Raw genomic sequence first — 54,963 nt, 5'->3', positions numbered from 1 at the left:
CGGCCACCGCCACCCGCAACACCTCGTCGCCGTACGGCGCTTCGACCGCGGACTCGCGCACCGCGCCGCGCAGCGACACCCGCAGCCCGTCCTCCTCGTCGATGCCCAGGCCGTGGGCGAAGGGGAGCACGCCGAGGGTGAGGCGGCCGGTGAGGCCGCGCAGCATGTCCAGACCCGGCTGGAGCAGGGACACGTCGCCGCGGAACTTGTTCACCAGGTACCCCGCGACCAGCCGCTGGTCCTCCGGCGCGAGCAGCGCCGTCGTGCCGTAGAACGACGCGAAGACGCCGCCGCGGTCGATGTCGCCGACCACCATCACCGGCAGCCCGGCGCTCCTGGCCACGGCCATGTTGACGATGTCGGTGCGGCGCAGGTTGATCTCGGCGGGGCTGCCCGCGCCCTCGCAGATCACGGCGTCATGGCCGCGGCCCAGCTCCTCCAGGCACTCCACCACGGTGCCCAGCAACTCGGCCTGCCGGCCGCCGTGGTAGCCGCGGGCGCTCAGCTCGCCGACCGGCTTGCCCAGCACCACCACCTGGCTGCTGTGGTCGCCGCCGGGCTTGAGCAGCACCGGGTTCATCAGCGCCGACGGCTCCACCCGGGCGGCCTGCGCCTGCATCGCCTGCGCCCGGCCGATCTCGGCGCCCTCCCGGGTGACGTACGAGTTGAGCGACATGTTCTGGCCCTTGAACGGCGCGACCCGCAGGCCCCGCCGGGTCAGCCACCGGCAGATCCCGGCGGTCACCACGCTCTTGCCGGTGTCCGAGCCGGTCCCGGCGACCAGCAGCCCCTTCACGCCGTGCCTCCCTCGGTCGTGGCCGCGGGCGCCGCCCGGCGGGCTCCACGTGCCGCCGACAGCAGCACCGACGCGCCCAGCGCCAGCGCGCCGACCCGGCGGGAGAGGCGGACCGCGCGCCGGATGTCGGCCGGCGCGGGCGGACGGAACCCGGCGCCCAGCACCGGGCGGTGCTCGGTGCGGCCGCCGTACGACAGGGTGCCGCCCAGCCGCAGCCGCAGCGCCCCCGCGAACGCGGCCTCGACCGGGCCCGCGTTGGGCGAGGGGTGGCGCGGCCCGTCCCGCCTGGCGGTGGCCAGCGCGGTCCGCGGATACGGTCCGGCCAGCGCGGCGAGCCCGGCGGTGAGCCGGGCGCCCGGGTAGCCGACGGCGTCGTCCAGCCGCGCGGCGGCCCACCCGAACCGCAGGTGGCGCGGGGAGCGGTGGCCGACCATCGCGTCCAGGGTGTTGGCGGCGCGGAAGCCGACCAGCCCGGGCACACCGGCCAGGCCGCCCCACACGAGCGCGCCGACCACCGCGTCCGAGGTGTTCTCCGCGACCGACTCCACCACGGCGCGGGCGATCGCGTCGGCGTCCAGCCCGGCCGGGTCCCGCCCGCACAGGTGCGGCAGCCGGGCGCGGGCGGCGGCCACGTCCCCCGCCTCCAGCGCCGCGCCGATGGTGCGGGCCTCCCGTGCGAGCGAGGTGCCGCCGAGTACGGACCAGGTGGTGGCGGCGGTCAGCGCGACGGACAGCGCCGGGCGGCCGCGCACCGCCCGCTCCGTCAGCGCGGCGGCGGCCACGGCGCCGCCGACGCACAGCGCCGCGTACGCGGTTCCGGTGCCCCGGTCGTCGCGCCACAGCCGCTTCTCCAGGGCCCCCGCGGCCCGCCCGAACCCGGCCACCGGGTGGCCGCGGCGCGGGTCGCCGATCAGGAGGTCGCCGAGGAAGCCGAGCGCGGCGCCGTACGCGAAGGCGCGGTCGGCACGGGTCATGTTCGGGTCATCTCGGCGGCCGAACGGCCGGCGGCCTGCGTGCAGGGCATCGCGAAGTCCTCACTCAGGGTCCGCGCCCTGGCTCGACGTGACCGGCGGTGAGAGTCTCCTGGCTCCCGGATCTACGCACTCCCGGGCCTTCCAGCCGGGCGGACCGGCCGTGACCTACAGGGTCGGGAGTGCACTCCCCGGTGACAGTGGCGGGACCGCGTCGGATTCGCACCGACTTCCTCTCCTGCCGCCGTATGGCTCCCGGCAGTTCACCACGCCCGCGGAAAGCCCGTCAACCGACCCCCCGGGGTGCCCCCGGCCTGCGGATTCAGGGACCACCTCCCGGTGGTGGGCGAACGGGGGTACTCCCCCTGGCTCCGCCGGGGACACCCCCGCCCAGGCGAAGCGCCGGGGGAGCGCCGTTCCCCGCGCCCCTTCGGGCGTGCGCCGCTGTGGTGTCCGTCTCGTTCCCGGCCGGTGGCCTGCTGAGCGCGCGGTTTGCCGCGCCCCTTGGCTGGTGACCCTCTTTTCGCGAATGCAGCCGCACCCACGCAGGGGCGCGGGGCACTTGCCGACGAGCCACCGCGCACCGCGGAAAGCCCGTCAACCGACCCCCCGGGGTGCCCCCGGCCTGCGGATTCAGGGACCACCTCCCGGTGGTGGGCGAACGGGGGTACTCCCCCTGGCTCCGCCGGGGGCACCCCCGCCCAGGCGAAGCGCCGGGGGAGCGCCGTTCCCCGCGCCCCTTGGGCGTGCGCCGCTGTGGTGTCCGTCTCGTTCCCGGCCGGGGGGCCGGTGGCCTGCTGAGCGCGCGGTTTGCCGCGCCCCCTGGTTGGTGACCCTCTTTTCGCGAATGCAGCCGCACCCACCCAGGGGCGCGGGGCACTTGCCGACGAGCCACCGCGCACCGCGAGAGGAACGTCCACCGCGAGGGGCAGGGCCCGGGGGCGCCCGGGGAGGGAGCCGCGCTCACGTAGGGCGCGGCCCCCCGCAGGGCTACCCGGCGATGAGGTGGATTCCGTAGGCGACGGCGGCAGCACATGCGGCGAAACAGACATACGCACCGGTGCGGGTGAGCACCGCGGTGCCGCCGGTACCGCCCCGCCGGGACAACCCGACGATTCCGAGCGTGAAGACGCCCACGAGGCCGACCGTGGAGAGGAGGGTGACAGCGAAGACCGTGCCGAGCGCGTGCCAGTCGATGCTCATGACGTGCCCTTTCAGACCGTGGTGGGAGTGGAGGCGGCAGGCGGCACGACGGCGGGGATCACCGGGCCGGCGGGCGGCACGTCGGGGGAGGGGGTGTGCGCGGGAGGCGCGGGAACGGTGGGAGCCGCCGTGGTGTCGGCGACGGTCACCGGGACGATCTGGACGGCCGGTACGGCCGGGGCGGATATGGGGGCGGGCGCCTCCGCGGCCGCGGTCTCCTGCGTCGCGGCCACCGCACCCATGGGCTCGTTGACGTTCGCGTGCGTGACCGGCTTGCGGCGGGCCGCCGTCCGGACCGCCACGCACACCGCGAGGCCGAGCACCCCGACCGTGGTGACACCCCAGGTGCCGCGGTCGGCGAGGTAGGCGGCGCCGCCCGCGACCAGGCCGGCCGCCGGCAGGGTCAGCCCCCAGGCGGCGACCATCCGCCCGGCGGTGCCCCAGCGGACCACCGCCCCGGTGCGGCCGAGCCCGGCGCCCAGCACCGACCCGGTGCAGACCTGGGTGGTGGACAGCGCGAAGCCGAGGTGGGAGGAGGCGAGGATGGTCGCCGCGGCGCCGGTCTGCGCCGCGAAACCCTGCTGCGGCTGGATGTCGGTGATGCCGCGGCCGACGGTGCGGATGATCCGCCAGCCGCCGATGTAGGTGCCGAGCGCTATGGCGGTGCCGGCCGAGCAGATGACCCACAGCGGCGGGTTGGAGCCGGGGGCCAGCGAGCCGCCGGCGATGAGCGCGAGGGTGATGACACCCATGGTCTTCTGGGCGTCGTTGGTGCCGTGCGCGAGCGAGACGAGCCCGGCGGAGGCGATCTGCCCGGCCCGGTAGCCGCGCGAGGTGGCCGCGGGATCGGCGTTACGGCCGAGCCGGTAGGTGAGCCGGGTGGCGAGCATCGAGGCGAGTCCGGCCACGATGGGCGCGGCGACCGCCGGGATGATCACCTTGGTGACGACCGCGTCACCATTGACGCCGTGGGCGCCGACCGAGACGAGGGTGGCGCCGATCAGTCCGCCGAAGAGGGCGTGCGAGGAGCTGGAGGGGAGCCCGGCCAGCCAGGTCACCAGGTTCCACACGATCGCGCCGACCAGTGCGGCGAAGATCATCGCGGGTCTGATTCCGGCCGACTCGTCGACGATCCCGCCGGAGATCGTCTTGGCGACCTCCACCGACAGGAAGGCGCCGACCAGGTTGAGTACGGCTGACATTCCCACCGCGACGCGGGGGCCGAGCGCACCGGTCGAGATGGTGGTGGCCATCGCGTTGGCGGTGTCGTGGAAGCCGTTGGTGAAGTCGAAGACGAGAGCGGTGGCGATCACGAGTCCGATCAGGAGCGTGATGTGTTCCATGGGCCCAGCAATCGTTCGGTCGGGCAGGGGCGAGGCGAACGTACGGATCATTCATGAACGGAAGGTGAACTCACGGCGGACTCGCGGTGCCGACATGAATCATCGGTGAACGGAGGGGGATCGGGAAGGGGTCGGCGCAGATACGCACAGCTTCACCCCAGCTCGTCCCGCGATCCCTTACCGCAGCGAAGCGAGCCTCGATCAGTGCCCGGACAGCCGGTCCGCCCAGCGCGCCACCGGGTCCGTGGCGGCGCTGCGCCCCCGCGCCTCGCGCCGGTCCGCACCACGGTAGGCCGCGTAGATCCCGCGCACCGCCGCCCATCTGAGCGGCTCCGGCTCCCAGCGCCGCACCCGGTGCCCCACCCACGGCAGCGCGGTCAGCCCGGTGGGCCCGCCCTGCCCGCAGTCCAGCAGCACCAGGTCCCGCAGGGTGCGCGCGGCCAGGTTCGACGTCGCCACCCCGCTGCCGACGTACCCGCCCGCCCAGCCGGTCCCCGTCGTACGGTCCAGGTGCACGCTCGCGCACCAGTCCCGCGGCACCCCCAGCACGCCCGACCAGGCGTGATCGACCGCGACCCCGGCCGCCGCCGGGAACATCCGGACCAGGATCTCCCGCAGCGCCGCCACCGTCGCCGCCGACGTGCTCCCGTCGGTGTCGGTCCGCGACCCGAACCGGTACGGCACCCCGCGCCCGCCCAGCGCGATCCGGCCGTCGGCGGTGCGCTGCGCGTACACGTACGCGTGCGCCATGTCGCCGAGCACCTCCCGGCCCTCCCAGCCGATCGTCGCCCACACCGGCTCGGGCAGCGGCTCGGTCGCGATCATCGAGGAGTTCATCGGCAGCCAGGTCCGCCGCTGCCCGCGCAGGCCCGCGGTGAAGCCCTCGGTGCAGCGCAGCACGTACCGCGCCCGGACCGTCCCGTACGGGGTGGCCACCCGCCCCGGGTGGATCGCGGTCACCGCGGTGCCCTCGTGCACGGTCACGCCCAGCCGCTCCACCACGGCGGCCAGCCCCCGCACCAGCTTCGCCGGGTGCACCCGCGCGCCGTACGGGGTCCAGGTGCCGCCGACCGCGCCGGCCACCCGCACCCGCTCTGCCGTCTCGGCCGCCCCCAGCAGCAGCCGGTCCTTCTCCCCGAACGAGACCTCCGCCTCGTGGTACGCCTTCAGACGCGCCGACTGGGCGGGGGAGTAGGCCACTTCGAGCACTCCACCGTGGTGGATGTCGGCCTCGATCCCCTCCCGCCCGGCGACCCGGACCACCTCGCCGACGGTCTCGTTCATCGCCTGCTGGAGCGACAGCGCGGCCTGGTGACCGTGCAGCGCCGCGTAGCGGTCCCGGCCCGCCACGCCGTTGTAGAGCCACCCGCCGTTGCGGCCCGAGGCGCCGTACCCGCAGAACCGGGCCTCCAGCACGGTGATCCGCAAGGAGGGCGCCGCCTGCTTCAGGTAGTAGGCCGTCCACAGCCCGGTGTAGCCGCCGCCCACGATCACCACGTCGGCGTCCGCGTCGCCGGGAAGCGGCTCGCGCGGCACCGGAACGCCCGTGTCCGCGTACCAGAACGAGATGCCGCCGTTGACCGTGCCCATGAGGTTCCCGCGATTCCGTGATTCCGTGTCGGCTCACGTGTGCCCGTCGCGCCGCCCGGGCACGCCGTGGGTGGTGTGGGGACGCTACTGCCGGTCCGGGGGACTCGGCAACGGTCCGCGGCACCCTCGAACCGTCATGCGCGGCACCAACGGCAGTAAGGGGCACCCTGTGCACAACGCGGAACAGAAGACCTGGTCGGACGTGGTCGACGCGGCCCGCCGCACCGTCGCCGACGGCCTGGTGGTCGGCACCTCCGGCAACGTCTCCGCCCTCGTCGGCGACGACCTGGTGCTCGTCACCCCGACCGGTGTGCCCTACCACCGGCTCGGCCCCGACGACGTGGTCGGCGTCGACCTCGCCACCGGGCGGCAGGTGCGCGGGCTGCTCCGGCCCACCAGCGAACTCCCGCTGCACCTCGCGGTCTACCGCGGCACCTCCGCGCGGGCGATCGTGCACACGCACGCGCCGCACGCCACCGCGGTCTCCACGCTGGTCGCCGAGCTGCCCGCGATCCACTACATGGCCGCGGAGCTCGGGGGGCCGGTGCGGGTCGCGGACTACGCCCTCTACGGCACTCCCGAGCTGGCCGACGCCGTTCTCCACGCGCTGCGCGGCGACCGCGGGGCCTGCATCATGCGCAACCACGGGATGATCAGTCTCGGCGACACCCTCGACCGCGCGTACGACCGCGGGGCGCAGTTGGAGTGGATGTGCCGGGTGTGGCTCGCCGCCGCCTCCACCGGCGGCACCCCCGCGACCCTTTCCCCCGCCGAACTCTCCGCCGCGGCCACCAAGTTCACGGGCTACGGTCAGCCCTGACCCCCGGGACCACCCCCACCGGCCACCGGCCGGTGGTGAGGGCACGCCGGCAAGGGGCAGCCCCCCACCACCGGCCGGTGGTGAAGGCACGACCGCAAGGGGCAGCCCCCCACCACCGGCCGGTGGTGAGGGCACGTCCGCAAGGGGCAGCCCCCCACCACCGGCCGGTGGTGAAGGCACGTCCGCAAGGGGCAGCCCCCCAGGGGCGCGGGGAACTGCGCGGGGAACCGGCCACGGGCCGGTGGTGAAGGCACGCCCGCAAGGGGCAGCCCCCCAGGGGCGCGGGGAACTGCGCGACAAGCCCGCCACCGGCCGGTAGTGAAGGCACGACCGCAAGGGGCACCGTCCTAGGGGCGCGGGGAACTGCGCGACAAGCCCGCCACCGGCCGGTGGTCGGGGAGGAGAGCGGGACCGCAGCGGCGCGTAGCCGGGAGAAGCACCCACCGAGGGGTGGTCCCGGGCCGGACGGGACGGGGGCACCCGGGTGGGTCCGGTGGCGCCCCGACCGCGGGGGGCTGAGACTGGGGGCGATGCGCCTTCGATACGCGGTGGCCGCGGCGGCCACAACGGTGGTGGGTGCCGGCGCAGCCGCATTGGCGGCGGGCCGGTACGGCTCCGGGTTCGCCCTGAACCCGGCGGTCGCGGGCCCCGCCCCGGAAAGCCTGATCACGGTACGCAGCGTGACCCCGGACGAGGTCGTCCTGACCCGCACCCCCGCCTCGGAGCGCCCGGGCGTGTACGGCCTGACCGGCGCAGGCGTGCACGCCACCGTCGGACCGGTGGTCGCGGTCGGCGACCGCGGCCACTCCGTCACCCGCACCCTGGCCCGCGTGGACAAGGGCTCGCTGGCCGCGGGCGCGTTCGTCCGGATGACCCCGCAGGCGTACACCGGTGACCCGCGCGGCGCGCGCGGATTGGACTTCGCGGAGCCGCAGGTCCCGGGGGAGCTGGGCCCGATGCCGGCCTGGTACCTGCCCGGCGCCCGCTCCACCTGGGTGATCGCGGTGCACGGCGTCGGCGCCACCCGCGAGCAGGCCCTGTCCGTGCTGCCCGCCCTGCACCGCTTCCGGCTGCCGGTCCTGGTCCCGTCGTACCGCAACGACCCCGGCGCCCCCGCGTCCCCGGACCGCATCGGGCACCTCGGCGCCACCGAGTGGCGCGACCTGGACGCGGCGATGCGGTTCGCGGTGGAGCACGGCGCCCGGGGACTCGTGCTCTACGGCTGGTCGAGCGGCGCCGCGATGGCGCTGCGCGCCCTGCACCGCTCGCCGGTGGCCGGCAAGGTCGTCGGCCTGGTCCTCGACTCGCCGGTGCTCGACTGGCGCGCCACGGTCACCGCCGCGGTGCGCTCGCGCCGCCTGCCCCGCGTGCTGACCCCGCTCGCCGTGCGCGCCGCGGAGGGCCGTACGGGGCTGCGCGGCACGCGGCATACGGAGGCGGCCGCGGAACCGGCCGTGCCGGCCGGGCTCACCGTACCGACGCTGATCGTGCACGGCCCCGACGACACCTTCGCGCCCTGGTCCGCGTCCCGGGCGCTCGCCGACCGCTACCCCGGCAAGGTGGCCCTGCACCCGGTGCCGGGGGCCGCGCACACCGCGATGTGGAACGCCGACCCGGCGGTCTACGAGGAGACGCTGCGCCGCTTTCTCACCCCGCTCATGTGAGCGCGTTCACAGTCGGGTTTGGGATTATGGGCGCCGAGCGGCGAGACTGATCAGGTGACGTCCCGTATCCCGCGAGACACTCCGCTCCGCCTCGTCCCCCGCCGGCCGCTCACCGCGGCCCGCAGGACCGCCACGACGCGCAGGTCGCGACCGGCGCGCCCCCCCGAGGGCACCCCCTCGATCCCCGAACTCGCCCGCTTCGCCAGGACCGAACTCGCCGCCGCCGTACGCCTCGCACGCTGGGCCGGCACCGGCCCCGGCACCGCGGGACCGACCGGGATACTGCCGGACGCCACCGTGCGCGAGGCCGCCGCGGTCCTCGGCCTGACGCCCGGCCAGATCCGTGCCGCCTGGGACCGGGCCCGGCTCTCCGGCCTGATCGAACTGCACCGCGGCGCCGCCCGTCCCGGCTGGCGGCTGCGGGCCTGGGACACCGACGACACCGCGGTCCTGCGCGGCTGGGTCGCGCTGTTCGACGCGTGGTCGCTCGCCCACCCGTTCCTCCCGCCGCCCGACACGGAGGCGGGCGGCGGGGCGGGGTCGAACGGCACGGAAGGCACCGGCGGCACGGCCGGCACCGGCACCGGTGGCGGCTCGCTCGGCGCCGACCCCGCGCTGGTCGCCGAAGTCATCGAGGCCGCACCCCAGTTGCTCTCCTTCCTGCACCTGTCGCAGGGCCCGGTGCCGCTCGACACCCTGCTGGACCTGCTGCGGCAGCGCGTCGCCGAACTGCGCACCGAGCGGCACGAACCGCCCGCCGCGGGCGACCCGCTGCCCGCACTGCTGGAGTGGGTGCTGGACGCCGCCACCGACGTGGGGGCGCTGCGCCCGCGCGACCCGAAGCGCCCCGACGAGGCGGCGCTGACCCCGCTCGGCAGCTGGGCGGTGTGGGTCAAGCTGGAGCAGATCTGCGTGGCCGCCCAGGGCCCGGCCGGGAACATGGAGCAGTCCGCCGACACGATGCTGCGCGCCTGCGCCCGGCTCTCCCCGGGGCCGGCCCGCACCGAGTACCGCGCCTGGCTGGCCGCCCGCCCGGTCGCGCCGGCCGTCGCCGAACTGCTGGAGACCGCCCGCGGCGAGGACGCGCTGCTGCGCGGGCTGGCCTTCGAGGCGCTGCGGGTGGTCGGCGACCCGGCCGAGGCGGCGGTGCGCGCGGTCGTCAACGAGCCGACGCTGCGCCCCTACGCGGTGCTGTGGCTCGCGGAGTTGGACGGCGGCGACCCGGACACCGCGACCGCGCTGCTGACCCGCGAGGAGGCCACCTGGCTGTGGGTGGACACCGCGGCCGCGGTCGCCGACCACGGCGACGACCACCTGCTCGTCAGCCATCTGGAGACGGCCGTACAGGGCTCGGTGCCCGGGCTGCTCCAGGAGGTCCGGCTGGCCGGCCACCCGCGCACCGTGCAGGTCCTGGTCGCGCTCGCCGCCGCGCACCCCGACCCCGCGCTCGCCAAGGCGGTGCGCAAGGCCGCGTTCCAGGTGCACACCGGGGAGTCGTGAGGGGAACAGGCGTCAGGGCGAGGGGAGTTCGGGGGCGTAGGTGCCGAAGCACCACAGGTTCCCCTCCGCGTCGCCGGCGATCAGCAGGGCGATGGCGCCCTTCGCGTCCTGGTACCGCAGGGCGGGGTACACGCTGAGCCGGTCCGCCGTGAGGGGTCTCCCTTCCTGACGCCGGCCAGTGCCGCGCACTGGCACACGTTCGATCACGGGCGATGTGCGAGGTGGCCGCGCGGGAGCGGCGCGGCGGGCGCGGAGCCGGGAAAAGCGGTTGCGGAGCACCCGTAGAATGGACCCATGGCAGTTCTGCTCCTCGATTAGCCGCGTCGACCAGCCGCGGCGTCGACCCATCGGTCCTGACCCATCCGTCCGGGCCCATCGGTTCCGACGCCCGCTCCGACCGCCGTCCGCGGGCCGGCTTCCGACGCCTTCGCGCCGCCGCGCCCCGGGTATCTCGTCCTCCGCTGCCGCCCCTCGCGGCGCCCATCGCTCTGGAGCTTTTCCACGTGATCACTGCCACCGGCATCGAGTTGCGCGCCGGCGCCCGCGTCCTCATCGAGTCCGCCTCCTTCCGTGTCGCCAAGGGCGACCGCATCGGCCTGGTCGGCCGGAACGGCGCGGGCAAGACCACCCTCACCAAGGTGCTGGCCGGCGAGGGCCAGCCCGCCGCCGGAAGCGTCACCAACTCCGGCGAGGTCGGCTACCTCCCGCAGGACCCGCGCAGCGGCGACCTCGACATCCTCGCCAGCGACCGGGTGCTGTCCGCCCGCGGCCTCGACGTCGTGCTGCGCAAAATGCGCGAGAACGAGGAGCGGATGGCCAGCGGGAAAGGCGCCACCCGCGAGAACGCGATGAAGAAATACGCGCGGCTGGAAACCGAATTCCTCACCAAGGGCGGATACGCCGCCGAGGCCGAGGCCGCCACCATCGCCGCCGCGCTGGGCCTGCCCGACCGGGTGCTCGGCCAGCCGCTGCGCACCCTGTCCGGCGGTCAGCGGCGCCGGGTGGAGCTGGCCCGCATCCTCTTCTCCGACGCGGACACGCTCCTGCTCGACGAGCCCACCAACCACCTCGACGCCGACTCCATCACCTGGCTGCGGGACTACCTCAGGACCTACCGCGGCGGATTCATCGTCATCTCCCACGACGCGGACCTCATCGAGACCGTCGTCAACAAGGTGTTCTATCTCGACGCCAACCGCTCCCGTATCGACGTCTACAACATGGGCTGGAAGCTCTACCAGCAGCAGCGCGAAGCCGACGAGAAGCGCCGCCACCGCGAGCGCGCGAATGCCGAGAAGAAGGCGGCCGCGCTAAATTCACAGGCCGACAAGATGCGCGCCAAGGCCACCAAGACCGTCGCCGCGCAGAACATGGCGCGCCGCGCGGAGAAGCTGCTCTCCGGCCTGGAAGAGGTCCGGCAGGCCGACAAGGTCGCGAAACTGCGCTTCCCCGACCCCGCGCCGTGCGGCAAGACCCCGCTGATGGCCGCCGGGCTGTCCAAGTCCTACGGCTCGCTGGAGATCTTCACCGACGTCGACCTGGCCATCGACCGCGGATCGCGGGTGGTCATCCTCGGGCTGAACGGCGCCGGCAAGACCACCCTGCTGCGGCTGCTGGCCGGTGTGGAGAAACCCGACACCGGCGACGTCACCCCCGGCCACGGCCTCAAGCTCGGCTACTACGCCCAGGAGCACGAGACCCTCGACCCGGACCGCACCGTGCTGGAGAACATGCGGTCCTCCGCGCCCGACACCGACCTGGTCGAGATCCGCAAGATCCTCGGCTCCTTCCTCTTCTCCGGCGACGACGTGGACAAGCCCGCCCGGGTGCTGTCCGGCGGCGAGAAGACCCGGCTGGCGCTGGCCGCGCTCGTCGTCTCCAGCGCGAACGTCCTGCTGCTCGACGAGCCCACCAACAACCTCGACCCGGCCAGCCGCGAGGAGATCCTGGGCGCGCTGCACACCTTCTCCGGCGCGGTCGTGCTGGTCACCCACGACGAGGGCGCGGTCCACGCGCTCGAACCCGAGCGGATCATCATGCTGCCCGACGGGGTCGAGGACCTGTGGAGCCAGGAGTACGCCGACCTGGTCGCGCTGGCCTGAGCCGGCCGCGGGGCGACGCGGCCCCGTACTGCGCCGTTGGGCCGGATGATCATGCCGAATCGATCATTCGGCCCATCGTTGATCCTTCATCTGTATGAGTCGGTCTCGTACCGCCCCCTCACCCCGGCCGACGGCCGGCCCGGCCCGGCGTTCAGTGCCGTGACGTCGGGAAACTCCTTACGGACCCGGCTGACCTGCCGGTATTCCCGAGGCTGTGATCTCGGTACGGAATTGGCGACCCGGAAATAGCGCGCGCACCGGGTTCTGCCGGGGCTATCAGGGCATTCAGACGCTGAATGTACGGGGATGGACCTTGTCGAATGGGTGGCCAGGAACGTGGTTAGGGGTGATCATGAGAGTCCATAGCGCACTTCCCTGGAGGAGGCACGGGTGGCCGAGACTCTGAAGAAGGGCAGCCGGGTGACCGGCGCCGCGCGCGAGAAGCTCGCGGCAGACCTGAAGAAGAAGTACGACTCCGGTGCGAGTATTCGAGCCCTGGCCGAGGAGACCGGCCGTTCCTACGGGTTCGTGCACCGGATGCTGAGCGAGTCGGGCGTGGCCCTGCGCGGTCGCGGCGGCGCCACGCGGGGCAAGAAGGCCACCGCGGCCTGATCCCCGCGGGGAATTCCCGCGGGCGGGGGCGGAGCGGACGCGAGCAGCGTCCCCCATCGCCCCGGGGCATGAACGGGCACCCGTCCGTCCGGCGAGCCGACCGAGTGGTTACCCTTCGGTAATCATGTCAGCGGTCCGCTCGGAGGTGCCCGATGCCCGATGCCCACGTCCTGCTCGAACGCGACGGAGTCCGGCTCACCCTGGACGGCGCCGTCGCACACATCACCCTCTGCAACCCGGCCAAGCGCAACGCCCAGACGCCCGCCCTCTGGCGGGCCCTGGCCGAGGCGGGCCGGCTGCTGCCGGGGAGCGTACGGGTCGCGGTACTGCGTGGCGAGGGCGTGTCCTTCTCCGCCGGACTCGACCGGCGCGCGTTCACCCTGGAGGGCTTCGACGGCGAGCCGTCCTTCCTCGACCTCGCGCGCGGCACCGAGCAGCAGCTCGACGAGGCCGTCGCGGGGTTCCAGGAGGCGTTCACCTGGTGGCGGCGCGCCGATCTCGTCACGGTCGCCGCTGTTCAGGGCCATGCGATCGGCGCCGGTTTCCAGCTCGCCCTCGCCTGCGACATGCGGGTCTGCGCGGATGACGTGCAGTTCGCCATGCGGGAGACCTCGCTCGGGCTGGTGCCCGACCTCACCGGCACCAAGCCGCTGGTCCAGCTGGTCGGGTACGGGCGGGCCATCGAGATCTGTCTGACCGGGCGGTTCGTGCGCGCCGAGGAGGCCGCGCGGTGTGGGCTCGCGAACGTGGTGGTGCCCGCGGCGGAGCTGGACGGGACGGTGGCGGATCTGGTCGCGGCGGTGTTGGCGGCGCCGCGGGACGCGGTGATCGAGACCAAGGCGCTGTTGCGCTCCGCGCTGAGCGAGCCGGAGGCCGCCCAGCGCGCGGCCGAGCGCGCGGCTCAAGGGCGCCGCCTCCGCGACCTCGCGGGGGCGGGTGACTGAACCCCCGGGTGCCCCGTCCTGTCGGCCGAGGGACCACCTGCCGGTGAGGGGTCGCTCGCGCCGTTCCTCGCGCCCCTGGGTGGGTGCGTTCCGCGAAAGGAGCCGCACACCACCAAGGGCACCGTTTACGTGATGTCGGTGATGATGACGGCTGTGGAGACCGGGCCGGGGGCGCCCGGGGTGGTGGCGGTGGTGGCCGCGGTGGCGGCTTCGCGGGCGACGGCGAGCGGCCGGAAGGACCGCGCCGTGGCGATCTGGAGCTGAACGTGCCGGGCCGGCCCGGCCGGCGCCTCGGTGTCGCGGACACGCACCCCGCCCCGCCCGGTCAGCCGCCGCGTCAGGCGGGCAACCCCCGGCACCGCCCGCACCGCGGCCTCCGCGGCCCGCGCCGCTTGCGCGGTGCCCTGGACGCCGCTCTGCCCGCTCTCCTCGTCGTCCGCGCTGTCACCCTCCAACTCCGTCCGGCCGCGGCCGGACCCGACCGCGGCGGACGGCTCCTCGGGATCGTCGATCAGCCCGGTGACCGCGAGGTCCACGACCCGCACCGGCAACCCCAACCCGTCCTCGCCCGCGGCGGCGAACAGCGCGGTCCGCAGCCGCTCGGCCATGACCGGCAGCGGCTCGCCCACCACGGCCTCGAACCCGGCCTTGATCCGCAGCGGTCGGTGCGGCAGCGCGCCGAGCGGGGCGGCCGCGGGCAGGTCCGGCTGGTCGGGGCCGCCGTCGCCGTCCGCGGCCGGCAGGACGTCCACCCGGCCGAGCCGTACTCCTGGCAGCGCCGCGCAGACCGTCCGCAGAGCCGCCACGGCCGTCCGCTCGGTGATCCACGCCGCGTCCTCGGGCCCGCCGAGCGGCAGCAGCCGACCCAGCGCGACCTGCTCCCGTACCGTTCGAGCCAGCCGGTCCATGGACACCACGCCTCGCCTCCCGCGGGCCGACCACTCGGATGGGGGGTCGGCGACAACCCACTCGCCGCATCCCCCACGCGTAAGGGGGCATGCGCACATAGTGTGGAGCACGGAGCAGCCCAGACGGAGGGACGACTCGCGATGACCGACACCGCACAGCAAGGCACCCCGGAGCCGAACGGCTCCTCGCTGTCCGAGGGCAGGACACTGGACAAGGGAAGTTCGGGCGGCCGCAAGGCGCTTGGAGACCCCGCCACCCGAGGGCGTACCACGATCGCCGACGGCGTGGTCGAGAAGATCGCCGGCCTCGCCGCTCGCGACGTCCTGGGCGTGCACGCGATGGGCACCGGCCTGTCCCGCACGTTCGGCGCGGTACGCGACCGGGTGCCCGGCGGCGGCCGTTCGGTGTCGCGCGGGGTCAAGGCCGAGGTCGGCGAGGTGCAGACCGCGCTCGACCTCGACATCGTGGTCGAATACGGCGTGTCGATCGTCGAAGTCGCCCGCGCCGTACGGGAGAACGTGATCGCGGCGGTCGAGCGGATGACCGGCCTCGAGGTCGTCGAGGTCAATGTCGCCGTCGGCGACGTGAAGTTGCCCGACGAGGACGATGACGACGATCGCGAGCAGCGGGTCCAGTAGCGGGCCCGCAGGGACGGACCCGGTTCCAGCACAGGCGGAGGCGGTCATGGCTGAGGGGACGGAGAGCGCGGAATGAGTATGGCGGTGATCGGCCTGGCCGTGGGAATGGCGCTCGGATTCGCCGGATGGTTCGGCGGGTTCGGGGCATTCCTGCTGGTGGCGGCGCTCGGAGTGGTCGGATTCGTGGCGGGCAAGTTCCTGGACGGTGACATCGAACCGGGCGAGTTCTTCAGGACACGTGACCGCGACCGTGACCGGCGGCGCTGATGGCGGGAGCCGTACCCGCCCGGATGCCGGCCGCGGAGCGCGGCGCGCTGCGGATCGCGGACCGGGTGATCGCGAAGATCGCCGCGCAGGCGGCTGGTGAGGCGCTCGTCGGCGCACCCGGCGGCGACCTGGTGCCCGACATCGCGCGGCCGCACGCCACCGTGTCGGTGCGCAAGGAGACCGCCCGGCTGCGGCTGGCCCTCGAACTCGGCTATCCCACCGACATCGGCGCGGTCTGCGGCAACGTGCGGCGCCATGTGACCGGCAGGGTCGAGGAGCTGACCGGCATGGCGGTACCCGAGGTGGCGGTCGAGGTCGAACGCCTGCACTCGGCCGCCGGCCGCCGCAAGGACGAAGGGAGGGTGAGGTGAGCGACTACGGCTCCGGCCCCGACCGGCCCGCGGACCGGCACGGCGACGCCGGCGGAGCGGACGGCGGTCGCGGCCCCGGCGGCGAGGGCGGCGGCCCGTCCTACGGCCCCGGCCCGGACAGCGGCTCCGGCCCGTCGTACCGGCCCGGCCCGGACAGCGGCTTCGGCCGGTCCGACGAACCCGAGCCGACCGTCAAGCTGCCCACCCTCGACACGCGCGAGCCCGAGCCGGACACCGGCGCGATCCAGTACGCCCCGGCGGCCGGTGAACCCGGCGCGGTGCGCGCCAAGCGCTTCTGGTCCGGCCGCCGTGTCCCCGCGGCCATCACCGCCGCCCTCTGCACCGCGCTGACCGGCCTGTTCCTCTACGACATCGCCGCGGTGCGCACCGACCGCAAGGCGATGGCCTGGCGCAAGACGCTGGCGCGCGAACTGGCCACCCGTCACCTGGACAACGTGTGGATCATCGTCGGCGCCGCGGTGGCCGCCGTGGTCGGCCTGTGGCTGCTGCTGCTCGCGGCCACCCCGGGCGAGCGCGGGGTGCTGCCGATGGCGCGCCGCGGCTCGCAGGGCGTGCGCGCGGGGCTCGACCGGCACGCGGCCGAACTGGTGCTGCGCGACCGGGCGATGGAGGTCGCCGGAGTGCGCTGGTCACGGGTGAAGGTGAGCCGCCGCAAGGTCAAGGCGCGCGCCACCTCGCACTTCCGCGAACTGGACGACGTACGGCGCGATCTGACCGCCGCTCTGGACACGGCGGCCGGGCAGCTCGGGCTCGCCAAGGCGCTCGGGATGCGCGTGCACGTCCAGCGGGCCGACAAGAAGGCGTGAGGAGAGGGCGCATGCGCACCACACTCAACCGGGTCATGCTCGGCCTGCTCGGTCTGCTGCTGCTGGTGGTCGGCCTGTCGGTCCTGGTCGGCGGCCTGAACCTGGAGAAGCACTGGAACTTCACGATGCCGCACTGGTGGCCGTGGAGCGGGCCGAAGGACGTGCTGCTCAGCACGCACGACCGGACCCGTTACCGCTCGGACGGCTGGTGGTGGCCGGTGGTGATCGCGGTGCTCGCGGTCCTGCTGCTGATCGGCCTGTGGTGGCTGTTCGCGCAGGCGCGCAGGCGGCGGGTGCGGCAGGTCCGGGTGGACAGCGGCGACGGCCAGGGCGCGCTGCTGCGCGGCCGGGCGGTGGAGGACGTGCTGCGCTCGGAGGCGGAGGCGTACGACGGGGTGGCGTGGTCCGGCGCCCGGCTGGTGGGCAAGCGCGGCAACCCCTCGGCGCGGCTGGTGCTCGGACTGGAGCCGCACGCCAACCCGAAGGAGGTCGTGGCGGGGCTGGACTCCTCGGTGCTGGAGCGGGCCCGCACCTCAGCCGGGCTGGAAGAGCTGCCCGCCGAGGCCCGGCTGCGCGCGGTGCGCCACCGGGCCCGCCGGGTGAGCTGACGCGCTCACAGCCGTCCGACGATCGCCATGTTGCCGATCGGCCCGACCAGCACCACCGCGGCCGTGAACGCCAGCGCCATCCAGAGCATGTAGCGGGAGGACTCGGGGCCGGCCCACGACTGCTCCTTGCGGTTCATGGCGGCGTACTTCTCCGGGTACTCGACCATGAACCTCCGCCGGGCCCGCTGCCCGCGGACGGCCCAGCGAACCATCAGCCACGTCATCACGCCCAGGTCGGCGGCCCACCACAGTCCCACCCATATCCCCGTCACGGCGGCCGAGCCTACCCCTGGGATGCCGCTCCGGCGCCCCTTCGGTCAGGCGGTGGTGTCCGCCCGCCGGCCGGTCAGCGCCAGCGCGCTGTTGACCAGGCCGATGTGGCTGAACGCCTGCGGGAAGTTGCCCAACTGCCGCCCCGCGACCGGGTCCCACTCCTCGGCGAGCAGCCCGACGTCGTTGCGCAGCGAGAGCAGCTTCTCGAACAGGTCCTTCGCCTCCTGCGGCCGCCCGGTGGTGTGCAGGGCGTCCACCATCCAGAACGAGCAGGCCAGGAAGGCGCCCTCGGTGCCGGGCAGGCCGTCCACCCCGGCGGCCTCCGGGCTGTAGCGGCGGACGAAGCCGCCGAGGTCCAGCTCGGCGCGGACCGCCTCCACCGTGCCGACCACCCGGGGGTCGTCCGGCGGCAGGAAGCCGACCTGCGGGATCAGCAGGGTGGCCGCGTCCAGTTCCCGCGAGCCGTAGGACTGGGTGAAGGTGTTGCGGTCGGCGTCGTAGCCCTTCGCGCACACCTCGGCGTGCACCTGGGCGCGCATGGCCCGCCAGCTGTCCACGTTGCCGCGCAGTTTGGGCTGGGCCTCCATGGTGCGCACCGCGCGGTCGGCGGCGACCCAGGCCATCACCTTGGAGTGCACGAAGTGCCGGCGCGGGCCGCGTACCTCCCACAGGCCCTCGTCGGGCTCGCGCCACTTGGACTCCAGGAAGTCCATCAGGGAGCGCTGGAGGTTCCAGGCGTGCGACTCGGCGGCCAGGCCGCGCTCGCCGGCGAGGAAGAGGGAGTCCATCACCTCGCCGTAGACGTCGAGTTGGAGCTGTCCGGCGGCGGCGTTGCCGATCCGGACCGGGGCCGAGCCCTGGTAGCCGGCCAGCCAGGGCACTTCGTACTCCGGCAGCCGGCGCTCGCCCGCGATGCCGTACATGATCTGGAGGTCGGCGGGGTCGCCGGCGACCGCGCGCAGCAGCCAGTCCCGCCAGGCGTGCGCCTCGTCCAGGTAGCCGCCGGCGATGAGCGCGTTGAGGGTCAGGGCCGCGTCGCGCAGCCAGCAGTAGCGGTAGTCCCAGTTGCGGACGCCGCCGATCTCCTCGGGCAGCGAGGTGGTCGCGGCGGCCGCTATGCCGCCGCTGGGGGCGTAGGTGAGCGCCTTGAGGGTGATCAGGGAGCGCAGGACGGCGTCGCGCCAGGGGCCTTCGTAGCGGCACTGCGAGGACCAGGACTCCCAGTCCTTGAGGCAGTTGTCGAGGGCCGCGAACGGGTCGACCTTGCGCAGGTGCCGGGCGTGCGAGGCGTTCCAGGTGAGCACGAAGCCGACCCGCTCGCCCGCGGAGACGGTGAAGTCGGCGTAGGTGCGCATGTCCTTGCCGTACATCGGCACGTTGGGAGTGCTGCGCAGCCATACGGAGTCGGGGCCGGCGGTGGCCACGCGGTGGCCGTCGATGCGGCGCATCCAGGGCACCACGTTGCCGTAGTCGAAGCGCAACACCAGTTCGGCGTGCATGGCGACCTCGCCGGATATGCCCTCCACGACGCGGATCACGTCGGGCGCCTTGTCGCGCTGCGGCATGAAGTCGGTGACCTTCACGGTGCCGTTCGGGGTCTCCCACACCGTGTCGAGGACCAGGGTGTCGCCGCGGTAGGAACGGGTGGCGCAGTGCGAGGAGTTGACCGGGGCTATCCGCCAGCGGCCGTTGTCGCGGTCGCCGAGCAGCGCGGCGAAGCAGGCCGCCGAGTCGAAGCGGGGCAGGCACAGCCAGTCGATCGAGCCGTCCCGGCCGACGAGTGCGGCGGTCTGGAGGTCCCCGATGATCGCGTAGTCCTCGATGGGTGCTGCCACGTGTCCGCCTCGCCGCCTTCTTCTGGCCGTCGTCGGCCGTCACCTGGTGCAGTCGCCCCTTGACCGTACAACTCGGCGGCGGGGGGCCGGTGGCCGGGTGGGACGGCGGGCGGCGGCGACCCCGGCGCGGCCGGCGGCCGGCGGGACGAGGGTGGGCGACGGCGCGGGGACGACCGCGCCGGCGCGCGCAGGGGCGAGGAGGGCGCCTCGGTGGGTGCGGGGCCTGGGCGGCTGCGGGGCCTGGGCGGGTGCGGAGCCTAGGCGGGCGCCGCCGTTCCGACCCGGTCGACGATGCCGGCCGCGCCCTCCGCCTTGGCGCAGTGCGCGCAGCAGTAGAAGCGGCCGTCGACCGCCACCCCGTGGCCGACGATCTGCACGCGGCAGTGCTCGCAGATCGGTGCCATCCGGTGGATCGCGCACTCGAAGCTGTCGAAGACGTGCACCACCCCCTGGGCGTGCACCTCGAAGCTCAACTCGTAGTCGTTTCCGCAAACCTCGCAACGGGCCATGGAGCACAGGGTGCGGAACGGCCCGCCGGTGGGCAACACAGCTCGCGGCACGGCGGCGTGCCACGGTGCCGCTTTCACCCGTACGGCGGTGTACGGCACCCAGGTGTCAGCCGTGTACACCCTCGGCGGGCCTGACCGCCTTGAGCAGCTCGGCGAAGCGCTCCTCGTCGATGATCGGGGTGCCCACCTGCCGTGCCTTGATCGCCTTGGTGGTGGGGGAGTCGGGGTCGTTGGTGACCAGCAGGCTGGTGAGGCGGCTCACCGAGGAGGCGACGTGCAGGCCGGCGTCGGTGGCCCGGTCCTCCAGCAGTTCGCGGTCGATGCCGGTGTCGCCGGAGAACGCCACCCGCATGCCCTGCACCAGCGGCCCGTCCGGCGCCAGCCGCCCGGGGTTCGGATACGGGCAGGCCGGCCGCTTGCGGGCCGGGCGCCAGCCGGCGTTGCCGTAACCGGAGCCGTGGATGCGGCCGTAGCGCGGGGCCGGCACCGGTCCGTCCTGGCCGGGGTGGGCGGCGGCCGCGGTGTCCTTCCACTCGGTCAGGGGGCGGCAGGCGTGCAGCGGAAGCGGCAACTCGGCGGCCGCCGCCAGGTGCAGGCTCGGCCGGAACGCCTCGGCGAGCACCCGGGCGTCGTCCAGCGCGTGGTGCGCCCGGCGCTGCTGCACGCCGTAGTGCGCGGCGAGCGTCTCCAGCTTGTGGTTGGCCAGCGGCAGTCGCAGCTCCTTGGCCAGCACGATCGTGCACAGCCGGTGCTCGACCGGGGCGGTGGCCTGCGCGCGGGCGAACTCCCTTGCCAGCATGGACCAGTCGAAGACCGCGTTGTGCGCGACGAGCACGCGTCCGGCCAGCCGTTCGGCGAGGTCGTCGGCGATCTCGGGGAAGAGCGGCGCCTTCGCGAGCATCGCGCCGGTGAGGCCGTGAATCCACACCGGGCCGGGGTCGCGCTGCGGGTTCACCGGCGAGTACCAGTGGTCCTGCACCTCGCCGTACGCGTCCAGCCGGTAGACGGCGGCGGACACTATCCGGTCGTCCCTGCTGAGTCCGGTGGTCTCCACGTCGACCACGGCGTATCCACCGGGATAACCGGAGGGCCACGGCGTCGGCGTCGGTGACGGGCTCGGCATCGGCATCTGCGTCGGCCCGCGGGGGGCAGGAGGCGGCTCGGTCCGGTTGTCCAGCATGGTCATTGAGGATAAGGGCCGTCGCCGACAGCGTTTCCCACCCGCCTCCGCGCAAGCCGGCTCTACCAGTGGGTAACAACGTCTGGCGTACCCCGGGTAACAGCACCTATGGTGCGTTCATGCCAGATCTGCCGAACGTCGTGCTGTGGTCGGTGCCGGCCTTCGTGCTGCTCACCGTCGTGGAGTTGGCGAGCTACCGGTTCCACCCCGACGAGGACGCCGCCGGGTACACCGGGAAGGACACCGTCACCAGCCTGTCCATGGGCGCGGGCAGCCTGTTCACCGACGCGATGTGGAAGATCCCGATCGTGGCGGTCTACTCCGCGCTCTACGCGCTGACCCCGCTGCGGGTGCCGCTGCACTGGTGGACCCTGCTCCTGGCGCTGCTGGCCCAGGACTTCTGCTACTACTGGTCGCACCGCGGGCACCACGTGATCCGCGTGCTGTGGGCCTGCCACGTCGTGCACCACTCCAGCCGGAACTTCAACCTCTCCACGGCGCTGCGCCAGCCCTGGACCAGCCTCACCTCCTGGCCGTTCTACCTGCCGATGGTCGCGCTCGGCGTGCACCCGGCGGTGCTCGCGTTCTGCACGTCGGTCAACCTCGTCTACCAGTTCTGGATTCACACCGAACGGGTCGACAAGCTGCCGCGCGCGGCCGAGTTCGTGCTCAACACCCCCTCGCACCACCGGGTGCACCACGCCTCGCAGGGCGGCTACCTCGACCGCAACTTCGGCGGCATCCTCATCGTCTGGGACCGCCTGTTCGGCTCCTTCACCGCGGAGACGGAGCGGCCGGTCTACGGGCTGACCAAGAACATCGCCACGTACAACCCGCTGCGGGTCGCCACGCACGAGTACGCGGCCATCGCCCGCGATCTCGCGGCGGCCCGGACCTGGCGCGACCGGCTGCGGCACCTGTGCCTCGGCCCGGGCTGGCAGCCGGCGGACGCGCAGGCGGGCGCCGGGTCGGGCGGGGGCGCCGGGTCAGGCGGGGGCGTCGGAGAAGGCGGGGGCGTCGGAGAAGGCGGGGGCGTCGGGGGAGGGGCGCCGAACCAGCTCCTTCAACAAACTGTTGCAAAGGGCGTGGAGTCGCGTACGCTGCCGCGGTAACAGCTTCCACACCCGCGAGCCGCCGTATCGCCCCCGGCGCGATCTAGTGTGGGGGTGGGGAAACGGCAGCGGGCGCCACGCGGGCGCCCCGGCGGGAGAGGAGGAGCCGTGCTCGTCGACACCTACGGTCGGGTGGCCACGGACCTCCGGGTCTCGCTCACCGACCGCTGCAACCTGCGCTGCACGTACTGCATGCCCGAGGAGGGCATGCAGTGGCTGGCCAAGCCCGACCTGCTCACCGATGACGAGATCGTCCGGCTGATCCGCGTCGCCGTCACCGAACTCGGCGTCACCGACGTGCGCTTCACCGGCGGCGAACCGCTGCTGCGCCCCGGCCTGGTCGGCATCGTGGAGCGCTGCGCCGCCCTGCGGCCACGCCCCCGGCTCTCGCTGACCACCAACGGGATCGGGCTCGGCCGTACCGCCGCCGCCCTGCGCGCCGCCGGCCTGGACCGGGTCAACGTGTCGCTCGACACCCTGCGCCCGGACGTCTTCCGCACCCTGACCCGCCGCGACCGGCACCACGACGTGCTCGCCGGCCTCGCCGCAGCCCGGGCCGCCGGCCTCACACCGGTCAAGGTCAACACCGTGCTGATGCGCGGGGTCAACGACGACGAGGCGCCCGACCTGCTGGGCTGGGCGCTCGCCGAGGGCTACGAACTGCGGTTCATCGAGCAGATGCCGCTCGACGCCCAGCACGGCTGGCAGCGCTCCGACATGGTCACCGCCGACGCGATCCTGGCCGCGCTCCGGACCCGCTTCGCGCTCACCGCCGAGGGCGAGTCGGTCCGCGGCCACGCGCCGGCCGAGCGCTGGCTGGTGGACGGCGGCCCGGCCCGGGTCGGGGTGATCGGCTCCGTCACCCGGCCGTTCTGCCGCGCCTGCGACCGGACCCGGCTGACCGCCGACGGTCAGGTGCGCAACTGCCTGTTCGCCCGCGAGGAGTCCGACCTGCGCGGCGCGCTGCGCTCGGGCGCGGCCGACGGTGAGGTCGCCGCGTTGTGGAAGGCGGCGATGTGGGGCAAGAAGGCGGGCTCGGGCCTGGACGATCCGGCCTTCCTCCAGCCGGACCGGCCGATGTCAGCCATCGGCGGCTGACCGGGCCTCCCACTGCGTCAGCGTCACCACGTCCTTCAGGAAGCCGCGCACCCCGAGGAACTGGGAGAGCTGCTCGCGGTGCTCCTCGCAGGCCAGCCAGGTCTTGCGCCGCTCCGGCGTGTGCAGCTTGGGGTTGTTCCAGGCCAGGACCCACACGGCGGCCGTCCGGCAGCCCTTCGCCGAGCAGGTCGGCCTCTCGTCGCTCATGGCACCCATGTAAACATGGCGACGCCGGGCAGCCACGGGGGGAGCCGCCCGGCGTCGGTCCATCGCTCCGACGGGGGATACGGAGCGCGTACCGCAGTATGTCACGCGGTCTGCCGCGCGTGGAGGGGGAACCCGATGATTGATCTGAGCTTTTCTTGAGCTTCCCCGGCCGACCGTCATAGGTCTGGACCAGTCATGGACGCGGTGGCCGGGTCAGCCCGCTTCCGGGTGTTCGCCGACCGGCTCCTCCACCCGTTCCGGGACCCGCTCGGCGGCCGCCTCGACCCTCGACGGCTCCAGGGCCGGCCGGGCCAGCGGCGGGACATAGGAGGAGGTCGGCAGGTTCGGGGCGTTCTCCCGCCCGCCGTTGGCGAACACCACGGCCACGTACGGCAGCAGCACACCCACGATGAGCGTCGCCCAGGCGAGCGGTCGCTCGATGTTCCACAGCACCACCGTGAGGATCACCGAGACGGTGCGGATCGACATCGAGATGATGTACCGCCGCTGGCGCCCGCGTACGTCGTCGGTGAGCCCGGTCCGTGCACCGGTGATCTGGAAGATCTCCGACCCGCCCTGCTTCCCCATCCCGCTCCACCGCCTGCTCCATACACCGGGTTGTGCCGATCACGGGTCACGACACCTGCTGCCCGGTAGGTCCAAGGTACGCCGCCGGGCCGCCGCGCAGCAGGGCGGGGCGGGTGCGGGTGTGCGGTGCCGGGTCTGCGTCCCGGTCGGTAGGCGGCCGCCCGACATGCGGCGTAGACCACCCGGACGGACACTTGCGGAACGGCTGCCGGGCATTCGCCGTCCGGCCGGAGGAGGCGAGCGGCATGGGTTGGTTGTGGGCGATCATCGTCGGCCTGGTGCTCGGTCTGATCGCGAAAGCGATCATCCCGGGCAAGCAGAGCCTGCCTCTGTGGCTCACTGTGATCTGCGGTATGGGCGGCAGCGCGCTCGGCAACGGCGTGTCCCGGTGGCTCGGCGTCCGCGACACCAAGGGCATCGACTGGACCCGGCACGTCCTCCAACTGATCGGCGCGATCGTGCTGGTGGCGCTCGGCGACGCGCTGTGGGCCGCGCACAGGCGGCGCAAGCGCACCACGTCGGTGTGACGCGGGGCGGCCCGGACGGCGGCGCCCTACGGCAACTGCCGTAGCCACGGCGGTGGACGGCGGCGCTTTACGGCAACTGCCGCAGCCACTGCGGCGGTACCCGGTCGGTGAGCCACACTCCGTTCGCGCTGAGCCGGAACTCGCCGCCCTCCGCGGCCAGTCCCGCCGCGTCCACCGCCAGCACCACCGGACGGCCGTGCCGCGAACCCACCCGCGCGGCCGTCTCGGTGTCCGCCGACAGGTGCACGTCCTGCCGGGACATCGGCCGCAGCCCGTCCCGCCAGATGAGCGGCAGCGTGGCCGCCGCGGTGCCGTGGTAGAGCACCGCCGGGGGATCGGCGGCGGCCAGGCCCAGCTCCACCGGCACCGAGTGGCCCTGGCTGGCCCGTATCCGGCGGCCGTCCGCGGAGTAGGCGAACGTGCGCTTGTTGTTCGTCGCGACCACGTGGTCCAGGTCGGCGCGCGAGATCCGGCGGCCCCTGGCGGCGCACCCGGCGAGCAGCTCGTCGACTCCCACCCAGCCCGCCTCGTCGAGGGTGATGCCGGCGGCCTGCGGGTTGTGCCGCAGGACCAGCGACAGGAACTTCGAGACCTTGACCGCCTGCTTCTCGTCGAGCATGTGCCCCCCTCGGCCGGGGCCGGCCGGGTCCGCCCCGGCCGGCCCGTGCCGGTCAGACCCCTTGGCTGACCGAACTCATGTTGAAATCGGGAATCCGCAGCGCCGGGGTGGCGGCGCGGGTGAAGTAGTCGCCCCACTCGCGGGGCAGGGTGCGCTCGGTGCGGCCCGCCTCCGTGGCCCGGCCCATCAGGTCGACCGGCGACTCGTTGAACCGGAAGTTGTTCACCGCTCCGGTCACCTCGCCGCCCTCCACCAGGTACACGCCGTCGCGGGTCAGGCCGGTCAGCAGCAGCGTCGCCGGGTCCACCTCGCGGATGTACCACAGGCAGGTCAGCAGCAGGCCGCGCTCGGTGTCGGCGACCATCTCCGCCAGCGACCGGGTGCCGCCGCCGTCCAGCACCATGTTGTCCACCGCGGGTGCGAGCGGCGCCCCGGTCAGCTCGGCGCTGTGCCGGGTGGTGACCAGCTGGTTGAGGGTGCCCTCGCGCACCCAGTCCACCGGGCCGAGCGGCAGTCCGTTGTCGAAGACCGACGAGTCGTCGTCCGACGCGTGCGCGATGACGAACGGCGCTGCCTCCAGGCCGGGTTCGGCCGGGTCGCTGCGCAGCGTCAGCGGCAGCGCGGCGATCTTCTCGCCGATCCGGGTGCCGCCGCCGGTGCTGGAGAAGACCGTGCGGCCCTCGGCCGCGTCGCGGGCCCCGGACGACCACAGCTGGTAGATCAGCAGGTCCGCGACCGCGGTGGGCGGCAGCAGCGTCTCGTAGCGCCCGGCGGGCAGCTCCACCTTGCGCTCCGCCCAGACCAGCCGCTGCGCCAACTCGCTGTCCAGCGCCAGCGGATCGACGTCGGTGAAGTCGCGGGTGGAACGGCCCGCCCACGCGGAGCGGGTGCGGTCGGGCGACTTCGCGTTCACCTCAAGGGTGCCGGACGGCTGGTCGTGGCGGAGCCGCAGCCCGGTGGAGGTGCCCAGGTAGGTGGAGGTCACGTAGTGGTGCGCGAAGCCGTAGAGCTCCCGCCCGCCGGCCCGGGCGGTGCCGAACGCCTCGCCCAGCGCGGGCGCGAAGGCCGCGAACACGTCGGAGGAGGTCTCGGCGGGTGGCGCGGTGAAGTCGGCCGAAGGGGCGCGGCCGGCCACCAGCGGCTGGGCGTCCTCCGCGGGCCCGGCCTCCCTGGCCGCCGCCTCCGCGGCCCGCACCAGCGGCTCCAACTCGTCGGCGGTCACCGCGGACCGCGACACCATGCCGGAGGCGGTGCCCTGGGCGCCGTCGACGGTGGCGATCACGGTGAGGGTACGGCCGCGGGTCACGCCGTTCGTGGTCAGGGAGTTGGCCGCCCAGCGGAGATTGGCGCTGGACTCCTCCTCCGCGATCACCACGCAGCCGTCGGCCCGGGACAGCTCCAGGGCCCGCTCGACGATCTCGTGCGGCTTGGTCGCCGCGCTGCTGGCGCTGCTGGTCATCGGCCGGCCTCCTGCGTGGTGTTGAGAATGCTGACGTCCTGGAAGAGGGCCGACGGGCAGCCGTGGCTGACCGCCGCGACCTGGCCCGGCTGGGCCTTCCCGCAGTTGAACGCGCCGCCGAGCACGTAGGTCTGCGGGCCGCCGACCGCGGCCATGGAGCCCCAGAAGTCGGTGGTGGTGGCCTGGTAGGCGACGTCCTTGAGCTGGCCGGCGAGCTTGCCGTGCTCGATCCGGAAGAACCGCTGGCCGGTGAACTGGAAGTTGTAGCGCTGCATGTCGATGGACCAGGAGCGGTCGCCGACCACGTAGATCCCGTGGTCGACCGAGCCGATCAGCTCTTCGGTGGAGGGGCCGTTTGGCGCGGGTTGCAGCGACACGTTGGCCATGCGCTGCACCGGGACGTGGCCGGGGGAGTCGGCGTACGCGCAGCCGTTGGACCGCTCGAAGCCGGTGAGCTTCGCGATCCGCCGGTCGAGCTGGTAGCCGACCAGGACGCCGTCGCGCACCAGGTCCCAGGAGTGGGCGGCCACGCCTTCGTCGTCGAACCCGATGGTGGACAGGCCGTGTTCGGCGGTGCGGTCCCCGGTCACGTTCATGTGCGCGGAGCCGTACTTCAAGGTGCCGAGCTGGTCGAAGGTCGCGAACGAGGTGCCCGCGTACGCCGCTTCGTATCCCAGCGCGCGGTCCAGCTCGGTGGCGTGGCCGACCGACTCGTGGATGGTCAGCCAGAGGTTCGACGGGTCGACCACCAGGTCGTACCGGCCGGCCTCCACCGAGGGGGCGCGCATCTTCTCGGCGAGCAGGCCCGGGATAGCGGCCAGTTCGCCGTCCCAGTCCCAGGTGTCACCGGTCAGGTACTCCCAGCCGCGGCCGACCGGCGGGGCGAGGGTGCGCATCGAGTCGAAGTCGCCGCTGTCCGGGTCGACCGACACGGCGGTCAGCGACGGGTGCAGCCGGACCCGCTGCTGGGTGGTGCTGGTGCCGGCGGTGTCGGCGTAGAACTTGTTCTCCTGCACGGTCAGCAGCGAGGCGTCCACATGGGAGACGCCCTCCGCGGCCAGCAGCCGCGAGCTCCACTCGGCGAGCAGGGCGGTCTTCTCCGCGTCGGGCACGTCGAACGGATTGACGTCGTAGGACGAGACCCAGGTGCGGTCCGGGTGCACCGGCTCGGCGGCCAGTTCCACCGGGTCCTGCGCGCCGGCGGCGGCGATCACCTTCGCCGACAGCTTCGCCATCGCGACGGCCTGCGAGGCGACCTTCGCCGCGCCGTCCATCGTCAGGTCCACGCCGGCGGCGAAGCCCCACGCCCCGCCGTGCACCACCCGCACCGCGTACCCCAGATCCGTGGAGTCGGAGGCGCCGGCCAGGCGGGCGTCCCGCAACCGCCACGCCGCACTGCGCACCCGCTCCAACCGGAAGTCCGCGTGCTCGACTCCCAACGCCCGCGCCCTGGCCAGCGCGGCGTCGGCAAGCGCGCGCAACGGCAACGCCATGAACGACTCATCCACCTCATGCGGCACGACGATCTTCCCTTCCTTCGCGTCTTCGCAGTGAACCATGTCCGCGCCGTCCCGGGGCGGACGTTTTCGCCCGCCTGTGGATAACTCGCCGACCGGCCCTCCCGGCGGCCGGGACGCCGCGTTCGGACGGACCGCCGCGCCCGCGCCTGCCGCCCGGCGGCTCGGCCGAATCCAGGGCGGTGTCCGCGAGCGCGGTCCATCCGGTGAATTCCGACGGACCGCCGGATGTACACCGCCCGGGGATGCCGTCCGGAATGCGGAATTGCGGAGAGCGCCGTCCGGCCGCTTTCGCGGGTGAGCCGGGGCCGACCCGTCGGTTCGGCTTGCTCCTCGGGCCGGTTCCTCCGATGTGCCGACATGGCTGGTTTTCCCGTACGACGTGATTTCCGATCGGCCGGTGATGGTAATGCGGTGCCCGCTTCTTCTTCTCACCGGCACAACTTGTTCGATTCCCTTGCCTCTGGCTAGAGTCGGCCGCCATGACCGTAGACCCTTCGCTGATCCGTAGCAGTTTCAAGGTTGTCGAGCCGAACGGCTCGCAGGTGACTGCATATTTCTACGAGCACTTGTTCGCCAATCACCCCGAGGTGCGCCCGCTGTTCGCGCCGCACATCGACGAGCAGCGCGATCGCCTGTGGGCCGCCCTGGGCGCCCTGGTGGCGAACATCGAGAACCCCGAGACGCTGACCGGCATGTTGCAGAACCTGGGGCGGCGGCACGTGGGTTACGGCGCGCTGGCCGAGCACTACCCGGCCGTGGGCGCCAGCCTGATAGCCACCTTGCAGCACTACGCGGGCGACGCGTGGACGCCCGCCGTCGAGGAGTCCTGGACCGGTGTCTACGGCGTGATCAGCGACACCATGGTCGCGGCCGGCGATGCGGCCGCCCGCTGACCGAGCCGTCAGCGGCTCGCCGCGGCGAGCCGCCGAACGGCCCCCAACTGCACGGAGGTCACCCCTGATGTCGGATGCCGGTGGGTGGTCGTGAGCGATACCCAGGCGTTGCGGGACTCCTTCGCCCTGGTCGGCAAGTCCGGGGACGAGGTACCGCGGTACTTCTACTCCTACCTGTTCCTCATCGCGCCGCAGGTCCGGCCGATGTTCCCGGTGTCCATGGGCCAGCAGCGCGACCGGTTGGTCGCGGCCCTGGGCAGGATCGTCGCCGACGTGGACGACCCGGACCGCCTCGTCCCGTACCTACAGCAACTGGGCCGCGACCACCGCAAGTTCCAGGTGGTGGCCGAGCACTACGACGCGGTGGGACAGGCGCTGCTGGCCACCCTCGGCTACTTCCTGGGCGAGGCGTGGACCCCGGAGCTGCGGCGCGGCTGGACCGACGCCTACGGGCTGGTGGCCCGCACCATGTTCCAGGCCGCCGATGCCGACAGCGCGGTGAACCCGCCGTGGTGGAACGCCGAGGTGGTGCGGCACGAGCAACGCGCCTTCGACATCGCGGTCGTCACCCTGCGGTTGGACCAGCCGATGGCGTACGCCGCCGGTCAGTCCGTGATGGTGGAGACCCCGATGCTGCCGAGCACCTGGCGGTCCTTCACCCCGGCCAACGCGGTGCGCGCCGACGGCAGCATCGAGTTGCACGTGCGCTCCATCGACGGCGGACTGGTCAGTCCGGCCGTGGTCCACTCGCTGCGGCAGGGCGACGTGCTGCGCCTCGGGGCCCCGATCGGCGACCGGCTCGGGCTGCGGCGGTCGCAGGGCCGAGACCTGGTGCTGGTCGCCGGCGGTACCGGACTGGCCCCGATGCGCGCCCTGATCGAGGAGATCGCCTGGTACGGCCCGCCGCGCCGGGTGGACCTGTTCTTCGGGGCGCGCGACGCGAACGGCCTGTACGACATGCCCGCGCTGCGGCAACTGGCCGAAGCCCATCCGTGGTTGCGCGTCACCCCGCTGGTCGGCGCGGACTTCGGCAGCTTCGAGAACCGCAGTCTGGCCGGTCCCGTCCTGCGCTCGGGGGCCTGCCGCGGACGCTCGGTGTACGTCTGCGGCTCGCCGGCGATGGTCTCCGCGACGGTGCGCGATCTGGCGGCCGGCGGCATCCCCCACGACCTGCTGCACTACGAAGACGCTCGGTGATCGGAGACATGTGAACGAGACACGAGCACACCACCCGGAGGAGCGCCGGGTGACGCCCGAGACGCTGCGCTCGATGACGTTCCCCCGCGCCCCCCTGACCCGTCGCGGCTACCACGAGGAGGCGGTGCACGACGCGCTGCGCCGCTGCGCGGCGGAACTGACCGCGCTGGCGCAGGAGAACGACCGGCTGCGGACGGACATGCAGCGCCACCGGGACTGGATACGGGCGAACAACATCAGCGACGGCACCAACCTCACCGGTGTGCCGACCGTGGACGCGGTCCTGCAGCAGGCCCGCGCCCAGCAGTCGGCCGAGCAGACCGTCGTCGCGGCCCGCGATCAGGCGCGCACCATGGTGCGCGCCGCCCGGGTGCAGGCCGAGGCGATCCTGCAGCAGATCCGGGAGCAGGACGGCAAGTCGAGCGGCGCCGACCAGGAGGAGACCGAACGGCTCATCTCCTACCTGCGGCAGATCGCGCAGTCGCTGACCGTCACCGTGGACCAGTACGCCACGAAGCACACGTCCACCGACCTGCCGGCCGGCACCGGCCCGCACGGCACCTGACCGCCTCCCGCGTCGATGGGACGTATCCGCAGGCCCCAGGCACGCCGGGCACTGTAGGAACCCCACAGGGACCTCGTGAGCAGCCTGTACGGGGCGATTCCCCGGAACGCGACCGGTACCGATAGTTTTCAGGCAGACAGCCACGACCCATCGACGCAGGAAAAGAGTGATCCGTTGAGCCGCTCGGTTCTCGTCACCGGAGGAAACCGGGGCATCGGCCTCGCCATCGCCCGGGTCTTCGTCGACGCGGGCGACAAGGTCGCCATCACGTACCGCTCGGGTGAACCGCCTGCGGAACTGGTCGAGTCGGGCGTGCTCGCGGTGCGCTGCGACATCACCGACAGTGAGCAGGTGGAGCAGGCGTACAAGGAGATCGAGGAGAAGCACGGCACCGTGGAGGTGCTGGTCGCCAACGCGGGCATCACCCGTGACCAGCTCCTGATGCGGATGTCCGAGGAGGACTTCACCACGGTCCTCGACACCAACCTCACCGGCACCTTCCGCGTGGTCAAGCGCGCCAACCGCGGCATGCTGCGGGCCAAGAAGGGCCGGGTCGTGCTGATCTCGTCCGTGGTGGGTCTGCTCGGCAGCGGTGGACAGGCCAACTACGCCGCGTCCAAGGCCGGCCTGGTGGGCTTCGCCCGCTCGCTCGCGCGTGAACTGGGCTCGCGCAACCTCACGTTCAACGTCGTCGCCCCCGGCTTCGTCGACACCGACATGACCCGGGCGCTCTCCGACGAGCAGCGGTCCGGGATCGTCGCCCAGGTGCCGCTCGGCCGGTACGGCCGGCCCGAGGAGATCGCCGCCACCGTGCGCTTCCTCGCCTCGGACGACGCCTCGTACATCACTGGAGCCGTCATCCCGGTTGACGGCGGATTGGGCATGGGTCACTGATCACCATGAGCGGAATCCTCGAAGGCAAGCGCATCCTGATCACCGGCGTGCTGATGGAGTCGTCCATCGCCTTCCACGCCGCCAAGCTGGCTCAGGAGCAGGGCGCCGAGATCATCCTCACCGCGTTCCCCCGGCCCACCCTGACCGCCCGGATCGCCAAGAAGCTGCCGAAGCCGACGAAGGTCATCGAGCTGGACGTGACCAACGCCGAGCACCTGGCGGGCCTGGAAGAGGTCGTGCGCAAGGAGCTGGGCGGGCTCGACGGGGTCGTGCACTCCATCGGCTTCGCCCCGCAGGACGCGCTCGGCGGCAACTTCCTCGACACGCCCTTCGAGTCGGTGTCCACCGCGATGCACGTCTCGGCGTTCTCCCTGAAGTCCCTCACCATGGCGCTGCTGCCGCTGATGACCGAGGCCGACGGCCCGGACGCGGTGAGCGGCGGCTCGGTGGTCGGGCTGACCTTCGACGCGCAGTTCGCCTGGGGCCAGTACGACTGGATGGGCCCGGCCAAGGCCGCGCTCGAGTCGACCTCCCGCTACCTCGCCCGCTACCTCGGCGAGCAGAACGTGCGCTGCAACCTGGTGTCGGCCGGCCCGCTCGCCTCCATGGCCGCCAAGTCGATCCCCGGCTTCGGCGACCTGGCCGCCACCTGGGACACGCGCTCCCCGCTGGCGTGGGACCTGACCGACCCGGAGCCGGCCGGCCGCGGCATCGTGGCGCTGCTGTCGGACTGGTTCCCCAAGACGACCGGCGAGATCATCCACGTGGACGGCGGTCTGCACGCGGTCGGTTGATCCGACCGGCCGGCGGCACGCCCCGCGCCCGGCCCCTCGCGTACCCAGCTGGTGCACCCGGCCTCCTTGCCCGCGCGGGCAAGGAGGCCGTGCTCATGACCGGTACGTGAGGAACCGGCAGGAGAACGCGTGGTCGCGGGCCTCGGCGGCGGCGCCGTCGGCGTCGCGCGCGCGGATGGCGGCCAGCAGCCGGGCGTGGTCGACGTGGTCCTCCGGGCGCAGCTCGGTGCCGACGTCGGCGCGCAGGAAGTCGCGCAGCACCTCGCCGAGGTCCGCGTACAGCGCGGTGATCACGTCGTTGTGCGAGGCGGCCGTCACCGCGAGGTGCCAGGTGGCGTCGGCCTGGACGAAGTCCTCGGTGCTGCCGGAGTCCCAGGCCCGCTCGCGCCGTTCCAGCAGCGTGTCGAGCTTGCGCAGGTCCTTGTCGTCACGGCGCTCGGCGGCCAGCCGGGCCGCGCTGGCCTCCAGGGAGCTGCGCAGCTCGGCGACGTGCAGCGGATCGGCGTCGGCGAAGCGGCGGTGCATCACCCCGGCGAGTTCGCTGGTCGCGACGACGTAGGTGCCCGAGCCCTGGCGGATGTCCAGCAGGCCGTTGTGCGCCAGGGCGCGGACCGCCTCGCGGACGGTGTTGCGGGCGACGCCGAGGAGCGCGACCAGCTCGGACTCGGTGGGGATACGCGAGCCGACCGGCCAGCTCCCTGCGGCGATCTCCGCGCGCAGCCGCGCGATGACCTGGTCGGCGAGGGGCGCTGGACGAGACACGGGTCCGAGATTCATCCCATCATTCTATGATGGGCTCATGCACGATGACGAATCCCTGACCCTCGACCCCGCCGCGGCCGCACCGGAGCGCGCCGCGGGCCCGGCCGACGCCACCCGCGCACCCGCCCCCGTGGACCGTCCGACCCTGCCCGTCCCCTGGGTGCGCCGGCTCGTCGTCGTCGCCCTGATCCTCGCCGCGGTCAATCTGCGCCCCGCCGTCACCAGCCTCGGCCCCCTGCTCAAGGAGGTCCGCGACGACCTCGGCATGAGCGGCACCATGGCCGGGCTGCTCACCTCGGTGCCCGCCGCGTGCTTCGCGCTGTTCGGCTTCACCGCGCCCCGGCTGGCCCGCCGCTTCGGCCCCGGCGCGGTGGTCTGCGCCGGGATGGCCGCCATCGCCGGCGGCCTGCTGCTGCGCCCGCTGGCCGGCAACACCGCGGTCTTCCTGGTCACCAGCGCGCTCGCGCTGGCCGGGATCGCGGTCTCCAACGTGCTGATGCCGGTGATGGTCAAGCGCTACTTCCCCGACCGGGTCGGCACCGTCACCGGCGTCTACTCGATGGCCCTGTCGCTGGGCACCGCCGTGGCCGCGGCCGTCACCGTGCCGCTCACCGACGCGCTGGGCGGCAGCTGGCGGTGGGGCCTGGGCGTGTGGGCCGGGCTCGCCGCGGTGGCCGTCGTGCCGTGGCTGCCGCTGATACGGGACCGGTCGGGCCAGCGGCCGGCTACGCGGACCAGGACCGTACGGGACCGGGCCGCATCCCCGTCGGCATCCACAGCGACCGCCCCCGTACCCGCGCCCGCACACGGCGAGCACGGCCGGATCAGCCGCAGCCGTACCGCCCGGATGCTCGCCTGCTACTTCGGGCTCCAGAGCACCGCCGCCTACGTGACCATGGGCTGGATGCCGCAGGTCTTCCGGGACGCCGGGCTGTCCGCGGACAAGGCGGGCCTGCTGCTGGCCCTCACCATGGTGCTGGGGGTGCCGCTGTCGTTCGTGCTGCCCCCGCTCGCCGCCCGGATGGGGTCGCAGGGACCGATCGTCGTCACCCTCGCGGTGTTCCAGCTCGCCGGGTTCGCCGGGCTGTGGGCCGCGCCCGCCGCGGCACCCTGGCTGTGGGCGCTGCTGCTCGGCTTCGCCAACTGCGCCTTCCCGCTGGTGCTGACGATGATCGGGATGCGTGCGCGCAGCGGCGCCGGGGTCGTACGGCTGTCGGCGTTCGCGCAGAGCAGCGGCTATCTGATCTCCATCCCCGGACCGATCCTGGTCGGCACGCTCAACCAGGTCAGCGGCGGCTGGGGCCTGCCGATGGCGCTGATGATCGCACTGGTGGTGCCCCAGGCGCTGTGCGGCGTGCTGGCCGGCCGCAACCGCCATATCGAGGACGAACTGTGACCCCGGTGCGGGCCCTCCAGGAAGCGGTGCCAGACTGAACGTCATGCCCGTACTCGAACCGAATCCCCCGCAGCCGCAGCGGCGGTTGCTCATCGTCTTCGGCCTCATGATGGGCGTTCCCGCGATCGTCGCGGTCGTCGCCATCATCGCGGCCCGCATGGGTTAGACCGGCTCCGGCCCGGACCCCGACCGCGACCCTGAGGCGGAGGGTGGGGAGAACCCCACCTTCCCTAGGGGGCCAGGGTCAGGGTCAAGTGGGTGGACGACCGGATGGGCCGCCGCGCCCCGCCGCCGTAGCGTCGAACTGCACCTGGAAGAACAGCGATCCGGCAGTTCGACGGACCCAGCACGGAGGCGGTCACCGTGACCACGCAGTCCCCGCACCTGTACGAGCGGCAGCCCCGGTCCGCCGCCGCGCCCCGTGCCGACCGCGGCCCGGGAAGGGCGTCCACCGCGCAGACCCGGGTGCCGTGGTGGGCGGTGGCGCTGCCCGTGGTGGCGTTCGCCGTGCTGCTGGCGCTGCTCAGCGGCGGGACCGCGGACGCCTCGACGGCCGCGGCGCACGGCGACCTGTTCGGACGGCTCGCCGCGGTCTTCAGCGCGCTGGTGCACCACCTGATCTGACCCGGGCCCGGGGCTGGCGTGGATCGGGCCTGGACGCGGCCTGGACGCGGCCTGGATCGGGCCTGGACGCGGCGTGGACGCGGCCTGGAGCGGGCCCCGACCCGGCCCGATGCGCGTCCGGCCGGCCCCTGCCGTTATCGGCGGTCACCGGCCGTCACCGCCGGGGCGGGGCGTTTTCCCGGGGCGGCGGTGACGGCCGGTGACCTCGGGAGACCGGCCAGCCCGCGCCCGCCGGCCGGAATTCTGGAAAGCTGAAGGACATGACCGCCGATTCGACCCGCACCATCGTCCTGCTCAGGCACGCCAAGGCCGACTGGCCGTCCGTGCCGGACCACGAGCGCCCGCTGGCCGACCGCGGCCGGCTGGACGCGCCCGCGGCCGGCCGCCGCTTCACCGACGACGGCATCACCCCCGACCTCGCGCTGTGCTCCACCGCCACCCGCACCCGCGAGACGTGGAAACTCGTCGCGCACGAGATGACGCACCGCCCCAAGACCGTCTACGAGGAGCGGCTCTACGACGCGAGCCTCGGCGACCTGCTGGCCCTGATCGGGGAGACCCCCGACAGCGTCGGCTCGCTGCTGCTGGTCGGCCACAACCCGGGCATGCACGCCCTCGCCGAGGCGCTGGCCGGCTCGGCGGACAGCGACGCGCTGTCCCGGATGCACCGTGGCGGCTTCCCCACCGCGGCCTTCGCCGTCCTCACCTTCACCGGGCCGTGGAAGTCCGCCGAGCACGGCGTGGCCCGGCTCACCGGGTTCTGGGCGCCGCACGAGGGATAGCGCGCGCGACAGCGCGAGGAGCCCGCGGGAGCGCGGGGGCGCGGGGATGACGGCGAGCCCGCGGAACGGCGAGTCCGTGAGGAGCCCGCGGGAGCGCGGCGCGCGGCCGGATCGCGCGCCCGTCCCGTCCCGGCCTATCCCGGCCCGTCCCGGCCTATCCCGGCCCGTCCCGGCCTATCCCGGCCCGTCCCGGCTCAGTCGGTGACCGTGCCGTCCAGCGCGTCGGCCGCCTCGATCTCCTCGCGGGTGATCCCCAGCAGGTACAGCACGGTGTCGAGGAAGGGGACGGTCACCGCGGCGTCGGCCGCCTCCCGCACCAGCGGCTTCGCGTTGAAGGCCACGCCGAGGCCCGCGGTGTTGAGCATGTCCAGGTCGTTGGCGCCGTCGCCGACAGCCACCGTCTGGCTCAGCGGTACCCCCGCGAGCTGCGCGAAGGAGCGCAGCAGCCGTGCCTTCCCGGCGCGGTCCACGATCGGCCCGGTCACCTTGCCGGTCAGCCGCCCGTCGACGATCTCCAGGGTGTTGGCGGCCGCGAAGTCCAGCCCCAGCCGCTCCTTGAGGTCGTCGGTCACCTGGGTGAAGCCGCCCGAGACCACGCCGACCTGGTAGCCGAGCCGCTTGAGCGTACGCACCAGGGTGCGGGCGCCGGGGGTCAGCCGCACCTCGGCGCGCACCTTGTCCACCACGGACGCGTCGAGACCGGCCAGCAGCGCCACCCGCGCGTGCAGCGACTGCTCGAAGTCCAGCTCGCCGCGCATCGCCGCCGCCGTCACCTCGGCGACCTGCTCCTCGCACCCGGCGTGCGCGGCGAACAGCTCGATCACCTCGTCCTGGATGACGGTGGAGTCCACGTCCATGACCACCAGCCGCTGCGCCCGGCGCTGGAGCCCGGACGGCACCACGGCCACGTCCACCCCGCGCGCGGCGGACTCCAGCGCCAGCGCGGAGCGCAGCGCGGTGTGTTCGGCGCCGGACACCGCGAACTCCACCGCGGTCACCGGGTACTTCGCCAGCCGGAAGATACGGTCGATGTTGCCGCCGACCTCGGTGATCAGAGCCGCTATGGCCGCGATGGACTCCGGTACCAGCGGCCGGCCGAGCACCGTGACATGGGAACGGCCCGCGCCGCGGGGGCTGTTGTCGCCGATCCCGGAGATGATCTCGGCCTGCATCTTCATCGACTCGGCCCAGCCGTGCACGGTGACCCGCAGCTCGCTCTCCGCGCCACGGGCGGTGGGGGCGGTGACCAGCGCGCACAGCACGATCCGGCCACGGGTCACCACCTGCTCGATGTCCACCACGGCCACGTCGTAGCCGGCGAGCGTCTCGAAGAGCCCGGCGGTGAGCCCGGGCCGGTCCTTGCCGAAGATCTTGACCAGGAGGGTCGGCGCGTCGGCCGCGGGAAGCGTGGGGACGATCTCGTCCGCGGCGGCTGCCGGTGGGGTCTGCGGGGCGTCGTTCATGGTGCTCCCACCGTATCCGCCGTCCGCCGGCCGGGCACCAGCTGTCCCGGCTGGCGGACACCCGGGGCGCCGGGGGAGCGGGTGCCGTACGGCGGGATGCGGGGCGCGCGGGCCGGACAGGGACCGTACGGCCGGGCCGGGCCGGGCCGGGCCGGGGCGGTACGGCGGGACGCGGGTCGTGCGGTCCGGCGCGGGGCGCCCTGCCGGGGTGGTACTACTTATCCGGCACTCGCCGAACCGGGTCGGACCGAAGGCGTCGCGGCGCGGAACCGGGGGTGCGCAGGGTGCGTCGTGGGGCGTGGAGGGTGGCAATCGGTGACCGATCCGAGCCTGAAACAGTTCCTCCCGATGTTCGCAATCCCTAGACTGCCCCTCCATGGGGGACTTCGGGGGACAACAAATGGGGCATGGGGTGCCTGAACTCGTACTCGAACTCAACGGACAGACCTGGCCGCTGGACCCATCCCGGTCCTACAGCCTCGGCCGCGACCCGCAAGGCGACCTCGTCCTCGACGATCCGAGGGTGTCCTGGCGGCACGCCACGATCCGCCGCGGTGAACGCGGCTGGCTGCTGGAGGACTTGGGCAGCACCAACGGCACTTTCGTGCAGGGCCGGCGGGTCCAGAACGCCGACGTCGGCCCCGGCGCCGCGGTCCACCTCGGCAACGCGACCGACGGGCCCCGGCTGGACTTCACCGGTCCCGCGGGTGCGAGCGCCGGAGCGGGTGTGGGCGCGGCGGCCGCGGGGGCCGCCTCGGCCCAGGCCGCGCCGCAGTCCGCACCTCAACAGGCCCCGCAGCAGGCGGCCGCCTACCAGCAGGCACCGCCCCAGGCGCGCCCGCAGCAACCGCCACAACCGCCGCAGCAGCAGCCGCAGATGTACGCGGGACAGCCGCAGGGCGTCCCGCAGCAGGGGCAGCAGGGCGCGGGGGGTTGGGGCGCTCCGCCCGCGCAGGTCCCGCCGCAACAGCCGCCGCAGCAGGGCTGGGGCCGGCCGCCCCAGCAGCAACCGCAGCCGCCCGGCCCGCAGATGCAGCAGGCCCCGCAGCAACCACCGCAGCCGCAGCAGTCTCCGCCGCAGCAGCCGCAGGGCGGAGCGCCCGGCTACGGCGTGCGCAGCCCCACCACCTTCCACCAGCTCGCGCTGGGCCGGGTGATGAAGATCGGCCGTGCGCTGGAGAACGAGCTGGTCGTCTCCGACCTCCAGGTCTCCCGCTACCACGCGGAGTTCCGCGCGCACCCGGACGGCCGCTACGAGATCGCCGACCTGGGCAGCCACAACGGCACCTATGTCAACGGCCAGCCGGTGCAGCGCCATCTGCTGGGCCCCAACGACATCGTCGGCGTGGGCCACTCCACCTTCCGGCTGGTCGGCGACCGGCTGGAGGAGTTCGTCGACACCGGCGACGTGTCGTTCTCCGCGCGCCGCCTGTCGGTGACGGTGCCGCACGGCAAGACCACGAAGACGATCCTGCGGGACGTCTCCTTCGGGGTGCCGGAGAAGTCGCTGATCGGCGTGATCGGCCCGTCCGGCTCCGGCAAGTCGACCCTGCTGCGCGCGCTGACCGGCTACCGGCCGGCCGACCAGGGCGAGGTGCTGTACGACAACCGCAACCTTTACAAGCAGTTCGCGGAGCTGCGCCAGCGCATCGGCCTGGTCCCGCAGGACGACATCCTGCACAAGGAGCTCCAGGTCAGGACCGCCCTGCGGTACGCCGCCAAGCTCCGCTTCCCCGGCGACACCGCGACCGCGGAGCGCGAGGCGCGGATCGACGAGGTGCTGCGCGAGCTGAAGCTCGACATCCACGCCGACAAGAAGGTCACCTCGCTCTCCGGCGGCCAGCGCAAGCGCGTCTCGGTCGCCCTGGAGCTGCTGACCAAGCCGTCGCTGATCTTCCTGGACGAGCCGACCTCCGGCCTCGACCCGGGCATGGACCGCGACGTGATGAAGCTGCTGCGCGGCCTCGCCGACGACGGCCGGACCGTCCTGGTCGTCACCCACTCGGTGGCGGAACTGGCGCTGTGCGACAAGCTGCTGGTCATGGCGCCGGGCGGCGCGGTGGCGTACTTCGGCCCGCCGGACGAGGCGCTGACCTTCTTCGGCTACGACAACTGGGCCGACGTCTTCTCCGCGTTCGAGAACTACCGCGACTACGACTGGTCCGGCCGCTGGCGCGGTTCGCAGCACTACCAGACGTACGCCGCCGAGCTGGACCAGGCGGCCCCGCAGGCCGCGCACTACATCCCGTACCAGGCGGCGCGGCCGCCCAAGCCGCAGGGCTGGGGCTCGCAGCTGGTCACGCTGGTCCGGCGCTACCTGTCGGTGATCGTCTCCGACCGGGGCTTCATCGGGCTGATGGTGATCCTGCCCGCGGTGCTCGGCGTGGTCAGCATCCTGATCCCCGCCGACTACGGCCTCGGCCTCGGCAAGGCGCCGTACTTCCAGAACAAGGACGCGGGCACCATCCTGATGATCCTCGCGGTCGGCGCGTGCTTCGCGGGCGCGGCGAACTCGGTCCGCGAGCTGATCAAGGAGCGGGTGATCTACGAGCGGGAACGCGCGGTCGGGCTGTCCCGGTCGGCGTACCTGATGTCCAAGGTCATCGTGCTCGGCCTGATCACCGCGCTGCAGGGCGCGATCATCTGCGGCATCGGCTTCGCGCCGCGCAAGATGCCCACCCAGGGCGTCGTCCTGCACAGCCACCCGGGCGTGGAGATGACGCTGGTCATCATCGTGTTCGGCTTCACCTCGATGATGGTCGGCCTGATCATCTCGGCGCTGGTGAAGACGGCGGAGAAGACCATGCCGCTGCTGGTCATGTTCGCCATCGTGCAGATCGTCTTCACCGGGGTGCTCTTCCAGCTCTACGGCAAGCCCGGGGTGGAGCAGTTGTCCTGGCTGATGCCGGCCCGCTGGGCGGTGGCCGGGGCGGGTGCCACGGCGAGCCTCAACACGCTGCTGCCATGGGACCCGACCCGCAGGACGCATGACGCGCTGTGGCAGCACACCGCGGGCGCCTGGACGTTGGACGTCGTGGTGCTGCTGGCGATGTCCGTGCTGTGCGGCTTCGTCGTCGCCCGGCTGCTGCGCCGGCACGAGCCGGAGGTCATGCGGAAGTAGCCGGTCCGCGGCCCGGCCGCGGGCAGTTCAGGGCAGCGGAAAGGGCGGTGGGACACATGTGTCCCACCGCCCTTTCGGGTTCCCGCATTCGGCGGATCGCTCGATCAGTACGCCGAGTTCACGTTGTCCATGCCGCCGTACACGTGGTACGCGTAGTTGCAGGCGGCGGCGATGTTCGCGACCGGGTTGTAGACGTTCCACGACGTGCCGGAGACGTGGTACGCGTTGAACGTGGGGTCGATGGTCTGGAGCAGGCCCTTGGAGGGAATGCCCTTCGCGGCGTTCGAGTCCCACAGGTTGATCGCGTTCGGGTTGCCGGACGACTCCCGAATGATGTTGCGGTAAATGCCGTTGTACGTCGGGACCGGAATGTTGTGCGCGGCCAGGGTGGCCCGGGCCTCGCGAATCCAGCCGTCCAGGTTGTTCGGGTAGGTCACCGCGGCCGGCGCCGCGGTCGTGGCCTTCGCGACCGGAGCGGCCTTGGCGACCGAGGCGGCCTTCTTGGCCACCGGCGCGGTCTTCTTGATCACCGGCGCGGTCTTCTTGATCACGACGCGCTTGGTGGAGCGGTTGGCCGCTTCCTTGGCGCGCGCGGCGGCCTCGTCGGCCGCCTTCTTCTTCGCAGCAGCCGCGTCCGCGGCCTTCTTCTTCGCGACGGCGTCCGCAGCCGCCTTCTTCTTCGCCGCGGCGTCCGCGGCGGCCTTCTTCTGAGCAGTGGCCTGGTCGGACATGGCCTTCTGGGAGGCCATGCCGGACTCGGGGCTGATGCTCTTGACCTGGTCGCCGGTGGAGACGGAGAACCCAGTCGGGTCGCCTGCGGCGACAGCCGACCCACCAGCGGTCGCCTCGAGACCGGTGACTGTCAGGGCAACGGCCGCGGCGGCGGCGACACCGGCCACCGTGATCTTGTGCTTCCTGGACAGTCGGTCGATCTTCGGGATCGTGGGGAGCTGCATGCGGGATTACCTCTTCCGATTGGGACCCGAGAATTGTTAGAGGGTCGGAAATCGGGGGTCAATGAGCCCTGCTACGAGCCGAACTCGTAGATGCGGCTGGCGCCCGCGCCGGAGTTCCCGGGTTTTCTCCCGGAGTTTCGGGACCTGAATTCCACTAAGCGCCTTAGTATGTGACGCAGGTCCTATAGGTGAGGTCACAAGGGGGCACCCCCTGCGTCGCGGAAGGTGACGGAGGGGGTGCTTTATGTGACGCTTATTCGGGGGCTGAAAGCCCTTATGGCAGCAGCAGGTTGACGTCTCCGAACTCGTGCCAGAGATAACGGCCGCGCAACGCTTCGGCGTAGACGCGGGTGAGCAGCCCGTCGCCCGACAGGGCCCGCAGCATCAGCAGGTGGGACGCCTCCGGCTCGTGCAGCCCGGTCAGCAGGCCGTCCACCGCGCGCACCCCGCGCTCCGGGGTGATCACCAGCTCCGTCCAGCCGTGTGCCGCCCGCACCACCCCGCGCCCGTCGGCCGCCGACTCCAGCGCGCGCACGGCCGTGGTGCCTACCGCCACCACCCGCCCGCCGGCCGCCCGGGCCGCGTTCACCTGCCATGCGGTGCTCGCCGGCACGGTGTACGGCTCCGCGTACGGCGGCTCGTGCGCCTCGGCGGACGCCACCCCGGTGTGCAGCTCGATCGGTGCGATCTGCACCCCCCGGCTGACCAGCTCCGTGACCAGCGACGCGGTGAACGGCCGGGCCGCGCTCGGCATCTCCGCCGAGCCCCGCCCGTCGGCCGACGGCGTGCCGAAGACCGTCTGGTACGCCGACAGCGGCTGGTCGCGCGCGGTGTACGCGTAGCGGATCGGCCGCCCGTGGCGGCGCAGGTGCCGCACCACGTCCGGCACCCGTACCGACGCCACCCACAGCCGGTCGGTGGCCGGGTCGAGCGGGCGCTCCAGCACGAGCCGGCCGCCGCCGGCCAGCCGCACCTCGGTTCCGGCCGGTCCGCCGGGCCTGCGCACGGTCGAGCCGTGCCCGTCGGGGGAGCGCACCTCCACCACCCAGCGGCCGTCGTCACGCCGGGTGGAGAAGTGCACCACCACGGGCTGGCCGGCCTTCGAGGCGGCCCGGGCGCCGGCGGTCCCGCCGGTGCCCGGGTCCGCCGCCCAGCCGTCCAGCGCCGCCGGCAGCGTCCTCGACGTGTTGACCACCAGGACGTCCCCGGCCCGCAGCAGCCCGGGCAGCTCGCGGAACCCGTGGTGGGTCACCTCGCCGCCGCTCCGCCGCCCGACCAGCAGCCGTACCGCGTCCCGGCGCGGCGCGGGCACCGCGGCCGACAGTTCCGGCGGCAGCCGGAGGTCCGCCAGGGCCCCGGTGTCCACCCGGGCCGCCTCGGCGTCGCAGGTCTCGCAGACCAGGGCCGGTGCCGCCGCGCTCATCGCGCCTCCTTCGGGCCGGCCAGTTCGGCGGCGACGTAGCGGCCGCTGCCGGCCGGGCCGTCGAGCAGCCGCAGCACCGCGGGCGCCACCTGCTCCGGCAGCAGCCGCTCCGCGAAGTCGGGGTCGTCCGGCACCGCCGCCGCGTACAGCTCGGTCCGCAGGTCGCCGGGGTCCACCCACCACACCCGGACCGCGGGTTCCTCCTCGGCGAGCACCGCCGACAGGTGGTCGAGCGCGGCCTTGCTCGCGCCGTACCCGCCCCACGTGGGATACGCCGCCACGGCCGCGTCCGAGCTGACGTTCAGCACCGCGCCGCCTGCCGCCCGCAGCCCTGGCAGCGCCGCCCTGACCAGGGCGAAGGGCGCCATGACGTTGGTCTCCAGCGCTTCGCGCAGCCCGTCCTCGGCCAGCTCGGCCAGTGACACCAGCGGCTCCGCTCCCAGCGAGCTCGCGTTGTTGACCAGCAGGTCCGGACCCGCGCCGCCGCCCAGTTCCCGGGCCGCCGCGACCAGCTCGGCCCGGTGCTCCGGGCGCGTCACGTCACCGGCGACCGCCCGTACCCGGCCGCGGGCCGGCCGGTCCGGTGCTGTGCTTCCGCCCTGCGGACCCCGCGCACCTTTGTCCCCTATATAGGGGGCATTGTGCGATTCGCCCGATTTGAGGGTTGTCGGATCGTCGGTCCGATCGCGCTCCAGGTCCCGTACCGACGCCCGCAGCCTGTCCGCGTCGCGGCCGTCCAGCACCAGGTCCCAGCCGCGTCCGGCCAGCTCCTCGGCCAGCGCCCGGCCCAACCCGCGCGACGCGCCCGTGATGATCGCCACCGGCATGGTCCCCGCCTTCCGCCACGGCCCGGCGCGGTCGCCGGGCCCGATGCCCACACCGTAGGAACGCGACCGCGCCGCCCGCCTCGGGCGGCCGCCGCAACCGGCGCGGGCACTTGGCCCTAGTCCACAGGGACCAGGACAGTCCGTCCTGCGGCGCATACGGCCCGTCACCTGCGGCGGGTACCGTTGAGGGCATGTCCGAACGGGCGCCGCGAGGCGGCATCGAAGCGGTCAGCGCCGCGATCGTGGCGATGAACCGGCGGCTGGAGGTGCGCGAGGTCCTGCAGACCATCGTGGCCTCGGCCCGGGAACTGCTGGGCGCGCAGTACGCCGCGCTCGGCGTGCCCGACGACCAGGGCGGCTTCGCCCAGTTCGTGGTCGACGGGGTCAGCGACGAGGAGTGGAAGGCGATCGGCCCGCTGCCCCGGCAGCACGGCGTGCTCGCCGCGATGCTCCACGAGGCCACCCCGCAGCGGCTCACCGACGTACGCGACTTCGAGAGCTTCGCCGGCTGGCCGCGCGCCCACCCGGTGATGAAGGACTTCATCGGCATGCCGGTGGCCGACGGCGACGAGATCCTCGGCGCGATCTTCCTCGCGAACAAGAAGATCCCAGTCGAGCGCTCCGGCAACGCCGACAGCTCTGCCAACGCCGACGGCCCCGGCAGGGGCGCCGACTCCGATGCCGGCGCCGACGTCGGGACCGATGCCGGCGCGGGCTCCGCCCAGGACGCCGCGGACCGGGCCTGCCCGGCCGGTTTCACCCAGGACGACGAGGACCTGCTGCGCATCCTCGCCGACCACGCCGCCATCGCCCTCACCAACGCACGGCTGCACGAACGCAGCCGCGAGCTGACGCTGGCCGGCGAGCGCGCCCGGATCGCCCACGAACTGCACGACGCGGTCTCCCAGAAGCTCTTCTCGCTGCGGCTGACCGCACAGGCGTCGGCCGCACTGGTCGACACCGACCCCGGCCGCGCCAAGGAGGAGATCCGGCAGGTCGCCATGCTCGCCGCCGAGGCCGCCGACGAGCTGCGGGCCGTCGTCGTGGAGTTGCGGCCGGCCGCGCTGGACGAGGACGGGCTCGTGGCCACCCTGCGCACCCAGGCCGACGTCCTGGACCGGGTGCACTCCGCCAGCGTGACCTTCCGCGCCTTCCGGACGCGCGCCTTGCCCGCGCCCCAGGAGGAGGCCCTGCTGCGGGTCGCCCAGGAGGCCACCCACAACGCGCTGCGGCACGCGGCCCCCCGCACGGTCGCCGTCACCCTCGAAGGACACGGCAGGGGCGCCCGGCTGCGCATCCGCGACGACGGCCGCGGCTTCGACCCCACCGCCGTCCGCCGGGCCGGCCGCCACCTCGGCCTGGTCTCCATGCGGGACCGCGCCGACGGCGTCGGCGGATCGCTGAGCGTGCAATCGGAGCCCGGCAAGGGCACCGTCATCGAGATGGAGGTGCCAGGTGGCTGACAAGGTGATCCGGGTGCTGCTCGTGGACGACCACCAGGTGGTCCGCCGCGGCCTGCGGACGTTCCTGGAGGTCCAGGGCGACATCGAGGTGGTCGGCGAGGCCGCCGACGGCGACGAGGGCGTGGCCCGCGCGCTGGAGTTGCGGCCCGACGTGATCCTGATGGACGTCAAGATGCCCGGCACCGACGGCATCGAGGCGCTGCGGCTGCTGCACGAGGCGGACAGCCCCGCCCGGGTCCTCATCGTGACCAGCTTCACCGAGAAGCGCACCGTGGTCCCCGCCCTGCGGGCCGGCGCCGCCGGATACGTCTACAAGGACGTCGACCCGGTCGCGCTCGCCGACGCGATCCGCTCGGTGCACGCCGGACACGTCCTGCTCCAGCCCGAGGTGGCCGGGGCGCTGCTCGCCCCGGACCAGCCCGCCCCGGGCAGCGGGCGCGGCAACGCGCTGACCGAACGCGAGCGCGAGGTCCTCGGCCTGATCGCCGACGGCCGCTCCAACCGCGAGATCGCGCGTGCGCTGGTGCTCTCCGAGAAGACCGTGAAGACCCACGTGTCGAACATCCTCATGAAGCTGGACCTCGCCGACCGCACCCAGGCGGCGCTGTGGGCGGTCCGCAACGGCGTCGGCGACTGACCGTAGGCAACCGGCCGTGGGCGACCGGTCGTAAGACGTCCGGTCGTCGGCGTCCGGTCGTCGGCGACTGACCGCCGGCGACCGGCACGCGCCCGCCGGGGCACCTGGCGCGCGTGGCCCGTCGGCGCGCTCCCTCGGGCGCCGGCGCGCCACGCCCGCACACCCGCGCTTGGCGGAGTGAGATTCATACTGTCGGGTGTATGTCTCCCGGGGCGCGCATCCGATGCGGCGGTGATCCGTTCTGCATGGCGTGTCGCGGCGGCTGGCCGCGACGCGTCTCGCAAGGAGGAAGTTCGAAGTGAAGAACCTGAAGAAGGCCGCGACCATCACCCTCGTGGCGGGTGGCCTCATCGCCGCCGGCGCCGGTGCGGCCTCGGCCGACTCGGGCGCGCACGGTGCCGCCGTGAAGTCCCCGGGCGTGGCCTCCGGCAACCTCGTGCAGGTCCCGGTGCACGTCCCGGTCAACGTGGTCGGCAACACCGTCAACGTGATCGGCCTGCTCAACCCGGCCTTCGGCAACACCGGCGCCAACCTGTGACACCGGCCGCCGCCTGAACCTCGGGCGGCACCAACCCGCGCGGGCCCGGCGGCCGACGTCCCCGTACGTCGCCGCCGGGCCCGCACGGCTGTCGGGCCGGTACGGGTCGCGGCCCCGGTCGCGAACCCCGCGGCCGGCCCCGGGCTACGGCCGGCGCCGCTCCGCCTCCTCCACGTACGCGTTGTACGCCGCCACCTGCGCGCGCCGCGCGGTCCGCTCCACCGGCCGCAGCAACTCCGCGCGGGCCGCGATCTGCGACGCGCTCACCGCGCCGCCGTGCCCGTCGGACGCTATCGACACCAGCGCCGCCACCCGCTGCGCCAGCTCCAACACCCGCACCGCGCGCGGCGGGTAGCCCGGCGCGAGCACCTCGCGGCCGCGCTCCGCCCGCGCCCGGTACGCCTCCAGCGCCGCCTGCGCGGCCGGACCCGCGCCGGCCACGTCGAGCTGCGCCAGCGCGTCGGTGGCGTCGCGCAGTGCCTCGGCCAGCTCCCGCTCCGCCTCGCCGAGCGAGGGCACGTCGGCCGGCGGGGAGTCGCGTACCGGCAGGCACTGCCACTCCACGTCCACGTGCAGGTCACCGGCCGGCCCGGCCTCGTAGACCTCCGGGACCAGGCCGAGCGAGACCGCGCCCACCGTCAGCACCGCCTCGCCGGCCGCCATCGCGCGGGCGTTGAACTCGGGCGGGCCGGACAGCCCCAGCGGGTGCCCCGCCACCGGCAGCGCGAGCCGCAGGCCGGTGACGCCCAGGGCGCGGAGTCTGCCCAGGCCCAGGGTGAGCCCGACCGGGGCCGGTTCGCCCGGCAGCCCGACGACGCGGTGCACCGCGTCGTCGGCCGAGATCCGCTGAGCAACGTCATCAGGGGCGGCAAGTCCGGCAAGCAGGGCATTTCCCCACGCCGCCAGCCGTCCTGAACGAGGTTCATCAAGCATGCCCCCAGCCTATGGACTGGACCGCTCGTGTGGTGGCGTAAGTTTTCCTCGGGGGTTGTTCCTTCCGGCCCGTGCCGATCCCGGCACACCGACATGCCGAGACTGCCGAGATGCAATGGGAGACAGCGCGCTCATGAGCGATGTACTGGAGCTGGTGGACGTATCCGTGGTCCGCGACGGACGCGCTCTGGTCGAAGGGGTCTCCTGGTCGGTCGCCGAGGGCGAGCGCTGGGTCATCCTCGGTCCCAACGGCGCCGGCAAGACCACCCTGCTGAACGTCGCCTCCAGCTACCTCTTCCCGAGCGCGGGCACCGTGCAGATCCTCGGCGAGAAGCTCGGCAGCGTCGACGTCTTCGAGCTGCGGCCGCGGATCGGCGTGGCCGGCGCCGCCATGGCGGAGAAGATGCCGCGCCGCCAGACCGTCCTGGAGACCGTGCTCACCGCCGCCTACGGCATGACCGCCACCTGGAACGAGGGGTACGAACAGGTCGACGAGGAGCGGGCCCGCGCCTTCCTCGACCGGCTCGGCATGACCGAGTTCCTCGACCGGAAGTTCGGCACCCTCTCCGAGGGCGAGCGCAAGCGGACCCTGATCGCCCGCGCGATGATGGTCGACCCCGAGCTGCTGCTGCTCGACGAGCCCGCGGCCGGGCTCGACCTCGGCGGCCGCGAGGACCTGGTGCGGCGGCTCGGCCGGCTCGCCCGCGACCCGATCGCGCCCTCCATGATCATGGTGACCCACCACGTCGAGGAGATCGCCCCCGGCTTCACCCACGTGCTGATGATCCGCCAGGGCAAGGTGGTCGCCGCCGGCCCGCTGGAGACCGAGCTCAGCTCCCGCAACCTGTCGCACTGCTTCGGGCTCCCGCTCGTCGTCGAGCGCCGCGGCGACCGCTGGACCGCCGCGGGTCTGCCGCTGAAGTAGGAACCCGGCAGCAACCCCCGACGTAGGTGTCCGGCTTGCGCACTGCCGCAACTGGGCCGTGTACGCCTACGATTGGCGTCGTGGACGCATGGGTGTGGTGGTTGGTGGCCGCGGTGGGGCTGGGCATCCCGCTGGTGATCACGGCGATGCCCGAATTCGGCATGTTCGCGGTCGGAGCGGTCGGCGGAGCCGTCACCGCGGGAGCCGGCGGCGGCATCGTGGCCCAGGTCATCGTCTTCGTCGTGGTCTCCGTGGCGCTGCTCGTCTTCGTCCGGCCGATCGCCTACCGCAACCGCCAGCGTCCCGAGCAGCGCAGCGGCGTGGACGCGCTCAAGGGCAAGCGGGCCGTCGTGCTCGAACGCGTCGACGACGGGGCGGGCGGAAGGATCAAGCTCGCCGGGGAGATCTGGTCGGCCCGCGCCCTGGAACACGACCGCGTCTTCGACCCCGGCCAGCAGGTGGACGTCGTGGAGATCGACGGCGCGACCGCGGTCGTGATGTAGGCCCGAAGGACCCGCGGCGAACCCGCGGCACGGAAGTACCCGCAGCACCGAAGGACCGCAGCACCCGCAGTATCGAGGGACCGCAGCACCGCAGAGCACCACCGCACAGCACCACCGCAGCAGTCAACGAGCCGCCGCAGACCGGGAATTCGCCGAACCCCGCACGCGGTACGCCTACTGTCTGCGACAATTGATCATGTCGTAGTACATGCTCCATCCGCACTCAACCGGCGCCGGAGTGACCATGCAGCCCATCATCATCGTCCTCATCATCCTGGTGGTGCTCGTCTTCATCGCGCTGATCAGGACGGTCCAGGTCATCCCCCAGGCCAGCGCCGCCATCGTCGAGCGCTTCGGCCGCTACACACGCACCCTCAGCGCCGGGCTGAACATCGTCGTCCCGTTCATCGACACCATCCGCAACCGCATCGACCTGCGCGAACAGGTCGTGCCGTTCCCGCCGCAACCGGTGATCACCCAGGACAACCTGGTGGTGAACATCGACACGGTCATCTACTACCAGGTCACCGACGCCCGGGCCGCCACCTACGAAGTCGCCAGTTACATCCAGGCGATCGAGCAGCTCACCGTCACCACGCTCCGCAACATCATCGGCGGCATGGACCTGGAGCGGACCCTCACCTCGCGCGAGGAGATCAACGCGGCGCTGCGCGGCGTCCTCGACGAGGCGACCGGCAAGTGGGGCATCCGCGTCAACCGCGTCGAGCTCAAGGCGATCGAACCGCCCACCTCCATCCAGGACTCGATGGAGAAGCAGATGCGCGCCGACCGTGACAAGCGCGCCGCGATCCTCACCGCCGAGGGCATCCGGCAGTCCCAGATCCTCACCGCGGAGGGCGAGAAGCAGTCCTCGATCCTGCGCGCCGAGGGTGACGCGAAGTCCGCCGCCCTGCGCGCCGAGGGTGAGGCGCAGGCGATCCGCACCGTCTTCGAGTCGATCCACGCCGGCGACCCGGACCAGAAGCTCCTCGCCTACCAGTACCTCCAGATGCTCCCGAAGATCGCCGAGGGCGACGCCAACAAGCTCTGGATCATCCCCAGCGAGCTCAACGACGCCCTCAAGGGCCTCGGCGGCATGGTCAACATCCCCGGCCTGAGCGGCAACGGAGGCAACGGGGGCAACGGCGGTGCCCCGGCCAACGGCACCGGCGCGAGCCCCGCCACCCGGCCCGCGGCCACGCCCGCGCCCCGCCGCGAAGCCCCGCCGTTCGACAAGGACTGACCCGGCGAGAAGCGCTGAGAAGCACCGGGGGCGCCGCCGGCCAGGACCGGGCAGGCCCCTCGAAGCACGCGCACCGGTGTGGCATGATCGCTGCGCACCCCTCGACCGTCAACGGCGGGGAGGACGCGCACCGATCATGGAGGGCCGATGTCGCCAGCGGAAGCCGTCGCCGTGCTCGCCGCCGGAATCGGAGCCGGCACCATCAACACCATCGTCGGCTCGGGCACCCTGATCACGTTCCCCGTCCTGCTGGCCGTCGGCCTGCCACCCGTCACCGCGAACGTCTCCAACACCCTCGGCCTGGTGCCCGGTTCGGTGGCCGGCGCCATCGGCTACCGGCGCGAACTGGCCGGCCAGCGCGAGCGGCTGCTGCGGCTGGGCGGCTTCTGCCTGATCGGCGGCTCGGCCGGCGCCATCCTCCTGGTCAACCTGCCGTCCAAGGCGTTCCACGCGATCGTGCCCGTGCTCATCGCGCTCGCCCTGGTCCTGGTGGTCCTGCAACCGCGCCTGACCCGCGCCATCCAGGCGCGCCGGCAGCGCAGCGGGTCCGCCGCCCCCGTGAACGGCGGACCCTTCCTCCCGCTCGGCATCCTCCTCGCCAGCGTGTACGGCGGGTACTTCGGAGCCGCGCAGGGGGTCCTCTACCTGTCCCTGATGGGACTGCTCCTCGACGAGACGCTCCAGCGGATCAACGGCCTGAAGAACGTGCTCGCCGCGATGGTCAACGGCATCGCCGCGCTGTTCTTCATCGTCATCGCCCACATGGACTGGGTCGCGGTCGCCCTCGTCGCGGCCGGCGCCACCATCGGCGGGCTGATCGGCGCCCGGGTGGGGCGCCGCCTCCCGCCGATGGCACTGCGCGGCCTCATCGTCGTGGTCGGCGTCGCGGCGATCGTCCAACTCCTGCTGAAGTGAACGCCGGTGACCGGCTCAGGCCGGCACCGCCAGCCACTCCGGCAGGTCCGCACGATCCCGGACACCCAGCGCCAGCAGCAGCGCGTCGGCCGGAGTGGGCTCGAACGGCCGCACCAGCAGCCGCATCCCGGCCTGCTCCGGCGTACGGTCCGCCTTGCGCTGGTTGTCCTCACCGCACGCCGCCACCGTGTTCAGCCAGGTGTCGCCGCCACCGCGCGACTTCGGCTGCACGTGGTCCACGGTCGTGGCCCGCCGCCCGCAGTACGCGCAGCGGTGCCGGTCACGCACCAGCACCCCTCGCCGCGACCACGGCGCCCGTTGTCGAAACGGCACCCTGACATACCGGCACAGCCTGATCACCTGCGGCATCGGCATCTCCACCCGCGCCGCACGGACCCGAAGACCGGGGTGGGCCTGCTCGACGACCGCCTTGTCCTGCATCACCAGCACGACCGCACGCCGCAGCGACACCGTCGACAGCGGCTCGAAACTCGCATTCAGCACCAGCGTCTCACGCATTTCCGCCCACCTCCCGGGGTCTTTCAGGTGGGACCACTGTGCCCGCGACGCCCGCGCCGGACAACGGAGTTTTCCGCCGGGGTACGTGCCTGCGCGGGTGCCGGGGACGCGCCTCAGGCCGCGTCGGCCGGCACCTCGTAGACGCCGATCAGCTGGGCCCGCGCCAGCGCGTGGAACCGGAGGTTGAAACCGACCACCGCGGGCGACGCGTCCGCGTCCGGCCCCAGCTTCTCCGCGTCCACCGCGTACACGGTGAACACATAGCGGTGCGGGCCGTCCCCGGGCGGCGGCGCGGCGCCACCGAAGTCCCGGGTGCCGTAGTCGTTGCGTACCTGCACCGCGCCCGCCGGCAGCCCGGCGAAGTCCCCGGACCCGGCGCCCGCGGGCAGCTCCGTCACCGACGCCGGGATGTCGAACACCGACCAGTGCCAGAACCCGCTGCCGGTCGGCGCGTCCGGGTCGTAGCAGGACACCGCGAAGCTCTTGGTCCCCGCCGGGAACCCCTCCCACCGCAGCTGCGGCGAGGTGTTCCCGCCCGCGAACACCTGGGCGTCCTTGAGCGCCGCACCCGGCGCCACATCGTCGCTGACCACCGTGAACGCCGGCACCGGCGGGTGGAAGTCATGGGGGAGCGGCCGTCGCGCTTGCTCGGTCACCTCGACACCTCCTGTGGGGAACGAAGCCCCTGTTGGGAACGAAGCTCCTGTTGGGAACGAAGCCCCCGCCGGGACCGGGCCCCTGCCAGGAACCGGGCCCCGCCGGGAACGGAGCGAACTGGCTCCGAGCCTAGGGCCTGCCGAGTGGATCTCCACGGCGTCCGCGCCGCCCACCCGGTTCCGGCTCGTCCACTACGCTCCTGCCTCGTGACCACTCCACCGGACCGGACCCCGCTGAAGCGCTCGTTCTTCGACCGGCCGGTCCTGGAGATCGCCCCCGACCTGCTCGGCCGCACCCTCGTCCGCGCCACCGACGACGGCCCGATCGAGCTGCGGCTCACCGAGGTCGAGGCGTACGACGGCCCCAACGACCCCGGCTCCCACGCCTACCGCGGCCGCACCGACCGCAACGCCGTGATGTTCGGCCCGCCCGGCCACACCTACGTCTACTTCACCTACGGCATGTGGCACTGCCTGAACCTGGTCTGCGGCCCGGCGGGCACCGCCAGCGGGGTGCTGCTCAGAGCCGGCCGGATCACCGCGGGCGCCGACCTCGCCCGCCCCCGCCGCCCCACCTCCCGCAAGGACGCCGACCTCGCCCAGGGCCCGGCCCGGCTCGCCACCGCACTCGGCGTGGACCGCACGCTCAACGGCGCCGACGCCTGTTCCGCCGACGGCGGCCCGTTCCGCGTCCTCACCGGCACCCCGCCCGCCGCGGGGGCCATCCGCAGCGGCCCGCGCACCGGAGTCGGCGGCGACGGGGCGGCCCACCCCTGGCGCTACTGGATCGACGCCGACCCCACGGTCAGCCCCTACCGCCCGCACACGCCGCGCAAGCGCGGATAATCGACTCGCCGGAACCACGTACCCTCGGGCACGCTGGTACCAGGAATCCCGGCACCCGGGCGCAGGCCGCCCAGGCGCTCGGCGACCCGGGCGGCCAGGAACCGAACCGAGCAGGTCGCAGACCCGAGCAGATCCAAGGAGACATGGACACCGTGACGGACATCGTCGACGAGCTGCGGTGGCGGGGCGTACTCGCCCAGACCACCGACGAGGAAGCCCTGCGCAAGGCGCTCGCGAACGGTCCCCTCACCCTCTATTGCGGGTTCGACCCCACCGCGAAGAGCCTGCACGTCGGCCACCTCACCCAGATCCTGACGCTGCGCCGCTTCCAGCTCGCCGGCCACCGGCCGATCGCCCTGGTGGGCGGGGCCACCGGCCTGATCGGCGACCCGAAGCCCAGCGCCGAGCGGGTGCTCAACGACGTCGAGACCGTCCAGCAGTGGGTCAGCGCGCTGCGCGGGCAGCTCTCCGCGTTCCTCGACTTCGACACCCCCGGCCCGACCCAGGCCGTGATGGCCAACAACTACGAGTGGACCGAGGGCGTCTCCGCCCTCGCCCTGCTGCGCGACTACGGCAAGCACTTCAGCATCAACCAGATGCTCGCCCGCGAGACGGTCAAGACCCGCCTCGACGGCGAGGGCATGAGCTACACCGAGTTCAGCTACGTGATCCTCCAGTCGCTGGACTACCTGCAGCTGTACAAGGAGTACGGCTGCACGCTGCAGATCGGCGGCAGCGACCAGTGGGGCAACATCACCGCCGGGCTCGACCTGATCCGCCGAATCGAGGGCAACCAGCCGCACGGCCCCGCGCACGCCCTCACCCAGGTGCTGCTCACCAAGGCCGACGGCACCAAGTTCGGCAAGACGGAGGGCGGCGCCGTCTGGCTCGACCCCGAACTGACCACGCCCTACGCCTTCTACCAGTTCTGGCTGAACGCGGACGACCGTGACATCGCGCGCTACCTGCGCACCTTCAGCTTCCGCTCCCGCGAGGAGATCGAGGAGCTGGAGCAGGCGAGCGCCGAGCGGCCGCAGGCCCGGGCCGCACAGCGGGCGCTGGCCGAGGAGTTGACCACGCTGGTGCACGGCGCCGACCAGTGCGCGGCCGTGGTCGCCGCTTCCAAGGCGCTTTTCGGCCAGGGCGAGCTCGGTGACCTCGACGAGCGCACCCTCACGGCGGCGCTCAGCGAGCTGCCGCACGCCAAGGTCACCGAACTGGCCCCGATCGCGGACCTGTTGACCCTGGTCGAGCTGGCCCCGAGCAAGTCCGCGGCCCGCCGCACCATCAAGGAGGGCGGCGCCTACCTCAACAACGAGAAGGTGGCCGGCGAGGACGCCGTACCCGCCCAAAGCGACCTGATCCACGGGCGTTGGCTGGTGCTGCGCCGGGGCAAGCGCAACCTCGGAGCGGTCGAACTGGCCTGAGACGGCCGGAAATCCACGTTTGAGCGGCGACCGAACTTGACTCGGTCGCCGCTCGTGCGTAACGTAGTCCGAGTCGCTGAAACGGCGCGCCTGCTTCACACGAGGCTCTGCCGGCCGAGCGGCCACCCACTACTGACGATGCCCCGATCTTCGGGTTGTTTTTTGGTGCGCCAAAATCCAATTCGAAGAAGCCGATTAGGAATCGGCCCGGGAACGGAGTACAGTAGTAAACACGAAGGGAAAGCCCGGAGGGAAAACCGGAAACGGTGGACCGAAGGAAGCTTCCGTTCCTTGAGAACTCAACAGCGTGCCAAAAGTCAACGCCAGATATGTTGATACCCCGTTCCGGTCGTTTCGATCGGGATGAGGTTCCTTTGAAAAAGTCCTTCCTCGGTTGAGGGAGGCGACACAGCGAGGACGCTGTGCACTGCGGGGACTATTCCTCCTCGTGGTGCCGCTCTTTCGCGGGTGTGCTACCGGATTACCGGTGAACATTCACGGAGAGTTTGATCCTGGCTCAGGACGAACGCTGGCGGCGTGCTTAACACATGCAAGTCGAACGGTGAAGC

The 54,963-nt window shown here is 73.0% G+C and carries 55 protein-coding genes, 1 rRNA gene, 1 pseudogene and 1 riboswitch (1 of these 58 only partly in view); of the genes and pseudogenes, 34 read left to right on the top strand and 23 right to left on the bottom strand.

Features of this window, described 5'->3' with window-relative positions:
• From ACIPAE_RS31275 to ACIPAE_RS31255, 5 genes are all read right to left on the bottom strand, one after another.
• Window positions 1-796, bottom strand: partial view of a cobyric acid synthase gene (locus ACIPAE_RS31275; protein ID WP_402449803.1) — the 5' portion only. 710 nt of this gene lie to the left of the window's left edge; the window shows 796 of its 1,506 coding nt (coding positions 1-796); the start codon lies at window positions 794-796; its stop codon lies off the left edge, out of view.
• Window positions 793-1,770, bottom strand: coding sequence for a cobalamin biosynthesis protein (locus ACIPAE_RS31270; protein WP_402449801.1), 978 nt, complete (start codon window positions 1,768-1,770; stop codon window positions 793-795). The genes ACIPAE_RS31275 and ACIPAE_RS31270 overlap by 4 nt, the downstream gene beginning before the upstream one ends.
• 102 nt (window positions 1,771-1,872) lie before the next feature.
• Window positions 1,873-2,004: riboswitch (cobalamin riboswitch) on the bottom strand.
• 753 nt (window positions 2,005-2,757) lie between these two features.
• Window positions 2,758-2,970, bottom strand: coding sequence for a hypothetical protein (locus tag ACIPAE_RS31265; protein WP_328462631.1), 213 nt, complete (start codon window positions 2,968-2,970; stop codon window positions 2,758-2,760).
• An 11-nt stretch (window positions 2,971-2,981) separates the two neighbouring features.
• Window positions 2,982-4,313: an anion permease gene (locus ACIPAE_RS31260; RefSeq protein ID WP_402449797.1), complete on the bottom strand. Its 1,332-nt coding sequence runs from the start codon at window positions 4,311-4,313 to the stop codon at window positions 2,982-2,984.
• Window positions 4,314-4,514: 201 nt separating this feature from the next.
• A complete protein-coding gene (locus ACIPAE_RS31255) occupies window positions 4,515-5,903 on the bottom strand; it encodes an NAD(P)/FAD-dependent oxidoreductase (RefSeq protein WP_402449794.1) in 1,389 nt (462 codons plus the stop codon).
• Window positions 5,904-6,039: 136 nt separating this feature from the next.
• Between ACIPAE_RS31255 and ACIPAE_RS31250 the strand changes: the two genes are divergently transcribed.
• The 6 genes from ACIPAE_RS31250 to ACIPAE_RS31225 all read left to right on the top strand — a co-directional run bounded on the left by ACIPAE_RS31250 (window position 6,040) and on the right by ACIPAE_RS31225 (window position 13,545).
• A complete protein-coding gene (locus ACIPAE_RS31250; RefSeq protein ID WP_402449793.1) occupies window positions 6,040-6,723 on the top strand; it encodes a class II aldolase/adducin family protein in 684 nt (227 codons plus the stop codon).
• Between the two features lie 530 nt (window positions 6,724-7,253).
• Window positions 7,254-8,387: an alpha/beta hydrolase gene (locus ACIPAE_RS31245; protein WP_402449790.1), complete on the top strand. Its 1,134-nt coding sequence runs from the start codon at window positions 7,254-7,256 to the stop codon at window positions 8,385-8,387.
• Between the two features lie 54 nt (window positions 8,388-8,441).
• Window positions 8,442-9,887 carry a hypothetical protein gene (locus tag ACIPAE_RS31240; RefSeq protein WP_366412464.1) on the top strand — a complete coding sequence of 482 codons (1,446 nt, stop codon included), beginning with the start codon at window positions 8,442-8,444 and terminating at the stop codon, window positions 9,885-9,887.
• Window positions 9,888-10,390: 503 nt separating this feature from the next.
• Window positions 10,391-11,989, top strand: a complete 1,599-nt coding sequence (locus tag ACIPAE_RS31235; RefSeq protein WP_328462619.1) for an ABC-F family ATP-binding cassette domain-containing protein — start codon at window positions 10,391-10,393, stop codon at window positions 11,987-11,989.
• Between the two features lie 390 nt (window positions 11,990-12,379).
• Window positions 12,380-12,601 (top strand): helix-turn-helix domain-containing protein, encoded by a 222-nt coding sequence (locus ACIPAE_RS31230; RefSeq protein WP_202232978.1) that lies wholly within the window; start codon window positions 12,380-12,382, stop codon window positions 12,599-12,601.
• A gap of 152 nt (window positions 12,602-12,753) precedes the next feature.
• Window positions 12,754-13,545 (top strand): enoyl-CoA hydratase/isomerase family protein, encoded by a 792-nt coding sequence (locus ACIPAE_RS31225; RefSeq protein WP_402449787.1) that lies wholly within the window; start codon window positions 12,754-12,756, stop codon window positions 13,543-13,545.
• Between the two features lie 125 nt (window positions 13,546-13,670).
• Here the strand turns inward: ACIPAE_RS31225 and ACIPAE_RS31220 are convergent, their stop codons facing one another.
• Complete coding sequence (locus ACIPAE_RS31220; protein WP_402449785.1) at window positions 13,671-14,462, bottom strand: nucleopolyhedrovirus P10 family protein; 792 nt, start codon at window positions 14,460-14,462, stop codon at window positions 13,671-13,673.
• 132 nt (window positions 14,463-14,594) lie between these two features.
• On the opposite strand from ACIPAE_RS31220, the gene ACIPAE_RS31215 reads away from it, so the two are divergent.
• The 5 genes from ACIPAE_RS31215 (at window position 14,595) to amaP (ending at window position 17,165) form a co-directional block, all read left to right on the top strand.
• Window positions 14,595-15,092, top strand: a complete 498-nt coding sequence (locus ACIPAE_RS31215) for an Asp23/Gls24 family envelope stress response protein (protein ID WP_329370717.1) — start codon at window positions 14,595-14,597, stop codon at window positions 15,090-15,092.
• A gap of 72 nt (window positions 15,093-15,164) precedes the next feature.
• Window positions 15,165-15,359, top strand: coding sequence for a hypothetical protein (locus tag ACIPAE_RS31210; RefSeq protein ID WP_328462609.1), 195 nt, complete (start codon window positions 15,165-15,167; stop codon window positions 15,357-15,359).
• Window positions 15,359-15,730 carry an Asp23/Gls24 family envelope stress response protein gene (locus ACIPAE_RS31205; RefSeq protein ID WP_329370720.1) on the top strand — a complete coding sequence of 124 codons (372 nt, stop codon included), beginning with the start codon at window positions 15,359-15,361 and terminating at the stop codon, window positions 15,728-15,730. Before ACIPAE_RS31210 ends, ACIPAE_RS31205 begins: the two co-directional genes overlap by 1 nt.
• Before the next feature lie 197 nt (window positions 15,731-15,927).
• Window positions 15,928-16,557: a DUF6286 domain-containing protein gene (locus ACIPAE_RS31200; RefSeq protein ID WP_329374389.1), complete on the top strand. Its 630-nt coding sequence runs from the start codon at window positions 15,928-15,930 to the stop codon at window positions 16,555-16,557.
• 11 nt (window positions 16,558-16,568) lie between these two features.
• Complete coding sequence (amaP, locus tag ACIPAE_RS31195) at window positions 16,569-17,165, top strand: alkaline shock response membrane anchor protein AmaP (protein WP_328462603.1); 597 nt, start codon at window positions 16,569-16,571, stop codon at window positions 17,163-17,165.
• Window positions 17,166-17,170: 5 nt separating this feature from the next.
• Here the strand turns inward: amaP and ACIPAE_RS31190 are convergent, their stop codons facing one another.
• From ACIPAE_RS31190 to ACIPAE_RS31175, 4 genes and pseudogenes are all read right to left on the bottom strand, one after another.
• Window positions 17,171-17,437 (bottom strand): hypothetical protein, encoded by a 267-nt coding sequence (locus tag ACIPAE_RS31190; RefSeq protein ID WP_329370722.1) that lies wholly within the window; start codon window positions 17,435-17,437, stop codon window positions 17,171-17,173.
• Between the two features lie 45 nt (window positions 17,438-17,482).
• Window positions 17,483-19,285, bottom strand: a pseudogene (locus ACIPAE_RS31185) (glycoside hydrolase family 15 protein); the annotation flags it as partial.
• Window positions 19,286-19,530: 245 nt separating this feature from the next.
• On the bottom strand, window positions 19,531-19,782 hold the full coding sequence (locus tag ACIPAE_RS31180; RefSeq protein WP_328462599.1) for a hypothetical protein: 252 nt from the start codon (window positions 19,780-19,782) through the stop codon (window positions 19,531-19,533).
• Between the two features lie 106 nt (window positions 19,783-19,888).
• Window positions 19,889-20,962 (bottom strand): DEDDh family exonuclease, encoded by a 1,074-nt coding sequence (locus tag ACIPAE_RS31175; protein WP_402449780.1) that lies wholly within the window; start codon window positions 20,960-20,962, stop codon window positions 19,889-19,891.
• A gap of 119 nt (window positions 20,963-21,081) precedes the next feature.
• Here ACIPAE_RS31175 and ACIPAE_RS31170 point away from each other — a divergent pair, with 119 nt between their 5' ends.
• On the top strand, window positions 21,082-22,074 hold the full coding sequence (locus ACIPAE_RS31170) for a sterol desaturase family protein (protein WP_402449778.1): 993 nt from the start codon (window positions 21,082-21,084) through the stop codon (window positions 22,072-22,074).
• Between the two features lie 108 nt (window positions 22,075-22,182).
• On the top strand, window positions 22,183-23,172 hold the full coding sequence (moaA, locus tag ACIPAE_RS31165) for a GTP 3',8-cyclase MoaA (protein WP_329370727.1): 990 nt from the start codon (window positions 22,183-22,185) through the stop codon (window positions 23,170-23,172).
• Here moaA and ACIPAE_RS31160 read toward each other — a convergent pair.
• Both ACIPAE_RS31160 and ACIPAE_RS31155 read right to left on the bottom strand, forming a co-directional pair.
• Window positions 23,155-23,379 carry a hypothetical protein gene (locus ACIPAE_RS31160; RefSeq protein WP_328462595.1) on the bottom strand — a complete coding sequence of 75 codons (225 nt, stop codon included), beginning with the start codon at window positions 23,377-23,379 and terminating at the stop codon, window positions 23,155-23,157. The two genes, moaA and ACIPAE_RS31160, sit on opposite strands and share 18 nt — an antisense overlap.
• Window positions 23,380-23,592: 213 nt before the next feature.
• On the bottom strand, window positions 23,593-23,967 hold the full coding sequence (locus ACIPAE_RS31155; protein WP_329370729.1) for a DUF3099 domain-containing protein: 375 nt from the start codon (window positions 23,965-23,967) through the stop codon (window positions 23,593-23,595).
• Window positions 23,968-24,212: 245 nt separating this feature from the next.
• Between ACIPAE_RS31155 and ACIPAE_RS31150 the strand changes: the two genes are divergently transcribed.
• On the top strand, window positions 24,213-24,494 hold the full coding sequence (locus ACIPAE_RS31150) for a GlsB/YeaQ/YmgE family stress response membrane protein (RefSeq protein WP_329370731.1): 282 nt from the start codon (window positions 24,213-24,215) through the stop codon (window positions 24,492-24,494).
• Between the two features lie 67 nt (window positions 24,495-24,561).
• On the opposite strand, the gene ACIPAE_RS31145 is transcribed toward ACIPAE_RS31150, so the two are convergent.
• The 3 genes from ACIPAE_RS31145 to ACIPAE_RS31135 are packed head-to-tail and all read right to left on the bottom strand — an operon-like array spanning window position 24,562 to window position 28,092.
• Window positions 24,562-25,113, bottom strand: a complete 552-nt coding sequence (locus ACIPAE_RS31145) for an RNA 2'-phosphotransferase (RefSeq protein ID WP_402449774.1) — start codon at window positions 25,111-25,113, stop codon at window positions 24,562-24,564.
• A gap of 52 nt (window positions 25,114-25,165) precedes the next feature.
• A complete protein-coding gene (locus tag ACIPAE_RS31140; RefSeq protein WP_402449772.1) occupies window positions 25,166-26,572 on the bottom strand; it encodes a metallopeptidase TldD-related protein in 1,407 nt (468 codons plus the stop codon).
• The gene (locus ACIPAE_RS31135) at window positions 26,569-28,092 is read right to left on the bottom strand and encodes a TldD/PmbA family protein (RefSeq protein ID WP_329374391.1); all 1,524 of its coding nucleotides are present in this window, start codon (window positions 28,090-28,092) and stop codon (window positions 26,569-26,571) included. Before ACIPAE_RS31135 ends, ACIPAE_RS31140 begins: the two co-directional genes overlap by 4 nt.
• 479 nt (window positions 28,093-28,571) lie before the next feature.
• Between ACIPAE_RS31135 and ACIPAE_RS31130 the strand changes: the two genes are divergently transcribed.
• The 5 genes from ACIPAE_RS31130 (at window position 28,572) to fabI (ending at window position 32,435) form a co-directional block, all read left to right on the top strand.
• Complete coding sequence (locus ACIPAE_RS31130) at window positions 28,572-28,985, top strand: globin family protein (RefSeq protein WP_328462584.1); 414 nt, start codon at window positions 28,572-28,574, stop codon at window positions 28,983-28,985.
• A gap of 90 nt (window positions 28,986-29,075) precedes the next feature.
• On the top strand, window positions 29,076-30,182 hold the full coding sequence (locus tag ACIPAE_RS31125) for a globin domain-containing protein (protein WP_366412474.1): 1,107 nt from the start codon (window positions 29,076-29,078) through the stop codon (window positions 30,180-30,182).
• Between the two features lie 49 nt (window positions 30,183-30,231).
• Window positions 30,232-30,747, top strand: a complete 516-nt coding sequence (locus tag ACIPAE_RS31120) for a DivIVA domain-containing protein (RefSeq protein WP_328462580.1) — start codon at window positions 30,232-30,234, stop codon at window positions 30,745-30,747.
• Between the two features lie 174 nt (window positions 30,748-30,921).
• Entirely contained in the window at window positions 30,922-31,641 is a 720-nt protein-coding gene (fabG, locus tag ACIPAE_RS31115) for a 3-oxoacyl-[acyl-carrier-protein] reductase (RefSeq protein WP_328462578.1), read from the top strand.
• Between the two features lie 5 nt (window positions 31,642-31,646).
• Window positions 31,647-32,435, top strand: a complete 789-nt coding sequence (gene fabI / locus ACIPAE_RS31110; protein WP_328462576.1) for an enoyl-ACP reductase FabI — start codon at window positions 31,647-31,649, stop codon at window positions 32,433-32,435.
• A 93-nt stretch (window positions 32,436-32,528) separates the two neighbouring features.
• On the opposite strand, the gene ACIPAE_RS31105 is transcribed toward fabI, so the two are convergent.
• Entirely contained in the window at window positions 32,529-33,212 is a 684-nt protein-coding gene (locus ACIPAE_RS31105; RefSeq protein ID WP_329370740.1) for a FadR/GntR family transcriptional regulator, read from the bottom strand.
• A gap of 22 nt (window positions 33,213-33,234) precedes the next feature.
• On the opposite strand from ACIPAE_RS31105, the gene ACIPAE_RS31100 reads away from it, so the two are divergent.
• The 4 genes from ACIPAE_RS31100 (at window position 33,235) to ACIPAE_RS31085 (ending at window position 35,999) form a co-directional block, all read left to right on the top strand.
• Complete coding sequence (locus ACIPAE_RS31100) at window positions 33,235-34,593, top strand: CynX/NimT family MFS transporter (RefSeq protein ID WP_402449767.1); 1,359 nt, start codon at window positions 33,235-33,237, stop codon at window positions 34,591-34,593.
• Window positions 34,594-34,636: 43 nt separating this feature from the next.
• Window positions 34,637-34,759 (top strand): SGM_5486 family transporter-associated protein, encoded by a 123-nt coding sequence (locus tag ACIPAE_RS31095; protein WP_328462570.1) that lies wholly within the window; start codon window positions 34,637-34,639, stop codon window positions 34,757-34,759.
• Window positions 34,760-34,956: 197 nt separating this feature from the next.
• Window positions 34,957-35,217 carry a hypothetical protein gene (locus tag ACIPAE_RS31090; protein ID WP_329370744.1) on the top strand — a complete coding sequence of 87 codons (261 nt, stop codon included), beginning with the start codon at window positions 34,957-34,959 and terminating at the stop codon, window positions 35,215-35,217.
• Between the two features lie 260 nt (window positions 35,218-35,477).
• A complete protein-coding gene (locus ACIPAE_RS31085) occupies window positions 35,478-35,999 on the top strand; it encodes a histidine phosphatase family protein (RefSeq protein WP_328462566.1) in 522 nt (173 codons plus the stop codon).
• A gap of 194 nt (window positions 36,000-36,193) precedes the next feature.
• Here the strand turns inward: ACIPAE_RS31085 and serB are convergent, their stop codons facing one another.
• Window positions 36,194-37,462 carry a phosphoserine phosphatase SerB gene (gene serB / locus ACIPAE_RS31080; protein WP_328462564.1) on the bottom strand — a complete coding sequence of 423 codons (1,269 nt, stop codon included), beginning with the start codon at window positions 37,460-37,462 and terminating at the stop codon, window positions 36,194-36,196.
• Between the two features lie 400 nt (window positions 37,463-37,862).
• On the opposite strand from serB, the gene ACIPAE_RS31075 reads away from it, so the two are divergent.
• Window positions 37,863-40,583: an FHA domain-containing protein gene (locus tag ACIPAE_RS31075; protein WP_402449762.1), complete on the top strand. Its 2,721-nt coding sequence runs from the start codon at window positions 37,863-37,865 to the stop codon at window positions 40,581-40,583.
• Between the two features lie 104 nt (window positions 40,584-40,687).
• Here the strand turns inward: ACIPAE_RS31075 and ACIPAE_RS31070 are convergent, their stop codons facing one another.
• The 3 genes from ACIPAE_RS31070 to ACIPAE_RS31060 form a co-directional block, all read right to left on the bottom strand.
• On the bottom strand, window positions 40,688-41,539 hold the full coding sequence (locus ACIPAE_RS31070; RefSeq protein ID WP_402449760.1) for a transglycosylase SLT domain-containing protein: 852 nt from the start codon (window positions 41,537-41,539) through the stop codon (window positions 40,688-40,690).
• A gap of 274 nt (window positions 41,540-41,813) precedes the next feature.
• A complete protein-coding gene (locus tag ACIPAE_RS31065) occupies window positions 41,814-42,962 on the bottom strand; it encodes an S-adenosylmethionine:tRNA ribosyltransferase-isomerase (protein WP_402449758.1) in 1,149 nt (382 codons plus the stop codon).
• Window positions 42,959-43,789 (bottom strand): SDR family NAD(P)-dependent oxidoreductase, encoded by an 831-nt coding sequence (locus ACIPAE_RS31060; RefSeq protein WP_402449756.1) that lies wholly within the window; start codon window positions 43,787-43,789, stop codon window positions 42,959-42,961. The genes ACIPAE_RS31065 and ACIPAE_RS31060 overlap by 4 nt, the downstream gene beginning before the upstream one ends.
• A 191-nt stretch (window positions 43,790-43,980) precedes the next feature.
• Between ACIPAE_RS31060 and ACIPAE_RS31055 the strand changes: the two genes are divergently transcribed.
• The 3 genes from ACIPAE_RS31055 to ACIPAE_RS31045 all read left to right on the top strand — a co-directional run bounded on the left by ACIPAE_RS31055 (window position 43,981) and on the right by ACIPAE_RS31045 (window position 46,427).
• Window positions 43,981-45,252: a GAF domain-containing sensor histidine kinase gene (locus ACIPAE_RS31055; protein ID WP_402449754.1), complete on the top strand. Its 1,272-nt coding sequence runs from the start codon at window positions 43,981-43,983 to the stop codon at window positions 45,250-45,252.
• Window positions 45,245-45,889, top strand: coding sequence for a response regulator transcription factor (locus ACIPAE_RS31050; RefSeq protein WP_329370756.1), 645 nt, complete (start codon window positions 45,245-45,247; stop codon window positions 45,887-45,889). The genes ACIPAE_RS31055 and ACIPAE_RS31050 overlap by 8 nt, the downstream gene beginning before the upstream one ends.
• Before the next feature lie 298 nt (window positions 45,890-46,187).
• A complete protein-coding gene (locus ACIPAE_RS31045; RefSeq protein ID WP_328462550.1) occupies window positions 46,188-46,427 on the top strand; it encodes a chaplin family protein in 240 nt (79 codons plus the stop codon).
• Between the two features lie 144 nt (window positions 46,428-46,571).
• Here the strand turns inward: ACIPAE_RS31045 and ACIPAE_RS31040 are convergent, their stop codons facing one another.
• Window positions 46,572-47,360, bottom strand: a complete 789-nt coding sequence (locus ACIPAE_RS31040) for a hypothetical protein (protein WP_329370761.1) — start codon at window positions 47,358-47,360, stop codon at window positions 46,572-46,574.
• A 133-nt stretch (window positions 47,361-47,493) separates the two neighbouring features.
• Between ACIPAE_RS31040 and ACIPAE_RS31035 the strand changes: the two genes are divergently transcribed.
• The 4 genes from ACIPAE_RS31035 to ACIPAE_RS31020 all read left to right on the top strand — a co-directional run bounded on the left by ACIPAE_RS31035 (window position 47,494) and on the right by ACIPAE_RS31020 (window position 50,946).
• Complete coding sequence (locus tag ACIPAE_RS31035) at window positions 47,494-48,285, top strand: ABC transporter ATP-binding protein (RefSeq protein ID WP_328462546.1); 792 nt, start codon at window positions 47,494-47,496, stop codon at window positions 48,283-48,285.
• Window positions 48,286-48,356: 71 nt separating this feature from the next.
• Window positions 48,357-48,788: an NfeD family protein gene (locus ACIPAE_RS31030; RefSeq protein ID WP_328473944.1), complete on the top strand. Its 432-nt coding sequence runs from the start codon at window positions 48,357-48,359 to the stop codon at window positions 48,786-48,788.
• Between the two features lie 244 nt (window positions 48,789-49,032).
• The gene (locus ACIPAE_RS31025; protein WP_328462544.1) at window positions 49,033-50,031 is read left to right on the top strand and encodes an SPFH domain-containing protein; all 999 of its coding nucleotides are present in this window, start codon (window positions 49,033-49,035) and stop codon (window positions 50,029-50,031) included.
• Window positions 50,032-50,178: 147 nt separating this feature from the next.
• The gene (locus ACIPAE_RS31020) at window positions 50,179-50,946 is read left to right on the top strand and encodes a sulfite exporter TauE/SafE family protein (RefSeq protein ID WP_329370764.1); all 768 of its coding nucleotides are present in this window, start codon (window positions 50,179-50,181) and stop codon (window positions 50,944-50,946) included.
• Window positions 50,947-50,961: 15 nt separating this feature from the next.
• Here ACIPAE_RS31020 and ACIPAE_RS31015 read toward each other — a convergent pair whose 3' ends face one another.
• Together ACIPAE_RS31015 and ACIPAE_RS31010 are read right to left on the bottom strand one after the other, a co-directional pair.
• Complete coding sequence (locus tag ACIPAE_RS31015) at window positions 50,962-51,465, bottom strand: HNH endonuclease (RefSeq protein ID WP_328462540.1); 504 nt, start codon at window positions 51,463-51,465, stop codon at window positions 50,962-50,964.
• A gap of 113 nt (window positions 51,466-51,578) precedes the next feature.
• Entirely contained in the window at window positions 51,579-52,121 is a 543-nt protein-coding gene (locus ACIPAE_RS31010; RefSeq protein ID WP_329370766.1) for a YbhB/YbcL family Raf kinase inhibitor-like protein, read from the bottom strand.
• Between the two features lie 207 nt (window positions 52,122-52,328).
• On the opposite strand from ACIPAE_RS31010, the gene ACIPAE_RS31005 reads away from it, so the two are divergent.
• The 3 genes from ACIPAE_RS31005 to ACIPAE_RS30995 form a co-directional block, all read left to right on the top strand.
• Complete coding sequence (locus ACIPAE_RS31005) at window positions 52,329-52,967, top strand: DNA-3-methyladenine glycosylase (RefSeq protein WP_402449748.1); 639 nt, start codon at window positions 52,329-52,331, stop codon at window positions 52,965-52,967.
• 152 nt (window positions 52,968-53,119) lie between these two features.
• A complete protein-coding gene (gene tyrS / locus ACIPAE_RS31000; protein ID WP_329374392.1) occupies window positions 53,120-54,394 on the top strand; it encodes a tyrosine--tRNA ligase in 1,275 nt (424 codons plus the stop codon).
• A gap of 494 nt (window positions 54,395-54,888) precedes the next feature.
• Window positions 54,889-54,963: ribosomal RNA gene (locus ACIPAE_RS30995) — 16S ribosomal RNA — on the top strand; the annotation flags it as partial.

Origin of the sequence: Streptomyces sp. NPDC087270 (genome assembly GCF_044744625.1) — a bacterium.
Taxonomy (GTDB): domain Bacteria; phylum Actinomycetota; class Actinomycetes; order Streptomycetales; family Streptomycetaceae; genus Actinacidiphila.
This window is presented reverse-complemented; position numbering and strand designations above follow the sequence as displayed.

Coding starts and splice junctions, on each gene's coding strand:
- ACIPAE_RS31270 (WP_402449801.1), bottom strand. CDS start 1,770: ATGACCCGTGCCGACCGCGCCTTCGCGTACGGCGCCGCGCTCGGCTTC.
- ACIPAE_RS31265 (WP_328462631.1), bottom strand. CDS start 2,970: ATGAGCATCGACTGGCACGCGCTCGGCACGGTCTTCGCTGTCACCCTC.
- ACIPAE_RS31260 (WP_402449797.1), bottom strand. CDS start 4,313: ATGGAACACATCACGCTCCTGATCGGACTCGTGATCGCCACCGCTCTC.
- ACIPAE_RS31255 (WP_402449794.1), bottom strand. CDS start 5,903: ATGGGCACGGTCAACGGCGGCATCTCGTTCTGGTACGCGGACACGGGC.
- ACIPAE_RS31250 (WP_402449793.1), top strand. CDS start 6,040: ATGCGCGGCACCAACGGCAGTAAGGGGCACCCTGTGCACAACGCGGAA.
- ACIPAE_RS31245 (WP_402449790.1), top strand. CDS start 7,254: ATGCGCCTTCGATACGCGGTGGCCGCGGCGGCCACAACGGTGGTGGGT.
- ACIPAE_RS31225 (WP_402449787.1), top strand. CDS start 12,754: ATGCCCGATGCCCACGTCCTGCTCGAACGCGACGGAGTCCGGCTCACC.
- ACIPAE_RS31215 (WP_329370717.1), top strand. CDS start 14,595: ATGACCGACACCGCACAGCAAGGCACCCCGGAGCCGAACGGCTCCTCG.
- ACIPAE_RS31210 (WP_328462609.1), top strand. CDS start 15,165: ATGAGTATGGCGGTGATCGGCCTGGCCGTGGGAATGGCGCTCGGATTC.
- ACIPAE_RS31205 (WP_329370720.1), top strand. CDS start 15,359: ATGGCGGGAGCCGTACCCGCCCGGATGCCGGCCGCGGAGCGCGGCGCG.
- amaP (WP_328462603.1), top strand. CDS start 16,569: ATGCGCACCACACTCAACCGGGTCATGCTCGGCCTGCTCGGTCTGCTG.
- ACIPAE_RS31180 (WP_328462599.1), bottom strand. CDS start 19,782: ATGGCCCGTTGCGAGGTTTGCGGAAACGACTACGAGTTGAGCTTCGAG.
- ACIPAE_RS31175 (WP_402449780.1), bottom strand. CDS start 20,962: ATGCTGGACAACCGGACCGAGCCGCCTCCTGCCCCCCGCGGGCCGACG.
- ACIPAE_RS31170 (WP_402449778.1), top strand. CDS start 21,082: ATGCCAGATCTGCCGAACGTCGTGCTGTGGTCGGTGCCGGCCTTCGTG.
- ACIPAE_RS31160 (WP_328462595.1), bottom strand. CDS start 23,379: ATGAGCGACGAGAGGCCGACCTGCTCGGCGAAGGGCTGCCGGACGGCC.
- ACIPAE_RS31155 (WP_329370729.1), bottom strand. CDS start 23,967: ATGGGGAAGCAGGGCGGGTCGGAGATCTTCCAGATCACCGGTGCACGG.
- ACIPAE_RS31150 (WP_329370731.1), top strand. CDS start 24,213: ATGGGTTGGTTGTGGGCGATCATCGTCGGCCTGGTGCTCGGTCTGATC.
- ACIPAE_RS31145 (WP_402449774.1), bottom strand. CDS start 25,113: ATGCTCGACGAGAAGCAGGCGGTCAAGGTCTCGAAGTTCCTGTCGCTG.
- ACIPAE_RS31140 (WP_402449772.1), bottom strand. CDS start 26,572: ATGACCAGCAGCGCCAGCAGCGCGGCGACCAAGCCGCACGAGATCGTC.
- ACIPAE_RS31130 (WP_328462584.1), top strand. CDS start 28,572: ATGACCGTAGACCCTTCGCTGATCCGTAGCAGTTTCAAGGTTGTCGAG.
- fabI (WP_328462576.1), top strand. CDS start 31,647: ATGAGCGGAATCCTCGAAGGCAAGCGCATCCTGATCACCGGCGTGCTG.
- ACIPAE_RS31105 (WP_329370740.1), bottom strand. CDS start 33,212: ATGAATCTCGGACCCGTGTCTCGTCCAGCGCCCCTCGCCGACCAGGTC.
- ACIPAE_RS31100 (WP_402449767.1), top strand. CDS start 33,235: ATGCACGATGACGAATCCCTGACCCTCGACCCCGCCGCGGCCGCACCG.
- ACIPAE_RS31095 (WP_328462570.1), top strand. CDS start 34,637: ATGCCCGTACTCGAACCGAATCCCCCGCAGCCGCAGCGGCGGTTGCTC.
- ACIPAE_RS31085 (WP_328462566.1), top strand. CDS start 35,478: ATGACCGCCGATTCGACCCGCACCATCGTCCTGCTCAGGCACGCCAAG.
- serB (WP_328462564.1), bottom strand. CDS start 37,462: ATGAACGACGCCCCGCAGACCCCACCGGCAGCCGCCGCGGACGAGATC.
- ACIPAE_RS31075 (WP_402449762.1), top strand. CDS start 37,863: ATGGGGCATGGGGTGCCTGAACTCGTACTCGAACTCAACGGACAGACC.
- ACIPAE_RS31070 (WP_402449760.1), bottom strand. CDS start 41,539: ATGCAGCTCCCCACGATCCCGAAGATCGACCGACTGTCCAGGAAGCAC.
- ACIPAE_RS31065 (WP_402449758.1), bottom strand. CDS start 42,962: ATGAGCGCGGCGGCACCGGCCCTGGTCTGCGAGACCTGCGACGCCGAG.
- ACIPAE_RS31060 (WP_402449756.1), bottom strand. CDS start 43,789: ATGCCGGTGGCGATCATCACGGGCGCGTCGCGCGGGTTGGGCCGGGCG.
- ACIPAE_RS31055 (WP_402449754.1), top strand. CDS start 43,981: ATGTCCGAACGGGCGCCGCGAGGCGGCATCGAAGCGGTCAGCGCCGCG.
- ACIPAE_RS31040 (WP_329370761.1), bottom strand. CDS start 47,360: ATGCTTGATGAACCTCGTTCAGGACGGCTGGCGGCGTGGGGAAATGCC.
- ACIPAE_RS31035 (WP_328462546.1), top strand. CDS start 47,494: ATGAGCGATGTACTGGAGCTGGTGGACGTATCCGTGGTCCGCGACGGA.
- ACIPAE_RS31025 (WP_328462544.1), top strand. CDS start 49,033: ATGCAGCCCATCATCATCGTCCTCATCATCCTGGTGGTGCTCGTCTTC.
- ACIPAE_RS31020 (WP_329370764.1), top strand. CDS start 50,179: ATGTCGCCAGCGGAAGCCGTCGCCGTGCTCGCCGCCGGAATCGGAGCC.
- ACIPAE_RS31015 (WP_328462540.1), bottom strand. CDS start 51,465: ATGCGTGAGACGCTGGTGCTGAATGCGAGTTTCGAGCCGCTGTCGACG.